The following is a 57,671-nucleotide window of genomic DNA, read 5'->3' as shown; positions in this document are numbered from 1 at the left end:
TCTGACGATCAGAAACAAAGGGCGCAGCAGAAATTGCAGCAACTGACCCAGTTATTTGAACAACAATTGTCAGCCTGAAGATGTTAAAGCAGCCTTTGGTGGTCGAACAGAAAGTAGTGATAGCCGGTCGTGAGTACTGGCTACGCTGCCTTGTAAAGGAACAAGCCGAACTGCAGGAAGCGGCGCGGCTGCTGAACACTAAAATCGCTCAGGTAAGGCAAGGTGCCGGTCATCTGTCGATGGAACAAAGTATAGTACTGGCGGCTTTAAGCCTGGGCCAGCAACTGGTTACTCAGCAAAATCCTGCCGTTGATGAAACAAAACAGCGGTTGGCGAAGTTGACGGCATTAATAGAAGCTAACAGCTAACTATTTAACTTTTATTTAACCGTTAAGTTTTGGTTCAGCCGACTTTGGCAAACTGAATAATAGTATGCATACCAGCTCGTGGTCGGTGGCAATAAAATTTGATTAACTCTAAAGGAACGAAGTTATGATGCAATTTAAAGCTTTGCTGACTGCCGCCGTTGCAGTTGTAGCCTTGAGCGCCTGCAGTTCAAATGCTGACGACCAGCAAAAATATGTGCAGCTTTATAAAGAAGCACCGCAAAAAGTGATGATTGTGGTGCATGGTGGTGAGGCTGTGCCTGTTGAGCTGGTTCAGGCTTTTGCTAAAGAAGTGCCGAATGTAGTGGCAGACCATGGTTTTGTGGTGGTTGATGCAGCACAGCGGCAACTGACCGAAGTACCGGCATTAACTGATGTGGATGCTGTGCTTTATGTGGATATTCAGCGTTGGAGCAAAGACGCCTCGGCTATTATTGCCGCAGAGTCTGTAGTGGAGTTGGAATTTAAATTAGTTTCTGCCAAATCCGATCAGAACTTATGGCGTCATCAGGACACACACACTAAAACCCATTTGTATCTGGGCGGTGAAGCTGTGTCGGAATTGATCCATCGTGCATTTTTTGAGGCTTCAACGACCTATGAAAATCGCGCCAGTGCAGTGACGAAAAAAGCGTTTTCAGATTTCCCGGAAGTGTTGGCTGCGCGTCGTTAGTCTAAAAGTAAGGTCAGAGTCCTGGACTCTGCCCCGACTTACTTACAAGGCTGGTTTTTGCTGTTGATATCACAAATATGGATTTGGTTGGTGTAATCCAGCCATAAATCCCATTCGGTTTGCAAAGGTAAGCTGCGCCATACCTTGTTAAATACATAGAGCGACTCTTTGCCCGCTATGGATTTATGCAGAATTTTGGAATAAGCGCCGCTTTTGCTTTTACATTCTGACACCCAGACCAAAGCAGGGTAACCATTGACCGGCTCTTCGCTTAAAATCTGACTGTCAAATAACTCGTCGCAATTACGCTGGCCTTGTTGATCATCAATGGTTTTGGTTTTCATCAGGTCGCTGTTGGGTTGTTGTTCAAACACAAAACTTTGCACATAGTTTTCTGAATCAACAGACTGCCAGCGCATCTCTGTGACATTCTCCATCTCTTTTGGATTGCTTTGGCTGACTGTCCATTCGCCTTCAGGCAAAGGCATAGGTTGCTGCAACCGCTCGGTGTAACGCGGTATGGCACAGGCGGTCAATAACATGCTACTGATCAAAACAAAGCTGAAGTTGGTTTTCATAGGACTCAAATTATTTATCATCAATGGGAGCAGCGCTTTTATCTGCTCCCTGTTGTTTCGAATGCTACAGGTATTTTTGCAAAAAGGCTAAATAAGCCTCTTGCGCCTTAATACGGTTTTCCTTTTTCATAAAACCATGGCCTTCATCCGGGAATAACACATATTCGACCGGTACATTCTGAGCACGGATAGCTGCAACCATTTCATCACTTTCTACCTGCAGTACCCGCGGATCATTGGCTCCTTGCACCACCAGGACTGGCTTTTTCACTTTGTCGCCATGGAATACAGGAGAGATACGGCGCAAACGTTCACCATCGACCGCCGGGTTGCCCAGTTCTGCGTACAAGGACTCACGGAAAGACTCCCACCAGGGTGGAATACTTTCTAAAGTGCGAACCCAGTTGGTCACGCCAAAGATATTAATGCCGACTTTAAACTCGTCAGTAAACGCCATAGCTGCCATTGTCAGATAACCACCGTAACTGCCACCCATGACGCCAATGCGGTCTGCCGCTACCCAGTCCAGCGATTGCAGGTATTTTTTAGCGTACACTATGTCCTGCAAATCATCCTCGCCGTGTTTTAAATCATCCAGGTGGAAAAAGGTTTTGCCATAACCGCTGGAACCTCTGTTATTGACCGATAACACGGCATAACCCTGATTAACCAGATGCTGAATAACGGGGCTGTAGCCTGTGCGCGACTGACCACCAGGACCACCATGGATCCAAATCAGAGCAGGAACTTTAGTACTGTTGCTGGCTTGTTTAGGCTTATACAGCAGCGCAGGTATGGCCAGGTCGTCAAAGCTTGGGTAACGCACTACTTCACTTTTCACCAGTACGCTTTCGTCTATGGCTTTATCCAGTGCCTGAGTTAAACGTTCTGCTTTGGGTTCTGACAGTTTCCAGACAAATAAATTAGAAGGGCTGTTGTCGGCGTTGACGTAAAAGCTCAGGTACTGGCTGTCATCCGAGAAAGTGACATCCCGTAAATCACCTGCAGGTAATTCAGGCAGTTGCAGGGCTTTGCCTGTGCTTTGGTCTGTGATGCTGATTTTAGTCGATGCATCAGCGTTGACCGCTTCTACTTTGTATTTATTATCTTTGCTAAAACCAATGTACATAATGTCCCAGTCGGCTTTGCTGTAAGGTTTTAGTGCTTTTTCATCGATGTTGTAGGCAAAGGCTTCGCTGAACTCAGATTTTTCATCACTGCCAAAAATCAGCTGATTATTATCACGGCTAAAACCATAGATGCCATGCGATACATTGCCCTGATGCGGCGTGATATGTAGTGGTGTTTTGTCAGCGCTTTGCAAATCAACCAAATACAGGTTGTTGTCGGCATTGGTGCGCTCTTTCGATAAGGCGATATAGCGGCCATTATCACTTAAAGCGCCAATGTCATAACCTTCATTGTTCTGATAGACCAAAATACGCTGATAGTCTGTGCTGTTGTAGCTGTACAGGTCAAAAAACTTCGGATCCCGTTCGTTACTCATCACCCAGAATTGGTTGTCGTCTGTCCAGCCAACAAACTCAGCTTTGTGTTTATCGCCCGGGGTTAAGTCTTTGACTGAGCCATCCAGCTCACGCACGTACAAATGATGCAGCTCGTTACCGCCCTGATCGGCACGGTAAAGCACGCGGTCATCCTGTGGAAACCAGCCCACAGGTAAAATGGATTCAGTCGTTGAATGGGTCAGTGGCGTCCAGGTTTTACCGTCCAGACTGACTTTGTACAGGTTAAATACACCAGTCTCATCAGACGACACTAACAGCGCATCGGCTTTGTGGTTAATATCATTACCCAGATAAGACTTAGTGGCATAAAACTGAGTTGGGCTATAGCCAGGAATGGCTTTGGCCTCAACCGCAGTTTCTGCCGCTACAATGTCGGTTTTAGGTGTTTTATCGCAGGCACTGAGCAGCAATACACTGACCAATGCCGCTATACAAAGTGGAGTGTGCTTCATACCAAATCCTTGTGAATTGTCGAATCGGAGCCTGACTCTGCCTTTACTGCCTGTAGGTCAGAAGTTCGGTGGGCCCTATTCAATCTACGGCATCAGAGCCTCAGACTCAAGTTTTGCTATTCAGCCCAGCGCTGTCTGATTACAAGGATTTGTTGCAGATTTTCATCTAATAAATCAACCAGTTTGGGTTCAAAATGCCGGCCTTTTTGCTGGCGGATATGTTGCAGTGTATCTTCAATGCTCCAGGCCTGTTTGTAAGGCCTGGCGCTGGTTAAAGCATCAAATACATCGGACAAGGCGACAATGCGGGCTTCAACCGGTATTTGTTCGCCACTCAGGCCAAAAGGGTAACCAGTACCGTCCCATTTTTCGTGGTGGTACAAAGCCACAGCTTTGGCCATTTTTAATAAATCAGATTCACAATCGCCGATAATCTCGGCACCTATCAGCGGGTGTTTTTGCATCTCGGTGTATTCGTCGCTCGTCAGTTTTCCGGGTTTAAGTAAGATACTGTCGGCAATGCCAATTTTACCTATGTCGTGCATGGGGGCTGCATGCAGCAAGTCTTCGGCCTTTTGTTCGCTAAAGCCATAAGCTAAAGCCAGCACCTGAGAGTAATGGCTCATACGCATCACATGTAAGCCGGTTTCATTGTCTTTGTATTCAGCGGCCCGGCCTAAACGCTGGATCACCTGCAGCCGGGTTTGTTTCAGCTCTTGCGCCTGCACTAAGGACAAATGGGTTTTCACTCTGGCCCGCACCACAGCAGGACTGATAGGCTTAGTGATGTAATCCACGGCTCCAACTTCAAAACCTTTGGTTTCATCCATTTCATCTTTTAGGGCGGTAACAAAAATCACCGGGATGGCGCTTGTTGCCGGGTTGGCTTTTAAACGGGCGCAGACATCAAAGCCGGTTAGGCCTGGCATCATCACATCCAGCAGTATTAAATCGGGTTGCTCTTTTTGTACCAGCTGCAAGGCTTCTTCACCACTTTTGGCAAAAAACAGGCGGTACTGCTCCTGCAATACAGTGCGCAATACTCTTAAATTGGTGGGTTCATCATCCACCAGTAACAGGCTTTGTTTGTCTGTCATCAGAGCTCTCCTTCCGCCAGCTTCTGCTTTAACTGTTCCAGCAGTTGCAGCGCCAGGTTAAAGTCAAAATCGTTGACGGCATCCAGCAACATCAATAATACAGGCTGATGTTCACCGCTGTACTGAGACAATTGTTCTATGCCTTGGTCGTCCAGCTCATGCCGTAATAAAGACTGTTTTAAACTATCGAGCATGGTTTTAAGTTGCTGATTATCCAGCTGTGTTGACTCTGCCTTCTGTGCCAGAGGCTGCTCTGCCAGCAGTTTTTGATATTCAGCTTCAAATTTAGGCCAGCAGCCCAGAATTTTCTGCACTAATTCCATGGCTCTTTGTTGTTGCTGCTGCCGGCTAGCCTGTTCCAGCTCGGCGCAGGCTTTGCTCAAAGGATCCAGGCCAAGATTGGCGCTGACACCTTTAATGGCATGGGCCTGTTGCTGCACCAACTGATAGTTTTCGGCTTGTAGTTCTGCGGTGGCACGCTGTAACTGCGGCAGTTGTTGCTGTAAAAATTGCTGCAATTGCGGCAGGTAAGTCGGCAGATTACCCCAGAGCAGCAGTGCTTTTGGCAGGTTCAGTAATTGATCTGAGGCAGGAGTTGGCGCCTGCCGGGATAAAGGCTCCCGCACTTCAATCTGCAACACCTGAGCTATTTCAAAACATAAAGCGGCAAAATCTATAGGTTTACTGGCAAACCCCTGCATGCCAGCTTCTTTGGCTGCGGATTTATCTTCGTCCAGCACACTGGCGGTTAATGCGATGATGGGCAGAGTGGTGTGGTGATGGTTTTGCTCCCATAAGCGGATTTGCTGGCAGGCTTTCAGGCCATCCAGGTTGGGCATTTGAATATCCATCAACACCAAATCAAAGGGCTGTTGCTGCACAGCTTTTACTGCTTCGATGCCATCTGTCACCGCCGTTACCTGATGTCCGGCACGTTGCAGTAAGAGTTTCAGCAGTTCAAGGTTTTGTGGGATATCGTCTGCTATCAGTACTTTTAAAGCTGGCAGCGCAGGCACATAACCTTGCTGAGCCGCAACTATGGCTTTACCTGCTTTGAGCGGTAAACTGAATTCAAAACAACTGCCCACACCTTCAGTACTTTGGACGCTGATTTCGCCGCCCATCAGCTCGACTAACTGTTTGCTGATGGTGGTACCCAGGCCTGTGCCACCAAAACGGCGGCTCATTGAGGCATCTGCCTGAGTAAAAGCATCAAAAATTAAGGCTAAACGGTCGGCGGCTATACCAATGCCGGTGTCCTGAATACTGAACTTCAGTTGTTGGTCTGCTGTTGGAGTCACCCGAACCAGCACAGAACCCTTGTCAGTAAATTTAATCGCATTGCCGATCAGGTTGGTCAGTACCTGACGTAATCTGTCCGGCGCGCCGTAATAAAACTCGCCGAGCTGTGGATCCAGTTCCAGCTTCAGTTCCAGTTGTTTTTTACGCGCCTGGATCCATAAAGTAGACACCACCGCATCCAGTACAGCAGGTAAAGAAAAGTCACTGAACTCCAGTTCCAGTTTGCCTTTTTCCAGCTTGGCGCTGTCGAGAATATCGTTCAGTAAATGCAATAACGAATGAGCCGAACCATGAATAGTCGCCAGATGTTTTTTTTGCTCTGCGGACAAGTCCGAACTTAACAACAAATCACTGAAGCCGATAATGGCGTTCATGGGGGTACGAATTTCATGACTCATATTGGCAAGGAAAGCACTACGGCTTTCGGCGGCCTGCTCAGCTTTATTTTTTGCTTCCAGCAGGTCGACTTCCATCTGTTTACGTTGGCTGATATCCATAATAAAACCATCCACCCAGATGATTTCACCTTGCTTGTCCCGCACGGCCTGTCCCATTTCCAGTACCCAGTGTACAGAGCCGCTTTTGTGGATAATGCGGTATTCCAGTTGAAAGCTTTGCTGGAAAAAATCCAGTTGTTGCAACAAGTGTTCATCCTGAGGATGAATACCAGACATCCAGCTGCGTTTAGCATCCGGCAACATAAAATCGGCTGCCGGATAGCCGGTAATACTTTCTATGGAATCACTGATAAACACCATATCCCAATTTTTGTTATACAGGCAGCGATACGCCGCCCCAGGAATATTGCCAATTAAAGAGCGGAACTTTTCTTCGTTTTCTTTCAGCGCTTGCTCCATCTGCAGACGCAAGCTGATGTCCGTGATAAAAGCGACAAAAATATCTTCGTCCGGTAATTTGGCATGGCCTATAGCTAATCGTACCGGTATTGGATGACCATCTTTATGCACAGCTTCGACATCACGGCCTATACCAATAATTTTTGCTGTGCCAGTTGTCAGGTAGTTAGTCAGATAAGAATCATGTTCAGGGCGAATAGCGGCTGGGGTGAGGATATTGACGTTTTTATGCAGTAATTCGGCTTGAGTCCAGCCGAAAATCTGTTCCGCAGCTTTATTCATGCCCTGGATCAGGCCTTTGGCATTAATAGTCACTATGCCATCTACCGCTGTGTCCATCATCGCCAGTAAACGGCTTTCACTGGTTTTGGCGACAGCACTGACTTCGCGGTATTTCAGCAGCAAGTTGATAGCCACAACAAAACTGCTGATCACTAAGGTAGTAAAAGTAATACCCATAGCGAGCACCAGTGGCATTTCGCCCGCCTGATTATCAGGGACAAAACCGGGCGGAGGAACAAAACGGGCGGCCGCCATACCTGTGTAATGCATACCACTGATAGCAGCACCCATCACCAGGCTGCTCAATAGCGTTAACCATTGCGGAGCCAGATTAAAACGTTTTAAGCCAAAACGGATCCAGAGTGCCACTATGGCAAGCACCACAGCAACCAGAATAGAGAGTAAAAACATCGGCAAGTCGTAACGCAACGCGACCGACATTTGCATAGCGGCCATGCCACTGTAGTGCATGGTGCCAATACCAGCACCCATCAGTACTCCACCTGACAACAGCTGGGGCAGACTGATGCGCTTTTTACTGATCAGATCCAAAGCAACCCAGGACGCCGCTACGCTGGGCAGCATAGATAAGAGGGTTAAGCCAGAGTGGTAACTAACCTCTGTGCATAAGGTGAAGGCCAGCATACCAATAAAATGCATAGACCAGACGCCACCGCCCAGTGCCACACTGCCGCTGCCGAGCATTAACAAACGTAAGGAGTTTTTTCTGACACTAATAGCCTGAGCCGTGATTTGCATCGCCATGGCAGAAGCAAATACGGCTATTAAAAACGACAACAGCACTAAACTGAGATCGTAACTGCCGGATAACAGCAATGGATCGGCTGGATGTTCAAACAACTGACGTAACCAATCCATTACTTTTACCTCTTACTGCCTGCTGTTAGTGTTTAGCTGCATAGTCCTCTACTGCACGCCAGACCCGCAAAGTGTTACCGGATAAGATTTTCTCAATCTCTTGTTCAGTGTAGCCACGTTCTAATAAACCGCGGATCAGATTCGGGTAGGTCGACACATCTTTCAGTTGTTCTGGCAGAGAATCGCCTACGCCATCATAATCAGAGCCTATGCCTACGTAGTCTATACCCACCAGTTTTTTCACATAGTCGATATGATCCAGCACCTTTTCTAAAGAGGCAAATGGATAAGGGTTTGTTTTGCGATAGTTTTGGCTGAATGCGTCTTTATCGGTCTGACCTGAAGCTTTAAAAGCCGCGTCACGTTGCAGGCCCCATTGATTGGCGGCATTAACGATAAACGCAGAACCGAAGTTGATCTGCAGCACACCGCCATTTTTGGCCAGCGCTTTGAGCATCTTATCGTCCATATTACGTTCAAAACCCGGTACTAAAGCCCGTAACGAGGAGTGGGAAGCAATGACAGGTACCTTGCTGATAGCTGCAGCCTGATAAAAGGCATCATCTGACACATGAGACACATCCACCATCACACCTGTTTCGTTCATCGCCTTGATCAGCTCTTTACCAAAAGGGCTTAAACCTTTCCACTGCCGGCGTAAGTCGTAGCTGGAGTCGGCTATATGGTTACTTTCGGAGTGAGCCAAAGTGATGTACCTGATACCACGGTCATAAAAGTGCTGCAGGTTTTCCAGTTTGCCTTCGATAGGAGTGCCATTTTCCATACCCAAAGCCAGAGAGATTTTGCCTTCTTTAAAGTGTTTCGCCAAATCGGCGCTGTTGTAAGCCATAGCAAATTTATCTGGCGCACGACCCACTAAAGCTTCCATGTTGTCAATAAGCTGGTTGGCCAGCAAATAACCGCCACCTTTTTTCTCATAAGAAGACGGAATGTAAATCGACATAAAAGGCGCATTTAAACCACCAGCTTTGGCGCGTGGGTAATCAAATTCACCTCTTTTAGTGGCTTTAGTCACATCTTCCCAGTCGTCATGCAAACGGTAAGGTACGTCGATATGAGTGTCGATAATAAGCGTGCTTTGGGCGATTTTATTCGCCTGTTGGCTAAAGTCTGCAGTTTGAGCCTGCAGACCAAAAGCGGCGACTAAACTGATGGATAACAAAGAAAAGCGCATACAAGCCTCGATAGTTCTGGATAAAAGACACCGTTATCTGTTGCAACGGTTTTTCCTAATCTATCGCGCTTTGCACTTTGGGTATAGAGCAAGCTCTGTTTCTGGTCGCAGTTTTTGCCCTTATGGCAGCAACCAGCCGGATAACCACAAGCTGTAAAAGGCAGAAGTATTCAGTAACACTGTCAGCCAAAACAACAATTGAAAGCTGACTTTACGGTTTTTATGGCGAAACCAATGCTGTGCCACAAAAGCCGCAGGCCAGCCGCCCACTAAACCCAGCAGTAGCAAGCTGCTTTCCTGAGTACGCCAGGCTTGTTGTTCAGCTGCTTTTTTATCCCGCCAATAGCCAAATAAAGTCACAGCATTGATAAGCACAAAAATATACTTCAGCCAACCTGGTACTAACAGCTGCCAATCCAGATACAACAGCCATAAAGTCAGCAGCACAAAAAGGCCGATACTGAATTTTAAACTGAAGCGAAAAGTGCTGGTGTCAGGTTGCATGAGCTGATCCTTAGGAGGCGTTGGATTGAAATTCAGAACAAAGACGTTATGAAGCTTGCTTAGTCTAAAGAATACTAGCTGAAATACCGCTGAACCAGAATTGCTTTGTTACTGTTTTTTCTGGAGATCTGCTTTGCTCCAACTAGACTTTATTTCAGCTGCCCCAGAGGAATAATCCATGAACAAAATCATTGGCTGGATCTGTGCTGTATTGCTGCCTTTTAGCTTCGCTTTATCCGCTATCGAAACCAATACTGCTGTAAAGGTGACCCCTGTTTTAAAGACCAGCCAAAGCTGGGACGGTGTTTCATTAAGCTATCCGCAAGGTCAGGCCGAAATTACCGGTGTCAGAATTGAAATAGCGCCAGGCGGTGAAACTGGCTGGCATTTACACCCGGTTCCTTCTTTTGGTGTTGTGCTGCAAGGTCAGTTGGAAATAAAGTTAAAAAATGGTAAAACAAATGTGGTTAAAGCGGGTGATGCTTTAGCTGAAGTAGTCAACACTGCTCACAGCGGCAAAAATATCGGCACTGAACCTGTGCTGTTGCTGATTTTTTATGCAGGAGCTGTAGGGCAGCCGAACTCAACCCCATTCACCGAAGGATGATAATCAATGCGGGTACCTATCAAAACAGTGAGCCTTTTGACGCTGCTGGCTGTTCTAACTGGCTGCGGCACCATGCAAACGCTGGAACCGGAAAAAGGCAAAGTGGCGATCAGTTTCAACAATAAAAAAAGTTACTGTCAGTCTATTCCACGTATTTACAGTGGGACTGCCCATAACTTTTGCCAGCTTTACGGCGAACCAAACAAGAATGGCTATAGCACACCGATGTACTTTTCATTTTGGGCTGCTGACACTGTGCTTTGTGCTGTCACTGATACTCTGGCTTTACCTTACACTGTCACACGCCAGATCCAGGAGGGCTCACTGAAGGTGGCGAACTAAGGCGTTGTTTGTGCTGTTGCAAATAAAGCAGCGGCCCAAGCACTGCAATCAGCAGCAGGGCGTACAACATATGTTCTGCTATAGCCACAGCCAGTATCAGGCACAAAGCTAAACTCAGCAGACACAAGCCTTTATAAGGGGCGGGCAGCAGTTTATAAGCTGCTGCCATGCTGACCAGATAAATCACTACAAAAACGCCGTTGACCCAGCTGATTAAATCTTCCAGTTGTTGGCCGCTGAACCAGGTTAATACCAGAACTCCTGCCATGGCAGCGATAACGGCAGTTAAAGCACGTTGTGGCATCTGGTAAGGGTTTTTCTGCTGAAAAAAAGCGGGAGTAATGCCTTGTTCGCTAAAGCTGGCCAAAGAACGCGCCACACTGGCGGTATAAACATTCACTGTGGCTATGCCGCTGCAAAAACCTAAGACGCCAAGCACCAGTTCGCCATAGCCTCCCAGCAACTGATTAAAAACGCCAATCATAGCCAGCGGATGGCCAGAATCCATCACCAACACCAGGTAGCTACAGGCCAGATAAATAGCACCCACCACCAGGCAGCCGCGGATCAGCGCAGGTAGTAAATCTTTGCTGGCATCTCTGAAATCATGGGCCAGATGCGTCATGGCTTCGATGCCTAAAAAGCTCCAAAAGGCGATGGCACAGGCCGCTGCTAATGCACTGCCATTAAAGTCAGGCAAAGCGGGTTGTTGCAGGTTTTGCGGTTGCAGCAGGCCAAAGGCCAGTAATAACAGCAAGACCACCGCAATAATCAACAGAGTTAAGCCAAACTGCAATCGGGCTGAGAGCTGTAAACCCCGGTAGTTCAGCAACCACAATAACCCAAGCAAACCCAGTTCAACCGGCAAGCGCCATTGCTGGGCCTGGGGTAACAAAGGCGCAATAAATTCAAAAGTAATCATTAATGCAGCGGAGGCGCCAAGTGGCACCACCAGCAAAAACATCAGGCCAAGAATACGGCCTGTCAGTTCACCAAAAGCTAAGGCGGCAAAATGGGCAGGCCCTGTGGCATGAGGAAAACGGCTGGCCAGCAAACCAAAAGTAAAAGCCAGCGGCAATACGGCGACAGTGAGTATCAGCCAGGCCAGTAAAGCCCATGAACCTGCTACTGCGACTGTCATTTGCGGCAGAATAAATACTCCGGTGCCAAGTAAGGTGGTGGCCATTAATGCCGCGCCTTGCCAGCGTCCAATTCCATACTGTGACATAGTTTTTCTCTTCGGTTAGGGCTGGTGATATTCTAATAAAAGCCCTGGCTGCAAACTGCGGTTTTCTGCCGTGAAAATGCAGCTGTATTGATAAAAAAAGCGGCAAAATGCCGGAGCTCAACACAAAATGGATAAATTTGATCTGAGTATATTGGCTGAACTGAAAAAAGATGCGCGGCAAAGTGTGTCTACTCTGGCGGAGAAAGTCAGCTTGTCGCGCACTGCTGTGTCCGACCGCATTAAGCGGCTGGAGCAGAGCGGGGTGATCCGCGGTTATCAGGTGCTGTTGTCTGAGTCGCAAAAAAGTGCGGTGTCAGCTTACTTTGAGATTCAGCATCGGTGTGGTCGTTGTGCTGATGTCATGCATGTGTTTCGGGCTATTCCTGAGGTGGTGACTTGCCATGGCATCAGCGGTGAAATGGATTTACTGGTCTATGTCAAAACAGAGTCGATGCAACGCTTGCATGAAATACGAGAGTTGCTGGATGCCGAACTGGATGTGATTAAAATTCGCACCCATGTGGTGATGAGTGAGTGGATTAACAATCTGGGCTAGAGGAGACCACAGCTTTGGATCGAACCAGGCAGTTACGCCCTGCATCTTTAGCAAGATACAAAGCCTGATCCGCCAGTTCGACCAGGGTTTCGCTATCCATGTCAGAAGGTGGAATATCGCAGTACCAGCCGATACTGACAGTGCAGTGGCCTTGTTGCTTATTCAGTTGCACTTGATGGGCTTCCAGGCGCTGCAAAAAATCCTGCAATAACTCCTGCATAGTCTCTGCGTCACAACCCACGCTAACCAGCACAAATTCTTCGCCACCATAACGCACCAATAAGTCGTCTTTACGCTGAAACTGGCTTTGGCATAAAGTGGCAAAGTCTTTTAAGCATTGATCACCAAAGTTGTGACCAAGGTTGTCGTTAATCTGTTTAAAGTGGTCTAAATCCATCATGGCTAAGGTGAGTGGTAACTGTTGTCGCTGACACAAAGCCAGCGCCTGTTGTACCCTGGGTTCAAAATATTGTCTGTTGTACAAGCCCGTTAAAGGGTCATGCTGACTTAACTGTTCCAGCCGGATATTGGCTTCTGTCAGCGCCTGATTCAGTTTTTTTAGTTTCAGGTAACTGATGCTGACGATTGAAATCAGCAATACAAAAGCCAGCAGCATTTGCCAGAATAATTCGTAGTCAAAACCCTGATCGTAGCGAATGGCCAGCCAGTGATTATTGATCTGTTGTTTTTGTTCCGGACTGATCTGTGCCAGCAAGGTATCAAAAATTTCCAGCAGCACAGGGTCATCATTGCGGCATGCCAGACTCAGCAGCGTATCTTCAGCTAAACGGCCTGCTATTTTCAGGTTGGTGATGGAGTTTTGTTGCAGGCTAAAGCTGATACTGCCCATATTGCCAAGCATACCGTACAAATTTCCGGCCTGAACCTGTACTAGCCCTTGTTCATAGCTATGAAAAGGCACCAGTTGTAATTGCGGGTAACGTTGCTGGTATAACTCAAGCGTGCCAAAGCCAGCTCTGATCCCTATAGGAGCTGAGTCTGGAATATCAGCTACAGAACGGATAAAAGCTTTGTCTTTGGTCGTAACCACTACATTAGGAACGTCCAGATAGGTTTTGCTGAAGTTTAAGTACTCAAGACGGGATGGAGTGGGCATAGCCAGAGTGAGCAGATCACAGTGTCTGTCTTTAGCTGCTTGTAATGAAGCTGGCCAGTCAGAGGTTGGATAGAGCTCCAGTGGCACTGGTAGCATCTTTTGTAACAGACGAATGTATTCGGCCGAAATACCTGTATGTTTAGCTTGTTTAGATAAGGCTTCAAAAGGCAGCCAGTCCGGATCTATACAATAAGTGATTTTGCCTTTTTGTTTCAGATGCTGCATTTGGGAGGCTGACAACAAAGGTTCGGCCCACGCAGCTGCCTTTGCCAGCCAAAGGCAAAGCAAAAGAATAGCACCAGCACCCTTAAAACCTACTGCTGACATGAGATGAACAGCCCTGTGTTATCGCATATGCTCCTTTAGCACCATAGGTCTGCTTTAGGTAAGCCGCAAGGAAAACTGCAAAATATAACAAGGGGTTTTGAAATGGTTAGCTGCAGAAACAAAAATGCCCCAAAACGGGGCATTTTCTTAGTTGGCGCTTGCTGTTAGCAACTTGCCATCTTTGACTGGCAGTCGTTCTGCCGGTTCATGATCTAAACGGGTTTTGTGCACTTTGCCTTCCAGCAAATAGGTCACATCGTACCCTACAATTCTTTGTTCTTTTTTCTGCACTGTTTTACAAACCCGACGGGTTGTACTTTCCACATCTTTGTTTTGCATGTCGTTCTGCACTTGTTTACCGGCATAACCACCAGCTGCAGCACCTGCAACAGTTGCAATTTTTTTACCTGAACCACCGCCAACCTGGTTACCCAGTACCCCACCCACCACAGCACCTAACACTGTTCCTGCGATTTGATGTTGATCCTGTACAGCTGCTTTTTGCTGCACTATCTGATCGGTACATTGTTCAACCGGTACGTTGTAACTTTCATACACAGCTTTGCTGGCAACCACTTCGGCGTAATCCGGTTTTTTATCTAAATAGCTGTAGCCTGCCATAGAGCCTAAAGCAGTAACGGCTATACCACCTACTACTAAACCTGCAATAAGAGACTTGTTCATCATACACCCCAATTCTTTGTTATAAAGTTCGATTGCCTGCGGCAATGAAGTTGAAAAGAGTGTAGGCCTGTCAAGCTGTACTCAAACTGAATCGTTATTTCAAGCTGCAGCCTGGTTGTCTGTGCGCTGTCGCCCCAAATATTTTCGGAACATGTGTTAATTCTTTAAAAATGGCACAACATAAGAGCAACTGGCTTCTATCTGATAGCCCTGTTTTTTAGCCCAGCTCAGGCCAGCGTTCACCAATTGTTTAGCCAAACCTTGTCCTCTGGCATTTTCTGGAACATAAGTGCGGTAAAAGTTGATTTTCCCGCTGTTTGGGTCAAGGCTATATAGAAGCTCTGCCTGTTCTTTTGCCCACTGAATAACAAAGCGATGCTCTTGAGGATGGTGTTGGATCTCAACTGATGCTGACATACAGAATGGCCTTTGCAGATGAAGGATAATCTGATCCAGACTAAACTTTTTCTAACGGCTGGTATAGAGGTAAACGCATGAGATGGTTGTTGTTTTTATGTATCGTCTTTAGTTTAACAGTGCAGGCTAAAACAGAGCTGACCATTCTGGTTGGCCTGGATAAACCCCCTTATATCGACTTAAACGACAGTTCAGGGTATGAGCTGGATTTATTACGTTTGTTGAGCAAAAAAATGGGCTACGACGCCGTTTTTTTGCATGTGCCCAATGCCAGGATTAAAGATTTAATGCTGGCAGGACGGGGGGACATAGCAACTCTGCAAAGGCCTGATCCTGAGCAGAAACAGCTATTTTATTCGCAGCCTTATATTCGTTATCAGAATGTCGCCGCCAGCCTGTCGTCCAAAAGTTTGCAGTTGCGTACCTTAGAGCAACTACAACCCTATTCTGTGGTGGCTTTTCACAATGCCCGCATTTTGTTAGGCCCTGACTATCAGCAACTGGTGCCTCTGGTGTTGAATTATCAGGAAGTGGCAAATCAGAGCCAACAACTGCAAATGTTATTGCTGGAACGTTGTGACGTAGTGGTGATGGACAGAAACATATTTTATTACTATGCCAAATTGGCAGGCCACAGTATGCAGCCTTTTGATTTAGCACCAGTGTTTCAGCCCAGTTTATACAGTGCGGCTTTTAAAAATGCACAATTGAGTAAAAAATTTGATAAGGCTCTGGCTGAGGTGCAGCAAGAACCTATTTTTACTCAGTTGCAGCTGAAGTATTTTTCAGAGGTGAATCAGGAGCTTCAGTTGCCTCAACCTGAGTAACATCGGCCTCAGTGTTTTCAGTCTGAGCTTCTTCCGCTTTTTGTTTTAGCCGGATAGAGTTTTTCACCAGAATGTTTTTCTTTTGTTTGGCTCTTTTACTGATTTTCTTTTTTAACGCTTTGCTTGAACTCATGATGTCACTTCTTACTCCGTATATGGCTGCCAGTTTACCTGACTCTGTTTATATACCCAAGAAATTGCTGCAGCTTCGGTAGGGGCAGGGCTTGTCCCCGCCCGTCTATCATTCCAATCCGATCTGTACTTTCGATCTGTACTAAGAGGATTAGAACCAACGATCTTTGACCACGCCATAGTGAAAGTAGCCCCACTGGCCCAAACGTCGCAGCGCTGGCAAAGGGAACTGGGGCAAAGCTTTCTGATAGATCGGAATGGCGGGTAAAGGCACTCCCATCAAAAGTTCTGCCAGTCGTTTACCTGCCTGAACTGAGAATGTCAGACCGCTGCCGCAATAGCCCATGCTGTACAGCACCTTGCCTTTGTCATCGGCCTGAGCCAGATGTGGAATATCGTCCAGCGTCATACAAATCCAGCCAGACCAGCTGTAGTCATAGTTTAATGACTGTAAGGCCGGGAAACTGAGTTTTAATACGTGCAACAAGCGGTTGGCAAAATAAGGATCCTCTGCGCCCTGACCTGTTATAGCGCCGCGGCCGCCAAACAATATGCGGTTATCCGGTAATTTACGGTAGTAATACTTCAGCGCTCTGGTATCCATAATCACTTGTGAGGTTAAAAAGTTGCAGGCGGCCAGTTGGGCTTCAGACAAAGGTTCGGTCACAATAATTTGCGACAACACAGGCAAGGTGCGGGACTGCACACCGCTGTGCAGCAGTTTGGGCGTGTAGCCGTTGCTGGCAATCACCACTTTTTTGGCCCGCACATTGCCTTGCGGAGTAATCAGCAGTTGCTGTTCACCGTCTTGTTGCCAGTCCGTTACAGGGCTTGCGCTATAAATTTTAGCTCCGGCTTTTTGCGCCAGTTGCTGATAACCCCAGGCCAGTTTCAACGGGTTGACGCCAAAACCATCATAAAAACGCAAGGCTGCATAGGCATGCTGATCGGCGACAAAACGCTGATGCAGCTCATCACGGCTGAATAACTCGACCTGATAACCAAATTCTTTTTGTAGTAACTGTGCTTGTTGCTGCAGGCTTTTGATCATCGATGGCTTATGCGCCATACGCAAATAACCCGCTTCCTGCTGATCGCAATCTATGCCTGTGGCAATCAGCGATTTGACGGTTTCAAGACCAGCACAAAATTCATGGTAAATACCACGCATCACCTCTTCGCCATACTGGCTTCGCATCACCGAATAGGGTTTACGGCCAGAAGACTTCAGTACAAAACCGGCATTACGGCCGCTGCACCCCCAGGCAGTTTTGTTGGCCTCCAGCACTACAGCTTTTACACCATGGTCAGTCGCCAGATGATAAGCACAGGATAAACCTGTGTAACCAGCACCAATAATAGCGACATCCACTGATAAATCCTGTTGCAACTGACCATCATCTGCTGGTGCTATGCCTGAATGCTCGGCCCAATAGCTGTGTGGGTAAGCCTGGCCCTGGCCGGGATGAGGGTCGATCAGCGGGTCGTACATTGGTTTTTTCCTCTTGTGATACGGCTCTATTGTATTGGATGAAGCTTTTGGTGATCATGGCAAGAACCACAGACAAAACCAAGAGTGTTTTATGTTTTCCACAGCTATTCAGTACCGACCACTGCAATTGCAGGATTATGCTGCTTTGCTGCAATTAGCCAATCAGGTGCATGGTGATGGTTATCTGGATCAGCAGTCTCTGGCGTATTACCACCAGTTAAGTATTAAACAGGGCATAGATGCCAGCTTTGTGGCTTATGCGGATCAACAACTGGTGGGGTTCAGATTATGCTGGGCGGCAGGGCAGTGGCAACCTGATCAGTGGTGCAGCACTGAGTTATGGCAAACCAGCATAGCCGATACCTGTTATTTTAAATGCAACACCATAGCCCCGCATTGGCAGGGCCATGGCATAGGGGGAGAGCTGATGAACCGCTCTATAGCCGCATTAAAACAACAAGGCGCAAAAGCCGGGGTAGCGCATTTATGGCGGCAAAGCCCGGGTAATGCAGCAGTGAAATACTTCACAAAACAAGGTGGGCAACTGGTAAAAATTCATCCGGATAAATGGCGGCAAGACAGCCATAACGGCTATGAATGTGTGCGTTGTGGTTTTGATTGTCGCTGTGAGGCAGCCGAGATGATCATCTATTTCTGAAAATCCTGCGTCCTTGGCGCCGCGGCTTATAGGCGGGCGACCATAAAGGTCGCCCCTACGGATTCACTCGTTTGTCGCCTTGCTGCAACACCAATGCCTTTGGATTTAGGCGCCGCCTCTACGGATTTATTTTGTGCATTGCGTTGTAGGGGCGCGGGTTTATCCCCGCCCGTCCATAGTTCAATCCGGTGTCGATTGGGTTGATCCCCGCCGGCCCGGCAGCCAAACCGGTGTAGGCTTTAACGCCGACTATAGATCCAGCCTACAGGTCTTTCACCCAAGGCATTTCCGGCAATAACGCCAGATGTTCGATATAACGCTGCAGATTAAAAGCTTCCTGTCGTTCAACCACTGCTTCCATTTCTGGTGCTAAAGCACAAGCCATCAGCTCCATGGCATCCTCTCTGCTGTGGCCTGTCATGCATAACCGCATAAGAGTTTCTTTTACTTGTTTTGGATGGTTGTCTTCCATCTGATTTTCCAGTATTTCAAACAATATATCTTCTATAGCCCTTTGGTCGTCGTTCATCCGGATATCCCCCTGATTGCGGTTGGTCTGTTTGTGCGCAGCATGCCAGAGCATAAGCAAAGCGGCAAGCCGAAGGACCGACCTCTGAAGTTTTTCCATTTGTCTGATGGTGTTCAGCTTAGGCTTTGGCTAAGCTGGGCCACGGCTTTTTAAACATAAAAACAAAAACTTATGCAACAGGGATATTCATCAAACTGGCACAGCAGGCTAAAAGCTTTAGGGCCTGGTGTTTTATTGGCAACGGCCGCTATTGGAGGCTCACATATAGTGGCTTCCACTCAGGCTGGTGCTTTATTTGGCTGGCAACTGGCGGTACTGATTTTGCTGGTGAATGTATTGAAGTACCCCTTTTTCCGCTTTGGTGTCGAGTACAGCCTGCAAAGTGGCGAAACTTTGCTGGAAGGTTATAAAAAGCAAGGCCGGGGTTATTTATTAAGTTTTGTCTGGCTGAATTTAATAGCGGCAGTGGTCAATACAGCAGGGGTATTGCTACTGACCGCCAGTTTACTGCAGTTTTTTGTACCAGCAGGAGTGTCGCTGACTGTGCTGTGCCTGATAGTGCTGGCGGTTTGTTTACTGATTTTATTGGCAGGCCGATACAAGTTGCTCGACACTGTCTCCAAGTGGGTGATGGTGTTGTTAACCATCACCACAGTAGCTGCCGCTATTATTGCCTTTAACAAAGGCCCAACTGCAGCAGCGGATTTTGTTGGGCCTTCGCCATGGCAACTAATGTATTTAGGTTTTTTAGTGGCCTTGATGGGCTGGATGCCCGCTCCTATTGAAATCTCCGCTATTAATTCTTTGTGGCTCAAAGCTAAACAGCAACATACGGCTGTCAGTAAAAAGGATGGTTTGTTTGACTTTAACTTAGGCTACTGGAGTACCACTGCGTTGGCTCTGGTATTTTTGTCACTGGGCGCTTTAGTGCAATATGGCTCGGATCAGAAAGTAGAATTGGCTGGTGCTGCTTATGCCAGCCAATTTGTCGCTATGTACGCCAGTACTATAGGCGACTGGTCGAGGTTATTGGTGGCTTTTGTGGCTTTCCTTTGTATGTTTGGTACTACTCTGACTGTGCTGGATGGCTATGCCCGAACTATCAATGAATCCTTCCAACTCTTGGGCTGGCAAAAAACTGAGCGAAAAAATAGTTATAACTACTGGCTGCTGGCGCAGGCTGCTTCAGGTCTGGCGGTGATCTTGTTTTTTAAATCTGCGCTTGGACCTATGCTGACTTTTGCTATGAGTCTGGCTTTTGTCACCACTCCGGTTTTTGCCTGGTTGAATTACCGGCTGATGCGGGGTCAGCAGAAGCATCTGATGCAGCCCTGGATCCGCTTCTTGTCCTGGTTGGGACTTAGCTATTTATCTGGCTTTTCGCTGCTGTTTATCTGGTGGTTTCTGAGTAAATAAAACATCCATACAATCATTCGCTTAAGCTGAAGTTGCAGAAATTCGCTTGCACCGGTTTAAACCGCTCTGTAGTCTCGATTTCAGAGATCGGTTTAAACCGGCACTAAGGCAACAGAACACCACCTTTCCCACTACAAGCGCCTGTAAATCAACAGCAACGATAGAAGTATAAATGATGAGTTCATTAGAGTTTATAGTCACCTTTTTGCTGCAACTGACGGTTATTTTAATTGCGGCACAAATTTTCGGTTATCTGGCACGTTTTATTGGTCAACCTAAAGTAGTGGGTGAAATGATCGCCGGTGTAGTGCTAGGCCCTTCGTTATTTGGCTTGTTCTGGCCAGAATGGCAACAACAAATCTTTCCTGCTGACACTATGCCTGTGCTGTATTTTGGCGCTCAGTTAGGCGTTGGTTTATATATGTTTTTAGTCGGACTGGAATTTAACACCAGTTTGTTTAAACAACAGGCGCGTAGTGCTATAGCTGTCTCTTTGGCTGGCATGTTAGTGCCATTTACTGTTGCCGCTTTATTGTGTTTATGGCTGCTGGATAGACCGGGTTTATTTGCTGCCGATATTTCCTATGGCAACGCCGCATTATTTTTAGGCGCAGCCATAGCTATTACCGCTTTTCCTATGCTGGCCCGTATTATTTATGAACGGGGTTTATCCGGCACCTCTTTAGGCGCTTTGGCTTTAGCGGCTGGCGCTATAGACGATGCTGCGGCCTGGACTGTGATGGCTGTGGTGTTAGGCAGTTTTGGTGGCGGCACTTTGCTGGCAGTCAAAGCTATACTGGGCGGCGCCTTATACGCCAGCCTGATGTTTACTAAAGTCACAGGCTGGTTGCAGCCTTTGGCCGATGGTATTGAAGCCAAAGGTGAGATGAGCTGGGGCCAGTTTGCTTTTCTGCTGGTGCTCTTTGCCGTCTCTGCTTATTCGATGGAATGGGTAGGTTTACATGCTGTGTTCGGTGGCTTTATTTTAGGTATCGCCATGCCGCGTGGTGCCATAGTAGAGCACTTACGTAAACGCTTAGAAAAAATCACTATCTTTGTATTATTGCCGATGTTTTTTACTTACTCAGGCTTAAAAACTCAGCTGACTATACTGGCCGATTGGGACGTGATGTCTGTGGCTTTAGTGATACTGGCCGCTTCGGTCTTTGCCAAAGGCATCGCCTGCTGGGCTGCCGCACGCCTCACCGGCAGTGACAACAGAACTGCTATGGCTGTCGGCGCTTTAATGAACGCCCGTGGTCTGATGGAGCTGATTATTATCAATATAGCGCTGAAGTTTGGCGTAATAGAACCAGCGTTGTTTTCCATTATGGTGCTGATGGCCATAGTCACTACGCTAATGGCTACACCCTTGTTTGAGCTGGTGTATGGCCGACATATGAAAACCAAAAAACCACAGGTAACTCCAGTGGAGGCCTGTTCCGGTACTTGATCCTGCTTACTTGCCAGGAGCCCCAAAGGTGGGCTCCTGGCAGCTTTTGCTAAAGGGCCTAGGTCTAAAGTCCTAGTGGTTTAGGTCCTTAGGCGAATGTGCCCACTTCTTCGAACCCCTTATACTGCCTTGTCGATAAAGAGTTAGTTCCTTTTGTAACGGAACTGGCTGGAACCAAAGGTTGTAGTGCTCTGGGTAAAATGATAGCGGTAACAGACCAGGTGTTGTTGCTGGAATGTCTGACGCCAGTATTAAAACAACAAGGTGTAGAACTGGTTGCTAAAGGGCAAACCAGTGCTGATGCTATAGCTTTAGTCAAGTTACACAATCCCGATGTGCTGCTCTGTTCTTCCCGTCTGAACGGGGGCAGTGGCGTACTGCTGTTAGAACAAATCAAAACTCAATTGCCCAAGCTCAAGATGATGTTGCTGGCTGATCCTGATGAGTTGCCACAAATGGTACAGGCAGTAAAACTTGGTGTGCATGGCATTGTCACTACGGATTCCGATCTGACTCAACTGACAGCTGCTCTGGACCGGGTGCTGGCCGGGTCTGTTTATATTTCCGAACATATTTCTCCGCTGTTAGTGCAGGCCATGGCGCACAATCCATTAGCTAAGGATTTGATCAAATTAGATTTGCTCAATATGAAACAGAAGCTAATCTTACAACTGACTGCTGAAGGGTACACGGCAAAAGAAATTGCCAACAAGCTGTATCTGAGCAGTAAAACAGTCGAATTTCATCGCAGCACCATCACCAGAAAACTGTCATTCGGAACTCATTCGGATTGGGTTCGGTTTGCGATCCGTAATGGACTGATGGAAGCCTGAGAAACTAGTAGGCTTACTGGTTTTGGTTTAGGGCGGTTGCTGAATTTGATATTCGCGATGCCAGAATGCAGGCAAGCCGTGCTAGCTTGATGGTCGCGGCAACAAATCTTAACAGTGAACATATAGCTAACCGGAGTTCGTCTTGAATCAAGCTTCACATTATCAAACCGCATTGTATTTAGTGTATGGCAGCTCAGCTTTAACTGTGCTCGCCTTAGTATCAGGACTGTTGTTACCAGAGCGTGCAGCTTTAAACACAGCTGTTCTGGTTTTGTTGCTGGTGGCGCAAGTGCTGCTTTGGCTAAAAATTCAGGCTGCTTCAGCGCAGCAGCAACAACAGCAGCAACAACAAACTGCGTTGCAGCAGCAAAAAGAACAACAGCAAATCAAAGTGCAGCAGCATTATCAGCATTTACTGACACAGTTGCTGCCACTGTGGATGAATCAACAGGAGCTGGTGCGCTCGCAAACCGAAACCGGAGTCAACGACCTCGTCACTCAGTTTTCTGACATTAATCAACAGCTACAGCTGGCCATCAGTGCTTCGCAGCAAACTGCCGGCAATATGAGTGGTAAAGCTGGCTTAGGTCAGGTCGTACAAAGGGCTCATGTAGAACTGAATGCGGTGGTGGATCAAATCAAAACCGCAATGCAAAGCCGTGATCAATTATTAGTCGAAATTAAATCTCTGGCCGCTATTACGGATGAGCTGAAGCTGATGGGGGCGGAAGTTGCCGGCATAGCCTCACAAACCAATTTACTGGCGTTAAATGCCGCTATTGAAGCGGCCCGGGCAGGCGAGCAGGGCCGTGGTTTTGCCGTAGTTGCCGATGAAGTACGAACTTTATCGACCCGCTCAGGTGCAACCGGTAGCCGTATTACTCAACGTATTGAAGAAGTAAATAACACCTTACAAAACACCTTAAGTTCCACAGAGCGTTTTACCCAGCAGGATGAACAACGTCTGGTTCAGGTCAGTTCAGGCATTGCTTCTGTGTTAGATGATTTTGAACAGGTCAGTGGCGACATTCTGCAATCTGCAGCTCATCTGGAGCAGGAAAGCAGTGCAGTTCAACAGAATATTCATCAGGTGCTGATAGGCTTGCAGTTCCAGGACAGAGTCAGTCAGATTTTGGGCCATGTGATGGCCGATATGGCTAAGTTACAGGACTATGTCGGCGGTCATATGCATGATCCGCAGCAGCTGCAACAATTGGTTGAAGTGTCGCAGTGGCTGGAACAGTTAAAGAAAACCTATACCACGCTAGAGCAGGTTTCTGTGCATCAGGGCAGTAAAACCAAAAGTACAGGCACCAGCTCTGAAGTCACATTTTTTTAGGGAAGCGGTATGACAAAAACGATTTTAGTGGTTGATGACTCCATCAGTATTCGCCAGGTAGTGGGTATGACGTTAAAGGGCGCTGGTTTTCATGTGCTGGAAGCAGTGGATGGCAAAGATGCGTTAAGCAAATGCACTGGCGACAAAATCCATCTGGTGATTTCTGATGTCAATATGCCCAACATGGACGGTATTACTTTTGTCACCGAATTAAAGAAGCTGGCAGCTTACCGTTTTACACCTGTCATTATGCTGACCACAGAAGGCGCCGAGGAGAAAAAGCAAGCGGGCAAAGCGGCTGGCGCTAAAGCCTGGGTGGTAAAACCTTTTAAACCTGATCAGATGCTGGATGCCGTTAATAAACTGATTTTACCTTGAGGTATCAATGACAGTTTCTATTTCCCAAACCGCAGATTTTCAGGTCTTTGGTTTTAGCAAAGATCTGACCATTTTTAATGTGCATGACTGTCTGGAACAACTTCAGCCCGTGTTGGAAAAAAGGCCGGAGAAAGTGCTGCTGGATTTGTCAGAAATAGAAGATATAGATACAGCAGGTTTGCAGTTAGTTTGGTGGTTAGTACTGCAGTTGCAGCAACAAGGCATGGCAAAAGTGACTGGCGCTGACAATGGCGTAGTGCAGCGTTTGTTGGATATTTATCAGTTTGAATTTCCGGATAATCTGGAATAAGGAGTTGTACTGATGGATATGGAACAAGCAAAACAGCTATTTATTGATGAAGCCAGGGAACTGCTGGAAAGCATGGAGCAGTGTCTGCTCGAAGTGGAGTCCGGTGAGGTCAGCATTGGCGATCATATAGATGCCGTCTTCCGTGCCGCTCATACCATTAAAGGCTCTGCTGGTCTTTTTGGTTTTGACGACATAGTCGCTTTTACCCACAACGTTGAAACTGTACTGGATAAAGTGCGGGATCATAAGCTGGAACTTACTCCGGATTTGTTGTCTTTGCTTCTGGATTGTCAGTCGCATATGGGCCAATTGGTTCAGGCTGTGGTGGACACACAAGCCGAGGTGGACAAAGAAGCCGGCTCGGCTTTATTGCAGCACTTGTTGGCCTTTTTGCAAGGAGGTACAGCAGTTGTTGTTCCTTCCCCTGAATCCACAGCCAGCTCCTTACCTGGCCTTTGGCAGCTGAAAGTCAATTACGGCGCCGATGTGTTTAAAGACGGTATGGATCCGTCATCTCAACTGATGTATTTGCAAAAGCTCGGGCAAGTGGCCGCTATTCAATTGCGTGCTGATTTTCCGTCTGAAGGATTTGACCCGGAAAACTGCTATCTCGGGATGGATTTGCAGTTGCAATCTGCGGCCAGCAAACAAGAGTTGGAAGATGTATTCGAGTTTATTCAGGACAGCAGTGAAGTAGTGATACAGCCACCTGCCGAAATGAAAGACAAATTGCAGCAGTTACCTGTAGTGGACCAGCCAATAGGCCAGGTGCTGCTGGACGCTGGTGCTGTCACCGAAAAAGAACTGGAAAAAGCGCTGCAGTCGCAAACTCAGGATATCCGGCAGGATAAAGCTGCTGTTGCTGTAGGCCAGATGCTGGTGCAGCAAGGTTCTTTAGATGCGGGTCTGCTGGATGCGGCGCTGAATAAGCAAAAAAATACCGATCATAAAAGACCTGCCGAACTGCAATTCCTCAAAGTAGAAGCCCGCAAGCTGGACCAGCTGATTAATTTAATTGGCGAACTGGTGACAGCAGGGGCAGCGAATCAATTACTGGTTCAGGCACGCGAAGATGAAAAAATGACTGAGTCTTTTGGCGTCATGACAGCACTGATTGAGCAAATTCGTGATGGCACTTTGGGTTTGCGTATGGTGCAAATCGGCGACTCATTCAGCAGGTTAAAACGCGTAGTACGGGATGTATCCAGGGAACTTGGCAAAGAGATCCATCTGGATATTCAGGGCGCAGAAACCGAGCTGGATAAAAGCATGGTGGAAAAGCTATCCGACCCCTTGATGCATATAGTGCGTAACGCTTTGGATCATGGCATCGAAAACAAAGAAATGCGGCTTTACAAAGGCAAACCAGCTCAGGGCCTGTTACGGCTGAATGCCTACCATGAAGCTGGTGCCGTAGTGCTGGAAATTCAGGACGATGGTCAAGGCCTTGATGCGGCCAAACTGCGACAAAAAGCTATTGAAAAAGGGCTGATTTCCGCAGAGCAGCAACTGTCCGAAGAAGACTGTTTTAAGTTGATCTTCGCAGCTGGCTTTTCAACCGCTTCTGCTGTCACCAACTTGTCCGGCCGGGGGGTTGGCATGGACGTGGTGAAACGGAATCTGGAAGAGCTGCGAGGTCAGATTTTTATTGAGTCAGAACTTGGTAAAGGCACTTTATTCCGTATTCGTTTGCCATTAACTCTGGCCATCATTGATGGTTTTGAGGTCAGCGTGACAGATACTCATTTCGTGGTGCCATTAAATATGGTGCAGGAATGCATTGAGTTTTCAGCAGAAGATCAGGCCGGGCAGGCCGAAAAACGTGACTATTTTAATTTACGTGGCGAAGTCTTGCCTTTTGTCCGGCTTAGCGAGTTATTCCGGCTGCAGAGTAGTGAAACGGCGCGGCGTGAAAATATAGTGGTAGTCCAGTATGGCACCCAACGTGCCGGCCTGATTGTGGATGCATTGCATGGTGAATTACAGGCGGTGATTAAACCCCTGCATGCCGTAGTGAAATCAGCCAAAGGGCTGAGTGGATCAACCATATTGGGCAGCGGTGATGTGGGCTTTATTTTGGATGTACCACAACTCATAGACTTTGCAATACAGAACGAAAGCTGTATTGCCTCGTGATAACAGTGGGAGCAAAGACTGTATGGAAAAGCTGAAAACCGGATCCGATAAAGAACGACAGTACCTGACCTTTGGCATCCGGGATGAATATTTCGGCATCAGCATTGATACCGTCAAAGAAATTCTGGAGTACAGCAACGTTACTGCTATTCCGCTGATGCCTGACTTTGTCAAAGGAGTATTAAACCTGCGTGGCGAAGTAGTGCCTGTGATTGACTTGTCTTTACGCCTTGGCAAAGGGGTGACTGAAGTCAAAGAGCGCACTTGCATAGTGGTATTGGAAATTCCCTTCGAACAGGATCTGGTAACTTTAGGTGCTTTGGTCGATAGCGTAACCGAAGTCATTGATATTGATATCTCTACTATAGAACCAGCCCCTACTTTTGGTGCCCGTATCAAAGCGCAATTTATCCAGGGTGTGGTTAATGTCGATGGTCAGTTTGTCATCTTATTACGTGGTGAAAAAGCGCTGTCGGTCGAAGAACTGGCGTCCTTAGTGGAGAAAGTCAGTGAGGTATAACGGCTCTGTTTTTGCAGCGGTCGTTCCGGATCTTGTAAACGGAATGGGCAATTTGACAGTGATGGGAAGCAACAATGAGTAGCTCGTTAACGGTAAAAAAACTTTTTAGTGGCTTATTTATAGTACTGACGGTATTGATGGCTGGGCTTGCTTTGGCCCAAATGCGTTTATCGGCTTTGAATCAGCAACTAAGTGATACTCATATCAAACGTTACCAGTCTTATATTTTGGCGGATGAGTTACGTCAAAGCTCAGACGATCTGACACGGCTGGCCCGCACTTATGTGCTGACGGCTGAGCAAAAATACGAAGACTTCTATAATCAGATTCTGGCGATCCGCAGTGGGGACGCAGCAAGGCCAGAACATTATCAGCGTATTTATTGGGATTTTTACGCCGCTGAAGGGCGGCCGCCACATCCTGACAGCGAGCAGCAAATAGCCTTGCTGGATTTAATGAAACAAGCCGGATTTACCGCTCAGGAACTGGAAAAACTGGCGGAAGCGAACAGAAATTCCAATGATTTAGTCAATACCGAAGTTATGGCAATGAATGCGGTGAAAGGTTTGGTACCAGATGGTTCGGGTCAGTTTGTGCCGGGAAAAGCCGATCTGGAACTGGCCAGAAGTTTGATGCATGACGAAGCCTACCATGCCAATAAAGCCCGTATTATGCGCCCAATTGATGACTTTTTTGTGTTGTTGGACCAACGCACCTCAGCTGCTGTTGCTGTAGCAGAAGCTGATGCTGACAATATGAAAGCTGTGATTTACCTGATGTTGTTGGCGGTCTTAGTGGTGCTTTGCACTGCGCTTTGGTTTAGCTACCGAATCCTGCTGCAGAAACTGGGGGGCGAGCCAGCCTATGCTGAGCAGGTGATTGCCAAAGTGGCTGCTGGTGATCTGAGAGTGAATGTTCAGCTCAAAGCTGGTGATCAAAGCAGCATGTTGTATGGCATAGCCCAAATGGTGACAAAACTGGCGGCTATTATTTCTGAAGTCAGAGCTTCGACTCACAGCTTATTGGCTGCTTCAGAACAAATGAATGCAACAGCCCTGACATTAAGTGAGTCGTCTTCACAACAAGCCGCCAGTGTGGAAGAAACATCGGCAGCTATGGAACAAATGAGTGCATCTATAGCGCAAAACAGTGATAGCGCTAAGGTCACAGAAGGGATAGCAGCAAAATCAGCATTGCAGGCTCAAAATGGCGGCGTAGCTGTAGGCGAAACTGTTGAGGCTATGCGTCAGATTGCACAGAAAATTCGCATCGTAGACGACATCGCGTATCAAACAAATTTATTGGCGTTAAATGCCGCTATAGAAGCCGGTCGTGCCGGTGAGCATGGTCGTGGTTTTGCTGTAGTAGCTGCAGAAGTTCGCAAGTTAGCGGCCCGCAGTCAGGTTGCAGCCAAAGAAATAGGCGAAGTTGCCAATAGTTCAGTGACTTTGGCTGAGCATGCCGGCGCTTTATTGCGTGACATAGTGCCGGCTATTCAGCGCACTTCAGAGCTGGTGCAGGAAATTGCAGCGGCCAGCAATGAACAGTCCTCCGGTGCCCATGGTATCAACGACGCCATTAGCCAAATCTCGCAGGCCACCCAACAAAATGCGGCGGCCTCAGAAGAGCTGTCTTCCACCTCTGAAGAACTGACGGTGCAAGCAGAGCATTTACAGCAAATGATGGATTATTTCAGAACAAGTTAAAGCGCTGTATTGGCCTGCAAGCCTTTTATTTTCCAGGCTTGTGAGAAAGCAGCTGAATGATGTCAGTGTTGGGATCTGAGCCTTATTAACCTAAGGCTTCACTCAGGAGAAAGGTGCCTTATGTTTAGAACGATGAAAGTAGCAACCCGTTTGGCCACGCTGGCAGGTGTGATGATTGCGTTAATTCTGGTGGTTGGGGTGCTGGGGATTTTTGCCATGCAGGATTCTAACCGTGCCATGGCCTCTGTGTATAAAGACAGAGTGATACCGCTGAAAGACTTAAAGCTGATAGCCGATATGTATGCGGTCAATATTGTGGATACGGCACATAAAGTACGTAATAAAGGCATGTCGATGGCTGACGGCCTGAGTAATGTTGAAAAAGCGGATCAGGTGATTCGTGATCGCTGGGCCGCTTATCTTGCGACTGAGTTGGTGACTCAGGAAAAAGAGTTAGTGGTTGTGATCAAGCAGCAATTGGTTGATGCAGATAAAGCGGTGACTGATTTAAAAGAGATGTTCAGAACAGGCAACGAAGAATCGCTGAACACTTTTGTATTAGAACGCCTCTATCCCACTATTGAACCCGTCTCAGACAGTTTCGCTAAACTGGTGGATGTGCAGCTGGCTGTGGCTGAGCAGTCTTTTAATGCTTCTGAAACCAGCTACATTCAGGCATTTTGGGTCAACTTAATTGGAATTTTGCTCAGTATTGTCGCCAGTCTGGTTTTAGGTGTATTCATTACCCGCAGCCTGACTTCGCAGTTAGGTGGTGAACCTGCTTATGCAGAGGAAGTGGTTTCTAAAGTTTCTAATGGTGATTTAACAGTGGAAGTGAAATTGCAGCATGGTGATCAAAGCAGCATGCTGTACGCCATCAGCCAGATGATACTGAAACTATCAGAAATTATTGGTGAAGTACGCTCTTCAACAGATACCTTATCTTCTGCGGCTGAGCAAATGAATGCAACGGCACAATCTTTAAGCCAGTCTTCTTCTGAGCAGGCGGCCAGTATCGAAGAAACCTCAGCTGCCATGGAAGAAATGACCTCTTCCATAGCCCAAAACAATGACAACTCAAAAATCACCGAAGGCATAGCATCAAAAAGTGCAGTGCAAGCCATCAGTGGGGGTAAAGCAGTGAATGAAACTGTGTCAGCTATGCGTCAGATCGCGCAGAAAATTGGCATTATCGACGACATTGCTTACCAAACGAACTTGTTAGCATTAAATGCCGCTATTGAAGCAGGCAGGGCAGGTGAACATGGTCGTGGTTTTGCAGTGGTTGCTGCAGAAGTGCGTAAACTGGCGGCTCGTAGCCAGACTGCCGCCAAAGAAATAGGCGAAGTGGCCAGCAGTTCTGTCACTCTGGCAGAGCAGGCGGGTTCTTTATTGGTCGAGATAGTGCCTTCGATTCAGCGTACTGCTGAGCTGGTGCAGGAAATTTCAGCGGCCAGTAATGAGCAGTCAACAGGGGCGGCTGAAATCAACGATGCTATTTTACAAATCACTCAGGCAACCCAACAAAATGCGGCAGCCTCGGAAGAGTTGTCATCTACCTCAGAAGAGCTGACGCAACAAGCGGTGCAATTACAGCAACTGATGGAGTTCTTTACTACAGCCCAACTGACCGCTGTGAATCGCCATAAAAAAACTCAGCCAAAAGCAGCCACTACAGTAAAAGTGGCGGCTAAAACCAAAGCTCAAAAAGCCAGCCATGATGAAACAGACTTTGATTTTGAAAACTTTTAACTGATGTTCAATGCTTTGTAACTTAGGTTTAAGGAGCGACCGGTGCAGCTAACCAGCACGATTTCGGAGCAAAACTTCAGGAAGGTCAGAGACTGGCTGTATCAGCGCAGTGGTATCTTTTTAAATGATACCAAGCGCAGCCTGGTGTGCGGTCGCTTGCAAAAACGCATTAAAGACTTAGAGCTGACCAGCTTTGAAGACTATATAGCGTTGCTGCTGCATCCTAAAGCTCAGGACGAGCAGCAAGTTGCGGTTAATATTCTGACGACCAACGAAACCTATTTTTTTCGTGAAGATAAACATTTCAGTTTTTTAGAGCAACTGATCCAACAAAACCGCAGCAGTGCACAATCCGGCTTATTTTCAGTCTGGAGTGCGGCCTCCTCTACGGGTCAGGAAGCCTATTCAATAGCCATGACTCTGGCTGCTCAATACAGTGGTTATCAAAACTGGACTGTGGTGGGCACAGATATTAATACCAGCGTGATCAATACCGCCAAAAACGCCATTTATCCTATTGAAGCCTGCCGTAAAATTCCACAACAGTTGTTAAAGAACTACTGCCAGCGTGGCAAAGGCAAAGATGAAGGCTGGTTTAAAATCCGGCCTGAGCTGAGTCAGAGAGTGAGTTTTGAACAACTGAATCTGATGAACCCAACAGGTTTTAAGTACAAATTTGATGTGATTTTTCTGCGTAACGTGCTGATTTATTTTGAATTGCCGGACAAACAAAAAGTAGTCAATAACGTGCTGCAGTACCTTAAACCTGGTGGACATTTATTGGTCGGGCATTCCGAAAGTATTCATGGTTATGACGCACGTTTGCAGCAAATCAAACCCAGTTGTTACAGGTTTAATCTATGACAACACAGCGAAGCCAAAGCAGCTTTTGTAATTTAGCTCCTGGTGATTTTGTCTATGGCGTCAGGGGAAAACAGCGATATTTTACCGTACTTGGTTCTTGTATTTCTGTGGTGTTATGGCACCCGGCCAGTCGCTTTTATGCCATGTGCCATTACATTAATCCGCAGACACCGCCGGGTGAAAGCAGTTGCAGTCTGATCAAAGGCAGATATGCCGATCAGGTGTTACCTTACTTAGAAAAACAGGTGCTGAAACATCAGATAAACCCGGCAGAGCTTGAGTTAACGCTTTGTGGGGGGGCCAGCAGCTCAGCTGCTGATTCGTTGGCCAGGCACTACCAGATCGCCAGATTAAATATTGAAGTTGCGCATGAATTTATCCGGAAGAATCAGTGGCAGATAAAACTGGAAGATACCGGGGGGCAGCTGGCACGAAGGCTGAGGTTTGACAGCAAAACGGGCGAGCTGGAAGTTGTGACAGTGCATACAGGGACCAGCAGCTATGAGTAAAACGAAAAAAATCAAAGTATTAATTGTGGATGATTCAGCTGTGGTCAGACAGGTCTTGTCCGACATGATGGCGAATCAGCCCGATATTGAAGTGATAGCCACAGCGGCAGACCCTATTTTTGCAGTAGCAAAGATGAGAGATGAATGGCCGGATGTGATTACACTGGATGTAGAAATGCCGCGTATGGATGGCATTACCTTTCTGAAAAAAATTATGCAAGGCAAACCCACTCCTGTTGTTATTTGCTCCTCTCTGACTGAAAAAGGCGCTGAAACCACCATGGAAGCCATGAGCACCGGAGCTGTCGCTATCTTTACCAAACCTCAGATCGGCGTCAAAGGTTTTTTGGAACAAAGTAAAGCCGAATTGCTTGACGCCATACGTGAAGCTGCCCGCTCGAACGTTGCAGCTATGGGCCGCAGAGCTGCACCTCGTGCTGCAGTGAATAATGCCGAAGCAACGGCTTCTGTGTCAGCCGCTCAGACCGCTATGAGCAAAACCACAGAAAAAGTCGTAGCTATAGGCACCTCGACCGGCGGCACTATAGCGCTGGAACAAATTTTAACCAGCTTAACCCCGGGTTGCCCCGGCATAGTGATAGTGCAGCATATGCCGGAAAAATTTACTGCCGCTTTTGCCAGCAGGTTAAATCAGCTTTGCAGCATCGAAGTGAAAGAAGCGGAAGATGGCGACAAGGTGCGGCCGGGTTTAGCTTTGATAGCGCCGGGTGGCAAACATATGTCGCTGGTACGCAATGGTGCTTTTTATCAGGTGCAGGTGAAAGCTGGCCCTGCAGTGAACCGGCATTGCCCTTCTGTGGATGTGTTATTTCGTTCTGTGGCTAAATGCGCCGGAAAAAACTCTGTGGGAATTATTCTGACCGGCATGGGGGATGATGGCGCCAGAGGTTTATTGGAGATGCGGGAAACCGGTGCTGTGACTTATGCACAGGATGAAGCAAGTTCAGTGGTTTTTGGTATGCCAAAGGAAGCGATAAAACGGGATGCTGCTATGCAGATCATCAGTTTGGATCAGGTTGCCACTGTGGTCACCAGTTACAGTTTCAGATAGCAAGGAAAATGGGTTATGAAAGATATATCAGTGCTAGTGGTAGAAGACAGCAAAACCCAAAGAGAGTACATGCTGGGTTTATGTCGTGACTTTGGTATTACCGAGCTCATGGCGGCAGAAAACGGCCAGGTGGCTCTGGATATGATTGAACAGGAATCCAATCAGTTTGATATTTTGATTTGTGATTTGGAAATGCCGGGTATAGATGGCATTGAGCTTATCCACTTACTGGCTGCACGAAAACAGCGTTCCGCTATCTTAATTGTCAGTGGCCGTGAACCTGCACTGATCTCCGCAGTCGAGCTGATGGCGACCACCGAAGGTTTGCATGTACTGGGTGCTATGCAAAAACCAGTGCAGCGCAATGCGCTGATTGATATGTTGCAGCTGTATAAAGGCCGGGTCGAAAGTAAACAACAAAGCAGCCTGAGTACTCCGGTGCAATATAGCTTGTCTCAGGCTGATTTGGAGTTGGCTTTGCAACAGCGCCAGTTTGTTTTGCATTATCAGCCAAAAATAGATATGGCCACAGGCCAGATGATGGGCGCTGAAGCTCTGGTGCGGATGAAAGGGCCGGATAAAATTATCTTCCCGAATGACTTTATTCATTTATGTGAGCAATACCATTTAATTGACCAACTGAGCTACGAAGTGGTTCGTATGGCTGCAGAACAACAACAAAAGTGGCAAGCGCTGGGTTTTGATATCAAAGTGGCTGTGAATTTATCTGCGGTGTCTTTTGATAACGATGAGTTTTCAAAAAACATTATGGATCTGATGAAACAAGCTGATATTGCCGCCGATCGTCTGACCTTTGAAGTAACAGAAACCTCTGTTATTCAGGATATGGGCAAAGCTCTGGCCATTTTAACCCGCTTACGTTTAGCCGGTGCCGGTCTGTCGATTGACGACTATGGCACAGGTTATTCGTCCGTCAAACAGTTGTCGCAGATCCCTTTTACTGAACTGAAAATTGACCGTTCTTTAATTAATGGTATTTCAGGCAAGTCACATTTACAGGTTATTTTTGAAAGTACCTTACATATGTGCAGCAAGCTGGGTATTACTGTAGTGGCCGAAGGTATTGAAGCTGAAGCCGACTGGAATTATCTGGCTGGCGCAGGATGTAATATAGCTCAGGGCTATTATGTGTCGCCCCCTATGCCACAGGATAAGTTTTATGACTGGTGGAAAGGTGGTATGCATTACCTGAAATAACACCGACGCTGTGGTCTTGCTGCTGTTTGTATACAGAGCTGGCCACAGAAGCTGTTATGGTTTTTCAGGGCAAAACCAGAGCCAGCCCTAAGGATAAAACAGTGCTGTATATGCTGATTCAGCCGGAGTTGATATCTTTAACAAAAAACTGCACTGATTTTTGCAGTTCCAGTAAAGACTGCAAATTGACCACAAAAACTATGCTGCCTTCCAGTTCACGTTCTTCCAGATAAAACTTGATCTGCAGCAGAATCAATACATTGTCTTCATCATATTCACTTAACACTGAGCTGCTGTCACCAAACACCAGTTGCGGTATGTCCAGATCAAAACGCTGGTTAAACATAGTGGATAAGGAAGCCAGACAAGCATTCAGTACTATATTGCCAATTTCTGCCAAAGCGTCCTGTTCCAGTTGTGTCACTTGCGTCAGCGGCGTGTCTATCCCCACCATCAGCCTGACCAATTCCAGGCTGCGATGCTCAGGGAAAATCAAAATGGCTTTGCCGCTGAAGTTACTGCGAAACTGCTGAGAAATACCGCAAATATCATAGCCCTGATCAAGAAAATTAATGGCTTTACTGATATCGCAAATCTCTACCTTAGGCACAGTCATACTGATTTTCTGCTGCACAATTTCGCTCATAGCCGCTGCGGCCTGACTGACACTGATGTTAAATATTTCACATAGTGCGTCTTTTTCAAAGTCACTGAACTGCATCATAGTAGCCCCCGGTATCTTGAATGATCTGTACGATCAAATCCGGAGTGATGGGCTTGCGGTAGTAATACAACTGAGCTTGTTCAGCGTCATCCTGAATATAGCGTTGGATATTGGCCGTCAGCAGCGCTATAAAACAGCCTGGTTGTTTGACCTTTACTAATTCAGCTACCTGTAAACCATTGATATCCGGCATATTGTAATCCAGGATGATGGCGTGAAACTGATGTTGTTCAGCTAAACTCACTGCTTTTTCACCAGTTTCGGCTTCAATAAATTGCCAGTCCGGATGTGTTTCTCTCCAGTAATTCACCACAAACAAACGTGATACTTTACTGTCGTCCATGACCAGAACCTTTTTGACCATTGGTGGCTACCTCCATTAATAACTAACTTGCCAGTTCCAGGCTAACCTGATTAGGTCCATTATGCTTTGATCTATACAGCATAGTATCAGCCTGCGCTATGGTCTGCTCTGCTCTCTCTTCATTCCTCATTTGGGCTATGCCCACAGAAATAGTCACTTTGTGTACTGTCATTTCCATCGATAACAACTGGGTTGTAGCAGTTTAATGTCCGGGTGGTAGCCATTAATACTTTCGGTATGGCCGACGATCAGCAATCCGCCTGGTTTCAGTTGCTTCAGCACTGAATTTACTATGTGTTTTTTATCTTCTAACTTGAAATAAATAAGAATGTTGCGCAGAAATATCACGTCAAATTTTTCTGACATGGCCGGTAAATCCATCAGGTTCGCCTGACGAAAATCTACTTTGGCACGCAGCTCTGGCCGCAGCATAAATTTGCCCTGATCTTTTCCCACGCCTTTGAGGCAATAAGTCTGTAGCATGGATCGGGCTATACGTTCAGTTTGCCGCAGGTCGTACACACCTTTCCTGGCTTGTTCCAGTACTTCATTGTTAATGTCTGTGCCGATCAGACGCCAGTTATGCTGCAGCCCTAACTGCTCAGCCAGTAACATGGCCAGACTATAAGCCTCTTCGCCGGTAGAAGCCGCAGCACTCCAAATACGCAGAGACGATTGCTTTTTCAGTACAGTTAAATGCTGGCGTAAAAACTCGAAATGAGCTTGTTCACGGAAAAAATAAGTTTCGTTTGTGGTCAGGCTGTTTAACGCCAGTTGCCGCTCTTCAGTCTGGTCGTGCTGATCAAGTAAGTGCAGGTACTGCTCAAAACAGTTCAGCTGCAAATGACGTAGTCTTTTTTGCAACCTGGCGCTGACCATGGATTTTTTGTCGACAGACAAATGAATGCCACTTTGTTGATACAGCCATTGCCTGATGTGGTGAAAACATTGTTCAGGCATCTCTACCATAAATTGATTCACAGCCTCATCCTTTCTGAACGATTTATTTAAGTCAGTTGCCAACAGTACTGCTGTTATTGGTAGGAACTGACTTTAGGATAGTTAAAAGTGTAGGCGGGTGAAGGCAACAAAACTATGGTCCTCAAGTGCTACAGACTCTAGGTATTTGGTCTTATGACTTGTGTCTGGATTGCAACGGGCGGGGACAAGCTCCGATGTACCGCGGTATCATGAGACGGGCGGGTGCAAGACCCGCCCCTACGGTTTATTTAACCAGGATGCTGCGGCTTCGGTCATCAGGCAAGCGGCCTGAGTTCTGTTATCCACCTGTAGTTTTTCCAGAATAGCGGACACATGAACTTTCACTGTTTTTTCCGCGACTCCCAGTTTATTGGCTATATGTTTATTGCTGTAGCCTTCGGCCAGCAACTGAAACACCTTGTATTGGCCTGGTGTTAAACGGGCAATCAGTTTTTGTGCTGAATTGACTTCTGCTACCACAGAGGGGGCGGCCTGAAATTGATAGTCACCATGTAGCAGTTGGTTAATCAGTTTGATCACATCACGATAATCTGCTGACTTGGATAAAAATGCCGAAGCGCCTGCGGATAAACATTGTTGACGCATGGCCAAATCATCATGACCACTTAACACCACTATAGGTAATTCTTTAAATCTGCTGCGGATAAAATGTAAACCACTCAGACCTGAACTGCCTGGCATAGATAAATCCATCAGCAGCATATCTAACTGTTCACAGTGTTCCTCCAGTAACTCAAACAAGCGCAAGTAGTCGGCCGCTTTAAATACCTGCACAGCGGGTATGGCTTCGCTGATAGCACCGGCCAGTGCGTCCAGAAATATCGGATGATCTTCTGCAAGTACAATCTGAAAAGCCATCTACGATTCCTTTGCTAATAACCAGGCCAGACGAGAGCGTTTCACTGGCTTGAGCATAAAATAAAGTTGAGTTTCGTCTGGTAGTCGGTGCCGCACAGAAGCATCAGAGGACACAAAAATAAGTTTACCTGCAGGTTCCAGGCAGGATTTAAGCAAGGCCAAGTCGGCAATAGTGTCATCTGATGCATGAAAGTGTATATCAGAAATCAGCACTCTGAAGTCTCTTTGTCCTGAGCGGGCGAATTCTTTGGCATAGTTAAATACAGCCACCTGAAAACCCCGTCGTACTAACTCGTAATATAAAAATTGTCTGGCTTGTGGGTCGGATTCGATAATGGCGGCGTGACCCATACTTGTACTGGACTGCTGATCCTGCAATTCAGTTTGTTGTAACCTCAGTTCAAAACAAGTGCCGCGCTCAGAACTATACAAACTGACGGGTAAGACTAAGAGCTCAGCAATTTTTTTCACAATGCTCAAACCCAATCCTGTGCCCTGATAACCTGAAGCACCCCGTTGAAAGGCTAATCCCCAATGTTTACGCATATGTTCTGGCAGGCCTGGTCCTGAGTCCCGGACTAATAAATACACCTGACGACTGGTTCTGTACCTTTTTTTAAGTTCTAACTGGACCGAATGACCGGCAGAAAGATTTTTCAAAGCGTTATCCAGTAAATTCATCAATAAACGGGCTAACAGATAAGGGTCTGTTAATACCATCAGCTCTTCATTGATGTTGAGTTGTAAATTGATCTGGCGTTCTTCTGCCATTAATTTAAAGGGCTGATACACCTGCTGCAATAAATAAGGCAGATTGACAGCCTGCAACTCAGGTTTGACTGCACCAGCTTTGAGTTTTGACAGTTCAAGCACATCGTCAACCAGGGTATTCAGCAGCCTGCAACTGGAATGGACGTTCTGCCAGCTCTCTTGTCCTGTGGGCAATACATATTTGTGCACATCGGCCAGATTCAGCTGGATCAAAGCGGACAGGTTTTTCAGATCATGGCTGGTGGTGGTTAAAAATTCTATTTTCTCCTGCTGCATCAACAAAAACTCTTGCTGTTGCTGCTCCAGTTTCACGGTACGAAGCCGGACCGCCTCTTCCAGTTTATCTGTGTATTCCAGTTGAAACTGTTGCTGAGTTTCGGCCACCTGCAATTTGGCTTGTTGTATTTGCCAGCGTTGCCGGAAATAAAACCAGACTAAAAATATTAAACTGAGACCATACAGCACATAAGCCTGCGGGCTGCGCCAGAACACAGGTTGAATATGTAAGTTCAGTTGCACAGTTTCAGATAATGAGCCATCAAAACGTACCGCCCGCAAATACAGCTGATACTGACCAGTGGACAGCTGAGTGTATCTTAAGGTGCTGGCTGTAGTTTCAAACCACTCGTCGTTACCTGGTTCCAGTCTGTATTGAAACCTAACCGGAGCCATCACCGGGTAGGGGGCATAGCTGTAATTCAGCACTATGGTATTGGGCGCTGTTAAATCAACTGAGTGTTGCTCAAAAGCTATATTTTGCCCATCCACTATTATGTGGGTGAATTGCAGCTTCGAATTATGTTGGGTGGCAGCTTCTGTACTGCCGATCAGGTTCAGGCCGTATTCGCCGGAAAAATATGCTTTATCATTGATGCGGCCACATTGATATTGGTTAAATTCTTTTTGCACTAGTCCGTCGTACAGTGTCAGATGGCGGACCAACTGGTTGTTTTGGTTATAGAGGGTCAGGCCATCGTGAGTCGCTGCCAGCCAGGTCCCGTCAGATAAGCCGACGCTGCACACTGCAGTAGTATTTAGCAGCTGTTGTTCGCCGGAGAGCTCTTCTATCTCTACTGAGTCAGTATGGATATGCAGCAATTGCACGCCCTTTTCTGCTGTTAACAAACGCAGCCGACCATCTGACGCGGGGTTTATATCAAGAACCGGATTTCCGGCAGCAGTAATTTGCCAGTTTGCAGGTGGTTTATTCCAGTCTGCCCACTGACTGTTTAACAGCCCCTGCTGATAAGCTGCAATCACCAGTTGTCCGTTCCGGTAGATCATTTTTGCAGTTCGTATCGCCGGGATCCGGCTCGACCACAGTTGTGTATAGCCCTGTTGCTTTTGTTGCAATAAAACCAGTTGTTGGTGATAGAGCAGTAACTGGTGACTGTTATCCAGTTTCAATACATCAATCAGCGTGCCAGCGTCAGATAGCTTTGGCAATTCCGGTAACCATGGAGTCAACAGCGCTTTATTTAAATCAATACTGAAGACTCCTGCGTCCACTGTGCTAAGCAGTAGTTCATTCTCAAACCTGAGAAATAGCGCTGGTGTCATCTTTTTGGGGTAGTTGATCTGCGTTATTAATTGGTGAGTTTGAGTGTCAAACTGATAAAGCTGCAGGCCTTTGTCCGTTGCCATCAGCAACTTTTCCTGACTGGTGTTGAGGTCTGAAACTGCGGTTATAGCGTAAATCCCGTTACCTGTTAAAGGACTGAATTCTGGGTAGCTGCTCAGGTTGCGATAGCTATCAGGTACAAACAACAATCCCTGCCGTCTGCTGGTCACTATGTCACCTGTACGCAGTACCTTAATGCTTGAATTCGCGCCTGTGGTGTAACTTTTTACCGGCAGTTGAGGTCTGATCACTCGGAAGGATTGATTAACCGGAGCATAGATGATGATGTCGTCATTACGTAAGAAATACAAAAAGTCCTGATGCAAGGTCATGTTTATATTATGCACAGATGTGTCAGTAGCTTCAGGTAGCTTTAATGACTGGCAACGTCCTTCCTGGCAACTGACCACCAGCCCTGCTGCGGAGACCAGCCATAAAGTTTCTCCATAAAGCAGATACTGCAATGAGTCTGCCAGTTGTTCATCTGGCACTCTAAGTTCAACGGGTTTTTGACCCAATCTGTAGTGTACAAGTCCTGCCTGAGTTTTTAGCACTATACCGTCAGAGGCTGGGCCCATTCCATCAACCTCCCTGGCAAACAAGGCGTCATCTCTGAATTCCCCCGAATTCAGGTTGAGTATCAATAAATGCCGGTTCACGATCAAAGCAAGATGGTTCTGATCCAGTAACAGCATCCGTTGAATACCCAGCAGAGGTTTATGCTGATGGTGCAAAGTTTTGACACTGAAATCCCGGCTATCTACTCTGTTCAGACCCTGAGTGGTCGCCACCCACACCGCTTCTCTGTTGTCGGCGACCAGGCTAATCACTACTTTCCCTGACAATGGCTCTTTGCTGCTTAACGAGCTGAGCAATTTAATACTGTTGCCATCCACCACATTGACACCATCCTGAGTGCCGATCCAGAGACGGCCAAATTGATCCTCTGTCATGCTGGTGACTATGTTTTGCGTTAAACCGTTTTGTGGAACCAGTTCTCTGGTCAATGGGCTGCTGACTGGATAAGTGATAGCTTCGGCACTGCTAATGCCGGAAAACACCAGTAATAGCAGAGAGATTAACCTGATAAATGTCAAAAGTTCCTCCCTCAGTTTGGTTTCGTTTAAGGTTTTTTTGCTCACTATCCAGATATGTGTAAACCTAATCAAGTAGTAGCTTTACTAACAAATTTAGAAGCGAGCAGGTGCAACAAAATGGCAACAGTACCCGCGTAGAGGTGATATCGGGACATCTGAGCTTGTTCCTGTCATTCAGTTGCTATGAAGCATAGCGGGAGCTTATCTATGTTGCCAAAATTGTGCTGAGGATTGAGGAGAATAAAGGGCCAGAGTGCTGGCCCTTGAGAACTTACAGACTTAAAGTACGTTCACCGCGTGAAATACCAGACACACCACTTCGTACTGTTTCCAGTATTTGTGTGCCCTGTAATGCCTGAATAAAAGCTTCCAGTTTGTCAGAGGTGCCGACCACCTGAATGGTGTAGGTGCTGGCTGTAATATCAATAATCTGGCCACGGAAGATATCAGCGCAACGTTTTACTTCTTCACGTTGCTCTGCCGTGGTTTTGACTTTGACCATCATCAGTTCACGTTCAATATGAGCTGATTCACTTAAATCAGCCAGTTTCACTACTTCAATCAGTTTATGCAGCTGCTTGGTGATTTGTTCTATCACCTGATCATCACCACGGGTCACCAGCGTCAGACGCGAAATAGTCGGGTCTTCAGTCGCAGCTACAGTCAGTGAATCAATGTTGTAACCCCGCTGGGCAAATAAACCCACCACACGGGCTAAAGCGCCGGACTCGTTTTCCAGCAATACAGATAAAATATGCCGCATCTTAAGTCCGCTCCGTTTTGCTTAAAAACATGTCATTCATAGCGCCACCTGGTATTTGCATTGGATAGACATGCTCTGTTGGATCGACATGAATATCTAAAAACACCAGTTTGTCTTTGAGGGCAAAAGCGCGCTCTAAAGCCGGTTCTAATTCTTCGGCTTTAGTGACACGAATACCCACATGGCCATAAGCTTCGGCTAACTTCACAAAGTCAGGCAAGGAGTCCATATAAGAGCTGGAGTAGCGGCTGTCGTAGTTCATATCCTGCCACTGCTTCACCATGCCCAGGTAACCGTTATTCAGGTTGATGATTTTGACAGCAAGGCCATATTGTTTGCAGGTGGACAGCTCCTGAATATTCATCTGAATCGAGCCTTCACCTGTGACGCACACCACTTCAGCATCAGGGTAATGCAGCTTGACGCCCATAGCGGCCGGTAAACCAAAACCCATGGTGCCAAGGCCACCTGAGTTGATCCAGCGGTTAGGTTTATCAAACTTGTAGTACTGAGCGGCAAACATCTGGTGCTGACCTACGTCGGATGTGACATAAGCATCGCCTTTGGTATGACGATGCACGGCTTCAATCACAGCCTGAGGTTTTAAATGCGATGGGCTTGTGTCGTAACGACCGCCATGCACTTCACGCCATTGCCCAATTTGTTGCCACCACTGACCTAAAGCTTCCTGATCCAGTTCGCCTTTGTTTTTCTCCAGTTGATGCAGCATTTCCTGCAACACAGGTTTCACCAGGCCTACAATAGGAATATGGGCATTAATGGTTTTGGAGATACTGGCCGGGTCAATATCTATATGAATAATGGTCGCATTGGGGCAGAATTTTTTGGTGGCGTTGGTCACGCGATCATCAAAACGGGCACCTACGGCAAAAATCACATCGGCGTTATGCATGACCTGATTGGCTTCATAAGTACCATGCATACCCAACATGCCAATAAATTGTGGATCAGAGGCTGGATAAGCACCTAAACCCATCAATGTGTTGGTGACAGGTAAATTCAGCTTACGGGCTAACACTGTCAGCTCGTCTGAAGCCCGGCCCAAAATCACGCCACCGCCTGCATAAAGCACAGGTTTTTTTGCGGCTAATAAAGTGGACAGGGCTTTTTTAATCTGGCCTGGATGGCCTTTAGCATTGGGGTTATAAGAGCGCAGCTTAATATCTTTTGGATATTCGTATGGGAATTTTTGACTTGGTATCGTCATATCCTTTGGAATATCCAGCACCACAGGACCAGGGCGGCCACTTTGCGCTATATAAAAGGCTTTTTTGACTAAATACGGAATATCTTCAGGGCGACGCACCGACATATTGTGTTTGACGATAGGGCGGGAAATACCCAGCATGTCGGTTTCCTGAAAGGCATCGTCGCCAATCAGATGGCTCATCACCTGACCACAGATCACCACCATAGGAATTGAATCCATATAGGCAGTAGCTATGCCGGTCACAGCGTTGGTCGCACCAGGGCCAGAGGTGACGAGCACTACACCAGCTTTGCCGCTTGCTCTTGCGTAGGCGTCCGCCATATGGGTCGCGGCTTGCTCATGGCGGACCAGCACGTGTTTCACCTGATGCTGTTGAAACATGGCATCATAAATGTGTAACACGGCACCGCCGGGGTAACCATACACATACTCTACGCCTTCGTCAGCTAAGGCGCGGATCAGCATGGCTCCACCAGACAGCAGTTCTGGTTGGGTGTTTTGGCTTGTCATTGTTCAGGTCTCATAGTTTGCACGTGCGAACTTTAAGTCCAATTACAGCTGCAATTGGGCTCAAAGCAAAAACTACCGCTCTGCCAAAGCAGAACAGCACTAATTTTTCTTTTACGTGGACGGACAGAGTAAGGGGTCTGTCAAACAAACTATGCCTGTTTAGAAGTGACTCGTTGGTCGTTTTTTTATTTAGCAGGCTTGATGGCTAATTTAAGGGAATAATCGGCGAAAGTCGATAAAAACATAAGGAATGTTTTTAAACATCGGAGCGCAGCGACGATGGCCCGATAGGGTGAGCGCCATGGATGGCTGCGAATACAAAATCTTCGGGAAAGATTTGCACTCACATCGTCCCTGATGTTCGCCTTCGGCAGCTAAGGCTGTGCAAAACGGCTGTCCTGCCGTTTTGTGAACATTGGAGCGCAGCGACGATGGCCCGCAGGGTGAGCGCCAGGGATTGCGGCGAATACAAAATCTTCGGAAAGATTTACCCTCGAAATTTTTTACACTGCGTGTTCTTTTTTATAGCCCTATTCGAGGTTTCGAGCCTTTGTATCGTGCCACTAAGCTTTCGAAAGCAACAGCTCCGCCATCGCCCTTTATGAGAAATTAGGCTTTACTATTGAGTCAAAAAACACCATAAATAGCCGCAACTGGCCGACTGAAGGTAATTACCGCATGATCCGCCTAAATACATCGGCAATACATGGGTAATCCAAGCAGAATGAATGCGGCGTCACAAAGCAACTCACCCACCCAAGAATACCAATCCAGGCGGGATGCATACCAAACTGAACAAAAGGTATTAGAAAAGCGTGCCAACAACATCGGCAACTACCGAGGCCTTAGTGCGCTGTTGTTCTTTGCCATCCTGGTGGCGGAGCAAAACACTGACAACCCCGTCCTTCCCGTTATTTTGGTCGGGTTTTTAGCCCTGGTGTTGTGGCACAGAAAAGTCAAAAAAAACCTCGTGTTGTGTAAAAAACGCATTCAATATTACCAAGGTGGCCTCGAACGTTTGCAGGGGGAGTGGCAACAACAACCGAGTGGCTCAAACAACAAAGACAAAAGCCACCCCTACACTGATGCTTTGGATATTTTCGGGCCACATTCTTTGTTTCAGCTCCTTTGTACAGCTACCACGGAATCCGGCAAGCATACGCTGGCAAGCTGGTTAAAAAAGGCTGCCGCGACAGAGGAAATACTGGCTCGTCAAGGGGCTGTTGCCGAATTAAAACCTCAGGTTTCGTTTCGTGAATCTTTGTATTTAATAGGAAAAGACATTAAAGATGAACTGCATCCCAAATCGCTTGAAGCCTGGGGCAAAGCCAGGCCTGGCTTGGACGCAGGCGCAAGCAAAACGGTTGCCGTCTTTGTTGTTTTGTTAACGATCGCCTTTCTGGCAAGCTTGCCTTTGGCCTTGATGGACATCACTGTCACGCCGTTGCTCATTTGTTTTGTTTTACAGGTGCTGGTGCGTTTAGGCATGAACAACTACATCACCCAAACCATGGAACCGCTGTTCGAGAAAAACCAGGCGCTGACTATTGTTTCTGCGTTAATTGAGCATGTCGAAAACAATGAATTTCATGACAAAAAGCTGCAAGCTTTAAAAACAGCTTTAGCCGTGGACAACACGCCCGCTGCCAAAAAAATCAAACAACTTGCCAATCTGTCAGAATGGTTTTACGCCGAGAAAAACCAGTTATTTTTGCCCATTGCCATTGTACTGGGGTGGGGCCCATTATTCGCACTTCGCATTAACCATTGGCGCACTCAATGCGGCAGTAAAATCACGTTGTGGCTCGATAGCGTGGGCGAGGTTGAAGCCTTATTGGCGCTTGCCAACTTTGCGTATGAAAACCCTCAAGGGCACTTTCCGCAGTTTGTGGATGATCCCAAAGGCCTGTCCGGGCGACAATTAAGCCATCCCCTGTTGGCGGCTCACAAACCTGTGTGTAATGATATTCGTTTGGATGAACAGCGCCAAATACTGGTTGTCAGTGGCTCGAACATGTCCGGGAAAAGCACTTATTTGCGCACTGTAGGCGTGAATGTAGTATTAGCACAAACGGGCTCTGTTGTGCTCGCCGACGCCCTCAGGTTATCGCCGGTTTGGCTTGGTGCAACAATGGATGTTCAGGACTCCATTCAAGAGGGGAAATCCAGGTTTTATGCAGAAATCAGCAAGATTAAATCCATTATTGATTTAACCGATCAAGCACAACAAGCAGGGGCTCGCGTGCTGTTTTTATTGGATGAGTTGCTCCATGGCACTAACTCTATTGATCGTAAAAAAGGGGCTGAGTTAATCATTGATGCCTTTTTGGATAAAGCTGCGTTTGGCATGATCACAACACACGATTTAGTGCTCACGCAATCTCACCAAACTGTGATCCACAATGTGCACTTCACCGACGAATTCGACGGCGAGCAGTTACAGTTTGACTACTGCTTACGGGAAGGTGTAGTGACGCATTCAAATGCTATGCAAATAATTAAAAACCTGGGCATAGGTCCACAATAATGCAACGCCAACGGCTCAACTTCAGACGCTGAGAATGCGCCAAAAGTAACGCAGATTTACAATGGGCGTAACGCGTCAAAAAAATTCGGCTCCAGTCAAATAAAACAAAGTTGTAGCGCCCTTACACGGAATTGGCTTGATAACAAAGATGGTATTTGCCACCGTAAATTCGAAAGGCGCATGTTTCCCGACCCTTTTGGCTGGTTTTAATGAGGCTTCACGCTTTCAATTCATATATGACCAGCCACAAAGTACAGGTGGTTGCTGCAAGCCCCTGACTTGCAAATCCGTTGAGCTGGCCACATAGTGGTTCAAAGCATTCCATAAAACCGGAGCTGTCCGGTTTGAATAAAAAAGGTGAGTTGTGTCAGCCAATATCAAAGCCGTTACTATTGAAAATGTTCGTGAATTGCTGGAATTATCCTTTAGCCAGCCTGTACTGTTTTATTTTTATTCAGAGCGCAGCCCGGCCTGTTTAAATTTAGGCCCTGTATTGCAGCGTGTTGCCCAGACGTATCCGGATGCGCTGACGCTGGCCGTGGTGGATTGTGATCAGGAGCAACAACTTGCAGCACATTTTGGCGTGCGTTCATTACCTACAGTGCTCTTTATTAAAGAAGGTCAGCCGGTGGATGGTTTTGCTGGTGAAGAACCAGAGCAGGCTATTTTGCAGCGCCTGAGTGCTTTTTTGCCTAAGCCTGAAGATCAGTTATTACAGCAGGCCTTGCCTTTGCTGGAACAACAAAACTGGACTGAAGCTTATCCTTTGTTAAAAGAGGCGAATGAGCTGGCGTTTGAACGGGTCGATATCCGTTTACAGCTTGCTTTGGTACAGGTTGAACTGGGTCAGTTGGATGCCGCTGAAAAAGCCCTGGCTACTGTATTAATGGCCGATCAGGATGCGTTGTATCAGAGTGTTAAAGCCCGTCTGGAATTAGCGCAACAGGCTGCCGACAGTCCTGAAGTCAAAGCGCTGGAACAGGCTTTAGTCACAGATCCTGACAATAAAGAGCTGCAACAACAACTGGCTGTGCAGTACCATCAGGTGCAACGTTCGGCAGAAGCTTTGGCCTTGCTCTATGAAATACTGAAGCAGGATCTGAACTTTGGTGAGGCGAAAAAGCTCTATCTGGATATTCTGGCTACCTTACCTAAAGGTGAGCCTTTAGCCTCCAGCTACAGACGTAAACTCTATAGCCTTTTGTATTAATTCATTGTTTGAAAGGACTCCCTATGCTGCAAAAAACATGGACCAGCCTGCTGTGGCTGGTTCTGTGCTGTTGGTCAGCTCAAAGCTACGGTGCTGCTGTGGCCGAAAAAGTATTTGCCGATTACGCTGATGCTTTGTTGCAAATTAAAGTGCTGGAACATGCTTCAGGCGCTAAGTCGGCGATAGGCAGTGGCTTTTTATTGCACGATTCAGATTTGGTGGTCACCAACTACCATGTGGTGTCGGAAGCTGTATTGTTTCCGCAAAAGTATCAGCTGGAGTTTCTGGCACAAAACCAGCAAAAAGGCATACTTGAAATAGTAGCTGTAGATGTGGTGAACGATTTGGCTTTGCTGAAAACAGATTACAAAGCGGCCAAAAGTTTTCAGTTACAACAGCAAACTCCAGTGCAGGGCGCGACAGTCTATTCGCTGGGAAATCCACATGATTTAGGTTTAATAGTGGTGCCTGGTACATACAATGGCCTGCAAAAACACAGCTTTTACCCTCGCATTCATTTTACCGGTGCTATTAACAGTGGCATGAGTGGTGGCCCGGCGGTGAATGAGGCCGGCGAAGTCATTGGAGTAAACGTTGCTTCTGCAGGCAACAATTTAGGCTTTTTAGTACCAGCTGCTGCCTTAGAAAATCTGCTGAAAAAGGAAGTAGTAGCTGATCTGAAACAGGAAATTCAACAGCAACTGATCGGTAATCAGCAGCACATGTTTCAGCAAATCTTACAAGCCGACTGGCAATTGAAAAACTTTGGCCCTGCCACAGTGCCAGACGAAATTGTGCCTTTTATCCGCTGCTGGGGTATGTCCAATGTGGAAAAAGACAAAGACGATATCAAAAGAGTGAATGCCTTTTGTAATCAGCCGGAAGAAATATTTTTGTCGTCAGAATTCAGTACAGGCCGCATTGAAATGCAGTTTGAATGGATCCAGGCCAAGGACTTACATCCATTGCAATTTTTCCGCCGTTATCAGTTCAGCATCAGCCAGATGAATGCTGATAACAGAGCAGCTCAGGATGATGTGACCGCTTTTTCCTGTCAGAACCAGCTGTTAAGTCCGCTGGAAGGGCTGCATGCTAAAGCCATATTTTGTATCAGGGCTTATCGTAACTATCCGCAATTATTTGATGTAGCTTATATTTCAGCTTCTATGGACCACCAGCAACAAGGCGTGATCAGCCACTTCACTTTGTCAGGCGTGGATCAGCAAATCGCCTTAGAGTTCAGCCGTAAGTTTATGGGAGCTGTGGTATGGCAGTAATAGTGGAAGTACTGAATAAGCAGCAAAAGGTCACAGAGCGGCACAAGTTTTTGCAACATCAGGTGCGTCTTGGCCGGGCTTTTGATAACGACGTGATTTTATTTAACAAACATGTTTGCCCTTATCATGCCATGCTGCAACAAGATGAAGAGGGTTACTGGTGGCTGGAGGATTTAAGTTCAGTCAACGGTAGTTTTGTGTCCGGACGCAAAGCTGTAGTGGCTAAAGAGCCGTTACGTTCAGGTGAAATCTGTTGGCTGGGGGAACAGGCATTACGTTTGTATGACGATGCTCACCCTGTGGCCGATACTTTGCCATTCAGCGCGATGGGGCAGAAATTACAGGCTATGGGGCATTGGGCTTTTATCCTGTTGTTTGCCTTGATACTGGCTGCTGATCAGGTGGTGGAAATTTGGCTGACATTGCCAAAACAACTGGAACAAATGTGGCCAGCGCGTTTGCTGGACATTCCAAGGAATTTGCTGTTGTTTTGTATCTGGCCTGCCATTCTGGCGTTGTGGAGCCGGTTTAACCAGCAGGAAAGTCATTTTTTACCTCAGTTAAGCCTGACTTATGCCGCTGTCGCTGCCAGTGCATTGTGGGGGGCTTTTTGTTATTGGCTGGGCTTTAATCTGGATGGTTCTGGTGTGGCCCAGACTGTTGAAGTGGTGGGATACACTTTGATCTTAGTTGCTTTGTTTAGTGGTAATTTTTGGCTGGCAACTCATTGGTCTTTACGTGCTCAGACAGCTGTAGCTGTGGCTGTGGCTTTATTAGCCACCTCAGGTCAATGGGCCAGCTTGCTGACACCTCCATCGCCTTTTGATCGCAGCTTGCGTTACGATCCTCGTATCTTACCTTTGCCTTTTTATCTGGGCCAGGGCAAAACTATGCAGCAGTATGAGCAGGATTTGCAGCAGTTGTTTGAGCAAGTAGAGCAACAGCGGCAGGACAAGGATAAAGAATAGAAAATGGTGTCAGATCACATTGTTAACTGTTAACAATATGATCTGACACCAATTTCAGCTTACTGAAGCTTTTGCCAGATCTCGCGGATTTGATCAGACAAGGTCATAGGGTCAAAAGGTTTGACTACCACGTCAGCAGCGCCCAAATCTTTGTAAGATTCAATTTCGTTGGCCTGTACTTTTGCTGTCATAAAAACCACAGGAATTTGGCTTAAATCAAAATCGGCCTGCATTTTTCTTAAAGTGCTGGGGCCATCCATACCGGGCATCATCACATCCAGCAGTATCAGCTGAGGCTGAAAAGCGTGAAATGTATTTAGTGCTTCTTCGCCACCACTACAGGTTTCAACGGTAAAACCACCTACCACTTCCAGCGCTACTTTGGCCACAGCCTGGATTGAAGGATCGTCTTCCACATGCATAATACGTTTGAGTTCTGTCACCTGAATATCTCTTTATCGGGTCATACTTATAAAGCTGAGTGTGCATGATTTTTAGCGCTGATGCCAGTTCAAGTCGGACTCTGTTTCAGAAAAAACTGCAGAAAATCGCAGCACAGCTTTTTGACTGTGCGGTGGTATAGTGTCGGTATTCGATAGTGCCACAGATATTTTATTTGCTTATGCCCCAGCTTTTGTCTGAACAGTTTTTGCAGTTGGATTTGTTATTAAGTCAGTATCAGCAGTTCTGGCGTTTTAGCCCTTTTCATTTAACCAGTTTGCCATGGGCTGATACAAAGCTAGGTCAGCATTTACAGCAGATTGAGCCTGCAGAAACAGAGCGTCTGGATCAGGATGAAGTGTATCGTCGTAGCTATTTCTCTGAGTTTTTCCCCGAATTAAATCAGTGCAGCCCTTTTGATTTAACACAGGAAAAAGCCACAGAGCATGCTGCAGTGCCTTTTTGGTTCAGTCGTGATATTAAAGGGCGAAAACTGGAGCAAATTCAAACCTTTGCTTTGCAGATGCAGCAAAGTGATTTGCCTGTGCTGGAATGGTGTGCAGGCAAAGGCCACTTAGGGCGTTGGCTTTCTTTTCGTATGCTGCGAAAAGTAACCAGTCTGGAATGGCAGCCCCAGCTTTGTAGTGAAGGTCAGCAACAGGCCGAAAAGTTAAAGCTGTCACAGGGTTTTATTCAGGCGGATGTGTTGTCGGAAGATGCTGCTAAACACCTCAACACAGAGCAGCAGATAGTGGCTTTACATGCCTGTGGTGACTTGCATATTCGCTTGCTGCAACTGGCAAGCCAGGCAGGGACAGAGCAACTGGATATAGTGCCTTGTTGTTATCATTTAATTGCCACAGAGCAGTATCAGGCTTTATCCACTTTGGCACAGCACAGCAAATTAGGTCAGTTAAACCGGGATGAATTAAAACTGGCAGTGCAGGCTCAGGTAACAGCAGGAGAGCGGGTCACACGTTTGCGTCAAACTGAAGTGCTGTGGCGGCTGGCTTATCAGGAGCTGTATCAGGCGTTGCAAAAAGTGACAGACTACCGGCCTTTGTCTTCAGTGCCTAAACACTGGTTTAGTGGTGAGTTCAGTGCCTTTGCACAATGGGCGGCCGGACAACATCAGTGGCATATTCCTACTGACACTCAGTGGGATTATTATCTGCAACTTGGGCAACAACGGCATCTGTTAGTGCAAAAAATGCAACTGGTACGTTCCTTGTTCCGGCCTTTGCTGGAGCAATGGCTGGTGCTGGACAGAGCCTTGTTTTTGCAACAACAAGGTTATCAGGTCCAGATTAAACAATTCTGCGATTACCAACTTACCCCCCGAAATTTACTGATTAGCGCCTGCAAACCTGACCAGCAGTAACAGAGTATTAGAATCAGCCTTGAATATCCTTCGCTTTTAATACTTTTATGTCCTTTATTGATTTTATCACTTTTACCAAATAGACTCGAAGAGTATCTGTTCTGCCAGATTTGTTTTTCCAAGACCTACTGTTGAGTGAGTCAGCGCTGTGACCTTATGGCGCAGCTGTGGTTGCGTTGTCCTGATGCGGACAAACAGTAGCAGGCCTGGAGCAGTAAAGCCGGGGTCTTTTCAGGAAAGGCCGATTGTAACAAATATAAGTAATTGTGATAATAATCAGATTGTTAGGGGGCTTGGATGAAGTGGTTGCAGAAGTTTTTTAATGTTTTAACTTTAGGCATATTGCTGAATTTGGTTGTAGGAGTTGCTCCATCATTTGCTAACGCTGTGACTTATCAGGAGTCTCATACTCATAATGTCAATGGTGTTTTAGGCATAAACGGTATCAGTGATGTAGCTGTTAGCCCTGATGGTAAATTTGTTTACACCGCTTCTTATCTGGCTTCTGCAGTCAGTGTGTTTGAGCGTGATCTGGATACAGGCCAATTAACTTACAGAAGCACCAGAACTGGTCTTATTGCTGCATTTAGTGTGGATGTCAGCTCCGACAATAAACATGTTTATGTCGCGTCTCCTTCAGGCAATGTTGTGGTGGCTTTGTCCAGAAACCTGACGACAGGTGAATTAACAGTGGTAAACAGCTTAGGCAGTAGCCCAACCGGAGGTTTTGTATCTGTAAGCGTAAGCCCGGATGCTAAAACAGTCTATGGGGTTGGTGGTAGCCCCAGCGGTCTTGTTGTGTTTAATCGTGACGCAGGTACTGGCGCTATCAGTCAATTGGCTGATTACGCTGATAACGTCAATGGCAATGCGTTAGGTCAATTATTTAGCCCAACAGGCAGTCCGATCAAAAATATTGCTTCCAGCGCAGATGGCAACTTTGTTTATGTCACTTCAACTACAGATCATGCCGTCTCTGTGTTTAGCCGGAATACAACGACCGGAGCACTGACTCTGGTTGCCGTCTATAAAGACAATACCGACTCTGTAGATGGTCTTCAGGCTGCCTCTTCAGCAAAAATTTCACCTGATGGTAAGCATCTTTATGTCACCGGGCAGGGTGAGTCTTCAGTCGCTATTTTTAGCATTAACAGCACTTCTGGTGAATTAACTTACCTTGCCAAGGTCACTCACGGAGCTGGTGGGGTGACCAATATGCAAGGAGCACGCAGTCTGGCTATTAGTCCGGATGGCAAATATGTGCTGGTCAGTGCAATAACTTCAAGCTCTGTGACTGCATTTTTACGAGACTCAACAACAGGATTACTGACGTTCGACAGCGAAGTCGTGAACAATGTAAATGGAGTCACAAACTTTAGCGCTCCCTCTGGTATGTCTACAGACCCTTTAAATCGTCATTTGTATGTGGCTGCACAAGGCAGTAACAGCCTGGTTGTGTTTGCACTACCAACACCAGCGGTCAGATTGTCTGTCACCAGTCAGTCGGCTGCGGTTTCCGGGTCTGCTGTTGTTTTGGATAGCCAGCTTGCTGTTCTGGATTCTGACAGCCCAAACCTTGTCTCAGCTCAAGTTTCTATTTCTTCCGGTTTGATTGCTACTGACACTCTTGCAGTGCAAACAGTAGCGGGCATTGCTGCTTCCTATGATTCTTCTACCGGTGTTTTGTCTCTTAGCGGTGTTGCTTCCCTTGCGGATTATCAGTCGGTGCTCAGAAGCCTGACCTACCAGGCTGGTGCAGACCCAACGTTAAATACTGGTGACACATCTAAGCGTACCATTAGCTTTATGGTTTCTGATGGCGAAAATAGCAGCGCAGTTTCTTCTATCGTGGTCACTGTCGTGAAGGCCGATCTTTTTACCGTGAATTTTGTTGACTGGGATAATGCAGTGTTGAGTACTCAACAGGTGGGCGCAGGAGCTGCTGCAGTAGCTCCAACTTCTCCTGTCCGAACAGGCTACTCCTTTACGGGATGGAGTGTTCCATTTAACAACATTAGCTCAGCCTTGACCGTCCAGGCTCAATATAGCATTAACAGTTACACTCTTACTTTCGATAGCGCAGGTGGTTCTGCCGTAGCTCCGATCAGTGCCAACTTTGGTACAGCGGTGACAGCTCCTGCTAACCCGACTCGTGACGGTTATAGCTTTGCGGGATGGACACCGTCAGTGCCAACCACCATGCCTGCAACCAATACCACTTTTACAGCTCAGTGGACTGTCATTAGTAGCTTCACCATCACCTTTGACAGTGCTGGAGGCTCTGCAGTAGCGCCAATCAGCGGCAACTTTGGCGCGGCGATAACAGCTCCGGCAGCTCCGACACGCGAAGGTTATAGTTTTGCAGGTTGGAGTCCGGCAGTGCCGGCCACTATGCCGGCGGCTAATACGACTGTAACCGCACAGTGGACTGCAAATGTGTATACCATCACCTTTAATACGGCTGGCGGTTCTGCAGTAGCGCCTATCAACGGCAACTTTGGTGCAGCGGTAACAGCTCCGGCAGCTCCGACACGCGAAGGTTATAGCTTTGCAGGCTGGAATCCGACAGTGCCAACCACTATGCCTGCAGCCAATACAACTGTGACGGCTCAGTGGACAGTCAACAGTTACACCATCACTTTTAATAGTGCAGGTGGTTCAGCAGTAGCGCCCATCAGTGCTAATTTTGGTGCAGCAATAAAAGCTCCGGCTGACCCAACGCGGGAAGGTTATAGCTTTGCAGGCTGGAGTCCGTCATTGCCAGCCACTATGCCTGCAGCTAATACCACTGTCACCGCCCAGTGGACAGCCAATAGCTATACCATCACTTTTGATAGTGCAGGAGGTTCAGCTGTCGCACCCATCAGTGCTAATTTTGGTGCAGCAATAAAAACTCCGGTTGATCCAACGCGGGAAGGTTATAGCTTTGCAGGCTGGAGTCCGTCATTGCCAGCCACTATGCCAGCGGCTAATACCACAGTCACAGCTCAGTGGACTGTGAACAGTTACACCATCACTTTTGATAGCGCAGGTGGTTCAGCTGTTGCGCCAATCAGTGCCAACTTTGGTGCAGCAATAACAGCACCGGCTAACCCGACTCGTGAAGGCTATACCTTTACCCGCTGGGAACCGGCTATTCCTGTCACTATGCCAGCGCAGAACCTGAAACTGACAGCTTTGTATGAACAAATTCAACTGACGGTCACTGCTACTGTGACAGGTAACGCGACTATCAGCCCTGCCACTCAGCAGGTAAATTATGGCAGCACTGCCACTGTTGAACTTAGCCTGGTCAATGCCGACGATATAGTGGTGTTAGCGGGCACATGCGAGGCTGCGGTATCGGGCACGAAAATTCAGACCTCTGTTATCAAACGAGCCTGTACTATAGCCGTCACAGTCTATCCATTTACCCTGGTAGAAAAAGATAGCGACGCAGCCTTAGCCAGCAATGGCACCAGCCGCTTTCACTTCAGTGGCGGTGCTGGTGCAAAAACGCTGCTTGGCGCCTCTGTTGTGCGCTCTGGTGTGGAGTCTGAACTTAAACTGGCAGATGCCGAAGCGCTGTTGAAAGTGCAGGATGATGGCAGCTATATATTTAGTGCGCGGCGTACTGGCCGCTATACGCTGGAATTTGTTGATGCCGTCTCTGGCGAACTGGTGAAGGTGCTGTATAACGTCTTCCCATACCTTGCCTTCACGTCAAGCCAGCAGCCTGTACAGCAAGATGTAGCAACAACGGTTCGGGTTTGGTTGAGTGATGAACCTGTTGACTATCCGGTGAACGCAGCAGTACTTAAAGATGGTGTGACTTCAGAGTTGCAACAAGTCCAGTTTACGGCTGAACATAAGTTACTGCGTACTTATACTGTCACTGCAACGGCAAATCTAGCCCGTTTGGTATTACAGGAAACCGGTATTAGTAATGCCTTGTTGGGAACACCTGCTGTACATAATTTGGCGCTGCAGCAAGAGGTTCCTGCCTTAGCCCTGACCGTAAAGGCGATTCAAGACAATGCTGAAACTTATGTGGTCACTCAGACTTCCGGGTTGGTCAATCTGTCTGTGAGCGAACTGAACGCCACAGAAGCAAACTACAGTTGGAGTGCTTCAGGTCTGACCTTGCAGGTTTCAGGTGCAACGGCCAGTTTTGATCCTGCAAGTCTGGCGGAAGGCCGTTATACCATTACTGTCGCAGGTCAGTCAGCCAATGGTCGCACAGGCCAATATGATTTAGCCTTGCGTGTGATTGCAGGCTGTCCGGTGGAAAGTTGCGCAGGGGCTGGCACTTCAGGTATTCCTGCAGCGGAAAATAGCTTTGCCGATACGCCAAACCGTTTACCGCTTTGCCCGAATGTGACGGAAGAAAACCGGGTTGGCTCTTGTCAGGCTGCTGGTGCACAGGCTTTGTATGCTGAAGTGCCAAATCAGTATCAATTAACTTTGGGTGCCTTAACCGAAGAGCAATCCTGGAGCACAGGCCAGTTTGGTATGGCCTTGAGTGATGAGTCGTTAAAGGATTCAGGCTTTGTGCAGCAAGGTCTGGTAATTAACTTTGATGTGCTGGGTTTAGAAAATCCGGGTGAAGTTGTACCTGTAGCTATTCCGCTGCCAGCGGGCACCAGTATTCCAGCCAATGCAATCTGGCGTAAATTTATCAATGGCCAGTGGCAGAACTTTGAGGTCAATACGGCAAACCGTATTGATAGCGCTGCCCGCGATATATTGGGCCAATGTCCTGGCGTATCGTCCGACAACTGGTCCAGTGGTTTAACGGCAGGCCATGGCTGTGTGCGTTTAACCATTCAGGACGGTGGTCCGAATGATGATGATGGCGTGGCCAATAGTGTGATCCGTGACCCTGGTGTACTTGCCGTGGCTGAAGTGGTGGTTCTGCCTCCACCGCTGCCTGTACCACCAAAAGATGTCACTGCTAAATCCGGAGGTAGTATGGGTGGAATGATGAGTCTGCTGTTCGCTGCTGTTGCAGCTTTCAGAATACGAAAAAGTCTGGTGGCAGTAGCGGCCATACTGCCGCTGAGCTTGTCTGCTCAGCCGTTGTATCTGGGGGCAGATCTGATGTCGGTCAATAGTGACGCCGATTCAGCAGAGATCACCCAGGCCATGAATAGTGCTGGTATAGCAGGGACTGCTGTTGTGGATAACAAAAGCAGAGCAGGATACCGTTTTTATGGTGGTTACCAATTTGCAGAAACGCTTTCCATTGAATTGGGTTGGCTGGATGCTGGTGAAATCACCACGCTGTTTTCAGGCGTAGCACCGGGCACAGAAGCCAGCGATCTGGAAGCTGTGTGGCCCATTTCAGGCAATGGAATTGAGTTAAGTCTGTTATGGCAACCAGTGACAACTGCAGAATGGTTTAAGCCTGGGGTCAGGCTGGGTGTCTGGCAAATGGAGGTACAGGACAAATTTGTTGATTCAGCGCTGCTATCCAGACAGAACCAAAATGAAACTGTGGCTTTTGTTGAAGTACAAGGGCAAATAAAGCTGACAGACCATTGGTCACTGAAGTTAGGGGCCAGTTATTACGATGTTAGAACTGCAGATATGCGTACTGCGCAGTTAGGCTTGATCCGTCACTTTTAACAACAGCCTACGGAGATAAAAAAACCGCTGCGGCGGTTTTTTTTATCTGCAGTATTCACCAACTGGTTCAGAGCTGTCTGCCACCTATCCGCTGAAAGCAGCTTAACGTGAACAAGGGCAAAGTAGCCAACAGGTTTTCAAAAATTTCGGCCTGAATTTGCTCATAATTGGCCCAGATTTTATCTGAACTAAAGCAATAAATTTCCAGCGGTAAACCTACTTCGTTGGGTTCCAGCTGGCGTACCATCAGGGTCATGTTTTGGTTGATATCCGGGTTTTGTTCCAGCAACCACTTGGTGTAGTGCCGAAACAACTTCAGATTGGTCAGGTGAGACTGTTGCATCAATTCTTTGGCTTGTTTTGTGGCGAAAAATGGCTGCAATATTGGGTCGTCCAACAGCTGCTGTTTTTCCTGCTCGTCCAGAAAACCTATGCTGTGAATATCAATTTTGATGGCTCTTTTAATACGGCGGCCACCGGATTGTTGCATACCACGCCAGTTTTTAAAGGAGTCGGAAATCAGTGCATAAGTAGGGATAGTGGTAATTGTGTTGTCCCAGTTTTGCACTTTGACTGTAGTTAAAGCGACTTCAACTACAGCACCATCTGCGCCGTATTTTGGCATTTCAATCCAGTCACCTGCCGTTACCATATTATTGGTAGCTAATTGAATACTGGCGACTAAACCTAAAATCGTATCTTTAAAGACTAACAACAGCACCGCAGTTAAAGCGCCTAAACCGCTGAGCAAATACACAGGTGATTTATCCAGCAGGGTGCTGAGGATCAAAATGCTGACGACGATAAAATCGAGCAGCTTCAGCACCTGAGCCAGCCCCAGATAAGGCACGCTGCTCTGGCGGCCTACAGCTGTATAAATGGTGGTGGCAAAATTGATCAGGGCAGCAAAGGCTAAACCGGCAAAACAATAAAGGTAAATCCAAAGACCCAAATGCACAATGGACATAAACTCAGGCCAATGCTGGAAAAACTTCTCCGCTGAGCTAATCAGCACCACTGCAGGCATTAAATGCGCCACATGAGTGGCCAGTTGCAGTCGTTGTGGTTGGGTTTGTTGTTGCAGTTCGCTATCCACTTTATCCAGCAGATGGGCTATCGCAGGTAACAAATAACGTCTGGTTAAAGTAAAAAGCAGGCCTAAT

The 57,671-nt window shown here is 47.1% G+C and carries 51 protein-coding genes (2 of these 51 cut by a window edge); 28 read left to right on the top strand and 23 right to left on the bottom strand.

The features are described from left to right. The 3 genes from J2W69_RS13710 to J2W69_RS13700 form a co-directional block, all read left to right on the top strand. A protein-coding gene (locus J2W69_RS13710) for a hypothetical protein (RefSeq protein WP_310279457.1) crosses the window boundary here: on the top strand, nucleotides 1–78 show its end. 171 nt of this gene lie to the left of the window's left edge; the window shows 78 of its 249 coding nt (coding positions 172–249); its start codon lies off the left edge, out of view; its stop codon occupies nucleotides 76–78. A 2-nt stretch (nucleotides 79–80) separates the two neighbouring features. Further along, nucleotides 81–368, top strand: coding sequence for a cell division protein ZapA (locus J2W69_RS13705; RefSeq protein ID WP_310279455.1), 288 nt, complete (start codon nucleotides 81–83; stop codon nucleotides 366–368). Between the two features lie 124 nt (nucleotides 369–492). Continuing rightward, on the top strand, nucleotides 493–1,059 hold the full coding sequence (locus J2W69_RS13700) for a hypothetical protein (RefSeq protein ID WP_310279453.1): 567 nt from the start codon (nucleotides 493–495) through the stop codon (nucleotides 1,057–1,059). A 38-nt stretch (nucleotides 1,060–1,097) separates the two neighbouring features. Here the strand turns inward: J2W69_RS13700 and J2W69_RS13695 are convergent, their stop codons facing one another. The 6 genes from J2W69_RS13695 to J2W69_RS13670 form a co-directional block, all read right to left on the bottom strand. Then, nucleotides 1,098–1,637: a hypothetical protein gene (locus tag J2W69_RS13695; protein WP_310279451.1), complete on the bottom strand. Its 540-nt coding sequence runs from the start codon at nucleotides 1,635–1,637 to the stop codon at nucleotides 1,098–1,100. Nucleotides 1,638–1,701: 64 nt separating this feature from the next. After that, complete coding sequence (locus tag J2W69_RS13690) at nucleotides 1,702–3,618, bottom strand: S9 family peptidase (RefSeq protein ID WP_310279449.1); 1,917 nt, start codon at nucleotides 3,616–3,618, stop codon at nucleotides 1,702–1,704. A 116-nt stretch (nucleotides 3,619–3,734) separates the two neighbouring features. Next, entirely contained in the window at nucleotides 3,735–4,715 is a 981-nt protein-coding gene (locus J2W69_RS13685; RefSeq protein WP_310279447.1) for a response regulator, read from the bottom strand. Beyond that, complete coding sequence (locus tag J2W69_RS13680; RefSeq protein WP_310279445.1) at nucleotides 4,715–8,035, bottom strand: MHYT domain-containing protein; 3,321 nt, start codon at nucleotides 8,033–8,035, stop codon at nucleotides 4,715–4,717. The genes J2W69_RS13685 and J2W69_RS13680 overlap by 1 nt, the downstream gene beginning before the upstream one ends. 25 nt (nucleotides 8,036–8,060) lie before the next feature. Continuing rightward, complete coding sequence (locus J2W69_RS13675; RefSeq protein WP_310279443.1) at nucleotides 8,061–9,230, bottom strand: dipeptidase; 1,170 nt, start codon at nucleotides 9,228–9,230, stop codon at nucleotides 8,061–8,063. Between the two features lie 120 nt (nucleotides 9,231–9,350). Then, nucleotides 9,351–9,734, bottom strand: coding sequence for a DUF1294 domain-containing protein (locus tag J2W69_RS13670; protein ID WP_310279442.1), 384 nt, complete (start codon nucleotides 9,732–9,734; stop codon nucleotides 9,351–9,353). Nucleotides 9,735–9,912: 178 nt separating this feature from the next. On the opposite strand from J2W69_RS13670, the gene J2W69_RS13665 reads away from it, so the two are divergent. Both J2W69_RS13665 and J2W69_RS20650 read left to right on the top strand, forming a co-directional pair. After that, the gene (locus tag J2W69_RS13665) at nucleotides 9,913–10,341 is read left to right on the top strand and encodes a cupin domain-containing protein (RefSeq protein WP_310279441.1); all 429 of its coding nucleotides are present in this window, start codon (nucleotides 9,913–9,915) and stop codon (nucleotides 10,339–10,341) included. A 6-nt stretch (nucleotides 10,342–10,347) separates the two neighbouring features. Further along, nucleotides 10,348–10,683, top strand: coding sequence for a YceK/YidQ family lipoprotein (locus tag J2W69_RS20650; protein WP_405047888.1), 336 nt, complete (start codon nucleotides 10,348–10,350; stop codon nucleotides 10,681–10,683). Here the strand turns inward: J2W69_RS20650 and yjeH are convergent. Further along, entirely contained in the window at nucleotides 10,640–11,911 is a 1,272-nt protein-coding gene (gene yjeH / locus J2W69_RS13660) for an L-methionine/branched-chain amino acid transporter (protein WP_310279439.1), read from the bottom strand. The genes J2W69_RS20650 and yjeH overlap by 44 nt on opposite strands. A 127-nt stretch (nucleotides 11,912–12,038) precedes the next feature. Here yjeH and J2W69_RS13655 point away from each other — a divergent pair, with 127 nt between their 5' ends. Then, nucleotides 12,039–12,467: an Lrp/AsnC family transcriptional regulator gene (locus J2W69_RS13655; protein WP_310279437.1), complete on the top strand. Its 429-nt coding sequence runs from the start codon at nucleotides 12,039–12,041 to the stop codon at nucleotides 12,465–12,467. Here J2W69_RS13655 and J2W69_RS13650 read toward each other — a convergent pair. The 3 genes from J2W69_RS13650 to J2W69_RS13640 form a co-directional block, all read right to left on the bottom strand. Then, nucleotides 12,451–13,911 carry a diguanylate cyclase gene (locus tag J2W69_RS13650; RefSeq protein WP_310279435.1) on the bottom strand — a complete coding sequence of 487 codons (1,461 nt, stop codon included), beginning with the start codon at nucleotides 13,909–13,911 and terminating at the stop codon, nucleotides 12,451–12,453. The genes J2W69_RS13655 and J2W69_RS13650 overlap by 17 nt on opposite strands. Before the next feature lie 147 nt (nucleotides 13,912–14,058). After that, nucleotides 14,059–14,598, bottom strand: a complete 540-nt coding sequence (locus J2W69_RS13645) for a glycine zipper 2TM domain-containing protein (protein WP_310279433.1) — start codon at nucleotides 14,596–14,598, stop codon at nucleotides 14,059–14,061. Nucleotides 14,599–14,751: 153 nt separating this feature from the next. Further along, on the bottom strand, nucleotides 14,752–15,012 hold the full coding sequence (locus J2W69_RS13640) for a GNAT family N-acetyltransferase (protein ID WP_310279431.1): 261 nt from the start codon (nucleotides 15,010–15,012) through the stop codon (nucleotides 14,752–14,754). 77 nt (nucleotides 15,013–15,089) lie between these two features. Here J2W69_RS13640 and J2W69_RS13635 point away from each other — a divergent pair, with 77 nt between their 5' ends. Continuing rightward, nucleotides 15,090–15,839 (top strand): substrate-binding periplasmic protein, encoded by a 750-nt coding sequence (locus J2W69_RS13635; RefSeq protein ID WP_310279429.1) that lies wholly within the window; start codon nucleotides 15,090–15,092, stop codon nucleotides 15,837–15,839. On the opposite strand, the gene J2W69_RS13630 is transcribed toward J2W69_RS13635, so the two are convergent. Continuing rightward, nucleotides 15,772–15,972, bottom strand: a complete 201-nt coding sequence (locus J2W69_RS13630) for a hypothetical protein (protein WP_310279427.1) — start codon at nucleotides 15,970–15,972, stop codon at nucleotides 15,772–15,774. The two genes, J2W69_RS13635 and J2W69_RS13630, sit on opposite strands and share 68 nt — an antisense overlap. A gap of 150 nt (nucleotides 15,973–16,122) precedes the next feature. Continuing rightward, nucleotides 16,123–17,463, bottom strand: coding sequence for an NAD(P)/FAD-dependent oxidoreductase (locus tag J2W69_RS13625; RefSeq protein ID WP_310279425.1), 1,341 nt, complete (start codon nucleotides 17,461–17,463; stop codon nucleotides 16,123–16,125). Between the two features lie 91 nt (nucleotides 17,464–17,554). On the opposite strand from J2W69_RS13625, the gene J2W69_RS13620 reads away from it, so the two are divergent. Further along, nucleotides 17,555–18,121: a GNAT family N-acetyltransferase gene (locus J2W69_RS13620; RefSeq protein WP_310279423.1), complete on the top strand. Its 567-nt coding sequence runs from the start codon at nucleotides 17,555–17,557 to the stop codon at nucleotides 18,119–18,121. A gap of 262 nt (nucleotides 18,122–18,383) precedes the next feature. On the opposite strand, the gene J2W69_RS13615 is transcribed toward J2W69_RS13620, so the two are convergent. Beyond that, nucleotides 18,384–18,650 carry a hypothetical protein gene (locus tag J2W69_RS13615; RefSeq protein WP_310279421.1) on the bottom strand — a complete coding sequence of 89 codons (267 nt, stop codon included), beginning with the start codon at nucleotides 18,648–18,650 and terminating at the stop codon, nucleotides 18,384–18,386. A 171-nt stretch (nucleotides 18,651–18,821) separates the two neighbouring features. Between J2W69_RS13615 and J2W69_RS13610 the strand changes: the two genes are divergently transcribed. The 14 genes from J2W69_RS13610 to J2W69_RS13545 all read left to right on the top strand — a co-directional run bounded on the left by J2W69_RS13610 (nucleotide 18,822) and on the right by J2W69_RS13545 (nucleotide 34,156). Next, nucleotides 18,822–20,066, top strand: coding sequence for an NRAMP family divalent metal transporter (locus tag J2W69_RS13610; protein WP_310279419.1), 1,245 nt, complete (start codon nucleotides 18,822–18,824; stop codon nucleotides 20,064–20,066). Between the two features lie 172 nt (nucleotides 20,067–20,238). Next, a complete protein-coding gene (locus tag J2W69_RS13605) occupies nucleotides 20,239–21,519 on the top strand; it encodes a cation:proton antiporter (RefSeq protein ID WP_310279417.1) in 1,281 nt (426 codons plus the stop codon). Between the two features lie 200 nt (nucleotides 21,520–21,719). Further along, a complete protein-coding gene (locus J2W69_RS13600) occupies nucleotides 21,720–22,352 on the top strand; it encodes a response regulator (protein WP_310279416.1) in 633 nt (210 codons plus the stop codon). A 142-nt stretch (nucleotides 22,353–22,494) separates the two neighbouring features. Further along, entirely contained in the window at nucleotides 22,495–23,691 is a 1,197-nt protein-coding gene (locus J2W69_RS13595) for a methyl-accepting chemotaxis protein (RefSeq protein WP_310279414.1), read from the top strand. Between the two features lie 9 nt (nucleotides 23,692–23,700). Beyond that, nucleotides 23,701–24,069, top strand: a complete 369-nt coding sequence (locus J2W69_RS13590) for a response regulator (RefSeq protein WP_310279412.1) — start codon at nucleotides 23,701–23,703, stop codon at nucleotides 24,067–24,069. 7 nt (nucleotides 24,070–24,076) lie between these two features. Beyond that, nucleotides 24,077–24,379: an STAS domain-containing protein gene (locus tag J2W69_RS13585; protein WP_310279410.1), complete on the top strand. Its 303-nt coding sequence runs from the start codon at nucleotides 24,077–24,079 to the stop codon at nucleotides 24,377–24,379. A gap of 12 nt (nucleotides 24,380–24,391) precedes the next feature. Further along, a complete protein-coding gene (locus tag J2W69_RS13580; RefSeq protein WP_310279408.1) occupies nucleotides 24,392–26,515 on the top strand; it encodes a chemotaxis protein CheA in 2,124 nt (707 codons plus the stop codon). 22 nt (nucleotides 26,516–26,537) lie between these two features. Continuing rightward, the gene (locus J2W69_RS13575) at nucleotides 26,538–27,035 is read left to right on the top strand and encodes a chemotaxis protein CheW (RefSeq protein ID WP_310279407.1); all 498 of its coding nucleotides are present in this window, start codon (nucleotides 26,538–26,540) and stop codon (nucleotides 27,033–27,035) included. 74 nt (nucleotides 27,036–27,109) lie between these two features. Next, nucleotides 27,110–28,741, top strand: coding sequence for a methyl-accepting chemotaxis protein (locus J2W69_RS13570; RefSeq protein ID WP_310279405.1), 1,632 nt, complete (start codon nucleotides 27,110–27,112; stop codon nucleotides 28,739–28,741). Between the two features lie 120 nt (nucleotides 28,742–28,861). Beyond that, complete coding sequence (locus J2W69_RS13565) at nucleotides 28,862–30,493, top strand: methyl-accepting chemotaxis protein (protein ID WP_310279404.1); 1,632 nt, start codon at nucleotides 28,862–28,864, stop codon at nucleotides 30,491–30,493. 42 nt (nucleotides 30,494–30,535) lie between these two features. Beyond that, nucleotides 30,536–31,357 (top strand): CheR family methyltransferase, encoded by an 822-nt coding sequence (locus J2W69_RS13560; protein ID WP_310279402.1) that lies wholly within the window; start codon nucleotides 30,536–30,538, stop codon nucleotides 31,355–31,357. Next, a complete protein-coding gene (locus J2W69_RS13555) occupies nucleotides 31,354–31,866 on the top strand; it encodes a chemotaxis protein CheD (RefSeq protein WP_310279400.1) in 513 nt (170 codons plus the stop codon). The genes J2W69_RS13560 and J2W69_RS13555 overlap by 4 nt, the downstream gene beginning before the upstream one ends. Continuing rightward, nucleotides 31,859–32,938 carry a protein-glutamate methylesterase/protein-glutamine glutaminase gene (locus J2W69_RS13550; RefSeq protein ID WP_310279398.1) on the top strand — a complete coding sequence of 360 codons (1,080 nt, stop codon included), beginning with the start codon at nucleotides 31,859–31,861 and terminating at the stop codon, nucleotides 32,936–32,938. Before J2W69_RS13555 ends, J2W69_RS13550 begins: the two co-directional genes overlap by 8 nt. A gap of 15 nt (nucleotides 32,939–32,953) precedes the next feature. Beyond that, nucleotides 32,954–34,156 carry an EAL domain-containing response regulator gene (locus J2W69_RS13545; protein ID WP_310279396.1) on the top strand — a complete coding sequence of 401 codons (1,203 nt, stop codon included), beginning with the start codon at nucleotides 32,954–32,956 and terminating at the stop codon, nucleotides 34,154–34,156. Between the two features lie 118 nt (nucleotides 34,157–34,274). Here the strand turns inward: J2W69_RS13545 and J2W69_RS13540 are convergent, their stop codons facing one another. The 8 genes from J2W69_RS13540 to J2W69_RS13505 all read right to left on the bottom strand — a co-directional run bounded on the left by J2W69_RS13540 (nucleotide 34,275) and on the right by J2W69_RS13505 (nucleotide 43,097). Further along, entirely contained in the window at nucleotides 34,275–34,880 is a 606-nt protein-coding gene (locus J2W69_RS13540) for a chemotaxis protein CheC (protein ID WP_310279395.1), read from the bottom strand. Continuing rightward, entirely contained in the window at nucleotides 34,864–35,244 is a 381-nt protein-coding gene (locus J2W69_RS13535) for a response regulator (protein ID WP_310279393.1), read from the bottom strand. Before J2W69_RS13535 ends, J2W69_RS13540 begins: the two co-directional genes overlap by 17 nt. A 22-nt stretch (nucleotides 35,245–35,266) precedes the next feature. Next, the gene (locus J2W69_RS13530; RefSeq protein WP_310279391.1) at nucleotides 35,267–35,422 is read right to left on the bottom strand and encodes a diguanylate cyclase domain-containing protein; all 156 of its coding nucleotides are present in this window, start codon (nucleotides 35,420–35,422) and stop codon (nucleotides 35,267–35,269) included. Beyond that, nucleotides 35,413–36,225, bottom strand: coding sequence for a CheR family methyltransferase (locus J2W69_RS13525; RefSeq protein ID WP_310279389.1), 813 nt, complete (start codon nucleotides 36,223–36,225; stop codon nucleotides 35,413–35,415). The genes J2W69_RS13530 and J2W69_RS13525 overlap by 10 nt, the downstream gene beginning before the upstream one ends. Nucleotides 36,226–36,462: 237 nt before the next feature. Then, a complete protein-coding gene (locus tag J2W69_RS13520) occupies nucleotides 36,463–37,104 on the bottom strand; it encodes a response regulator transcription factor (protein ID WP_310279388.1) in 642 nt (213 codons plus the stop codon). After that, nucleotides 37,105–40,593: a sensor histidine kinase gene (locus J2W69_RS13515; RefSeq protein WP_310279386.1), complete on the bottom strand. Its 3,489-nt coding sequence runs from the start codon at nucleotides 40,591–40,593 to the stop codon at nucleotides 37,105–37,107. It lies immediately after the preceding gene. A 271-nt stretch (nucleotides 40,594–40,864) separates the two neighbouring features. Next, nucleotides 40,865–41,356 carry an acetolactate synthase small subunit gene (gene ilvN, locus J2W69_RS13510; protein ID WP_310279384.1) on the bottom strand — a complete coding sequence of 164 codons (492 nt, stop codon included), beginning with the start codon at nucleotides 41,354–41,356 and terminating at the stop codon, nucleotides 40,865–40,867. Between the two features lies 1 nt (nucleotide 41,357). Then, nucleotides 41,358–43,097 (bottom strand): acetolactate synthase 3 large subunit, encoded by a 1,740-nt coding sequence (locus J2W69_RS13505; protein WP_310279382.1) that lies wholly within the window; start codon nucleotides 43,095–43,097, stop codon nucleotides 41,358–41,360. A gap of 706 nt (nucleotides 43,098–43,803) precedes the next feature. Here J2W69_RS13505 and J2W69_RS13500 point away from each other — a divergent pair. The 4 genes from J2W69_RS13500 to J2W69_RS13485 all read left to right on the top strand — a co-directional run bounded on the left by J2W69_RS13500 (nucleotide 43,804) and on the right by J2W69_RS13485 (nucleotide 49,079). After that, on the top strand, nucleotides 43,804–45,624 hold the full coding sequence (locus tag J2W69_RS13500; protein ID WP_310279380.1) for a MutS-related protein: 1,821 nt from the start codon (nucleotides 43,804–43,806) through the stop codon (nucleotides 45,622–45,624). A 364-nt stretch (nucleotides 45,625–45,988) separates the two neighbouring features. After that, nucleotides 45,989–46,834, top strand: a complete 846-nt coding sequence (locus J2W69_RS13495; RefSeq protein ID WP_310279378.1) for a tetratricopeptide repeat protein — start codon at nucleotides 45,989–45,991, stop codon at nucleotides 46,832–46,834. A gap of 23 nt (nucleotides 46,835–46,857) precedes the next feature. Next, the gene (locus J2W69_RS13490; RefSeq protein WP_310279377.1) at nucleotides 46,858–48,111 is read left to right on the top strand and encodes a S1 family peptidase; all 1,254 of its coding nucleotides are present in this window, start codon (nucleotides 46,858–46,860) and stop codon (nucleotides 48,109–48,111) included. Next, nucleotides 48,102–49,079 carry an FHA domain-containing protein gene (locus tag J2W69_RS13485; RefSeq protein WP_310279374.1) on the top strand — a complete coding sequence of 326 codons (978 nt, stop codon included), beginning with the start codon at nucleotides 48,102–48,104 and terminating at the stop codon, nucleotides 49,077–49,079. Before J2W69_RS13490 ends, J2W69_RS13485 begins: the two co-directional genes overlap by 10 nt. 59 nt (nucleotides 49,080–49,138) lie before the next feature. On the opposite strand, the gene J2W69_RS13480 is transcribed toward J2W69_RS13485, so the two are convergent. Continuing rightward, nucleotides 49,139–49,522: a response regulator gene (locus J2W69_RS13480; protein WP_310279372.1), complete on the bottom strand. Its 384-nt coding sequence runs from the start codon at nucleotides 49,520–49,522 to the stop codon at nucleotides 49,139–49,141. A gap of 191 nt (nucleotides 49,523–49,713) precedes the next feature. On the opposite strand from J2W69_RS13480, the gene J2W69_RS13475 reads away from it, so the two are divergent. Continuing rightward, nucleotides 49,714–50,901: a methyltransferase gene (locus tag J2W69_RS13475; RefSeq protein WP_310279370.1), complete on the top strand. Its 1,188-nt coding sequence runs from the start codon at nucleotides 49,714–49,716 to the stop codon at nucleotides 50,899–50,901. Nucleotides 50,902–51,198: 297 nt separating this feature from the next. Next, the gene (locus J2W69_RS13470) at nucleotides 51,199–56,508 is read left to right on the top strand and encodes an InlB B-repeat-containing protein (protein ID WP_310279368.1); all 5,310 of its coding nucleotides are present in this window, start codon (nucleotides 51,199–51,201) and stop codon (nucleotides 56,506–56,508) included. A gap of 67 nt (nucleotides 56,509–56,575) precedes the next feature. Here J2W69_RS13470 and J2W69_RS13465 read toward each other — a convergent pair whose 3' ends face one another. Further along, nucleotides 56,576–57,671 carry the 3' portion of a mechanosensitive ion channel family protein gene (locus J2W69_RS13465; protein WP_310279366.1) on the bottom strand. The gene runs 104 nt beyond the window's last position, so the window shows 1,096 of its 1,200 coding nt (coding positions 105–1,200); its start codon lies beyond the right edge, outside the window; it ends in the stop codon at nucleotides 56,576–56,578.

It is taken from the genome of Rheinheimera soli (genome assembly GCF_031457405.1).
Taxonomy (GTDB): Bacteria; Pseudomonadota; Gammaproteobacteria; order Enterobacterales; family Alteromonadaceae; genus Pararheinheimera; species Pararheinheimera soli_A.
Note: the sequence above shows the minus strand (reverse complement) of the source record. Positions and strands in the feature narration are given on the sequence as shown.

Bases quoted from the DNA above. Each gene is read 5' to 3' on its own strand.
- J2W69_RS13705 (WP_310279455.1), top strand. From the start codon at position 81: ATGTTAAAGCAGCCTTTGGTGGTCGAACAGAAAGTAGTGATAGCCGGT.
- J2W69_RS13700 (WP_310279453.1), top strand. From the start codon at position 493: ATGATGCAATTTAAAGCTTTGCTGACTGCCGCCGTTGCAGTTGTAGCC.
- J2W69_RS13695 (WP_310279451.1), bottom strand. From the start codon at position 1,637: ATGAAAACCAACTTCAGCTTTGTTTTGATCAGTAGCATGTTATTGACC.
- J2W69_RS13690 (WP_310279449.1), bottom strand. From the start codon at position 3,618: ATGAAGCACACTCCACTTTGTATAGCGGCATTGGTCAGTGTATTGCTG.
- J2W69_RS13685 (WP_310279447.1), bottom strand. From the start codon at position 4,715: ATGACAGACAAACAAAGCCTGTTACTGGTGGATGATGAACCCACCAAT.
- J2W69_RS13680 (WP_310279445.1), bottom strand. From the start codon at position 8,035: ATGGATTGGTTACGTCAGTTGTTTGAACATCCAGCCGATCCATTGCTG.
- J2W69_RS13675 (WP_310279443.1), bottom strand. From the start codon at position 9,230: ATGCGCTTTTCTTTGTTATCCATCAGTTTAGTCGCCGCTTTTGGTCTG.
- J2W69_RS13670 (WP_310279442.1), bottom strand. From the start codon at position 9,734: ATGCAACCTGACACCAGCACTTTTCGCTTCAGTTTAAAATTCAGTATC.
- J2W69_RS13665 (WP_310279441.1), top strand. From the start codon at position 9,913: ATGAACAAAATCATTGGCTGGATCTGTGCTGTATTGCTGCCTTTTAGC.
- J2W69_RS20650 (WP_405047888.1), top strand. From the start codon at position 10,348: ATGCGGGTACCTATCAAAACAGTGAGCCTTTTGACGCTGCTGGCTGTT.
- yjeH (WP_310279439.1), bottom strand. From the start codon at position 11,911: ATGTCACAGTATGGAATTGGACGCTGGCAAGGCGCGGCATTAATGGCC.
- J2W69_RS13655 (WP_310279437.1), top strand. From the start codon at position 12,039: ATGGATAAATTTGATCTGAGTATATTGGCTGAACTGAAAAAAGATGCG.
- J2W69_RS13650 (WP_310279435.1), bottom strand. From the start codon at position 13,911: ATGTCAGCAGTAGGTTTTAAGGGTGCTGGTGCTATTCTTTTGCTTTGC.
- J2W69_RS13645 (WP_310279433.1), bottom strand. From the start codon at position 14,598: ATGATGAACAAGTCTCTTATTGCAGGTTTAGTAGTAGGTGGTATAGCC.
- J2W69_RS13640 (WP_310279431.1), bottom strand. From the start codon at position 15,012: ATGTCAGCATCAGTTGAGATCCAACACCATCCTCAAGAGCATCGCTTT.
- J2W69_RS13635 (WP_310279429.1), top strand. From the start codon at position 15,090: ATGAGATGGTTGTTGTTTTTATGTATCGTCTTTAGTTTAACAGTGCAG.
- J2W69_RS13630 (WP_310279427.1), bottom strand. From the start codon at position 15,972: ATGAGTTCAAGCAAAGCGTTAAAAAAGAAAATCAGTAAAAGAGCCAAA.
- J2W69_RS13625 (WP_310279425.1), bottom strand. From the start codon at position 17,463: ATGTACGACCCGCTGATCGACCCTCATCCCGGCCAGGGCCAGGCTTAC.
- J2W69_RS13620 (WP_310279423.1), top strand. From the start codon at position 17,555: ATGTTTTCCACAGCTATTCAGTACCGACCACTGCAATTGCAGGATTAT.
- J2W69_RS13615 (WP_310279421.1), bottom strand. From the start codon at position 18,650: ATGAACGACGACCAAAGGGCTATAGAAGATATATTGTTTGAAATACTG.
- J2W69_RS13610 (WP_310279419.1), top strand. From the start codon at position 18,822: ATGCAACAGGGATATTCATCAAACTGGCACAGCAGGCTAAAAGCTTTA.
- J2W69_RS13605 (WP_310279417.1), top strand. From the start codon at position 20,239: ATGATGAGTTCATTAGAGTTTATAGTCACCTTTTTGCTGCAACTGACG.
- J2W69_RS13600 (WP_310279416.1), top strand. From the start codon at position 21,720: ATGATAGCGGTAACAGACCAGGTGTTGTTGCTGGAATGTCTGACGCCA.
- J2W69_RS13590 (WP_310279412.1), top strand. From the start codon at position 23,701: ATGACAAAAACGATTTTAGTGGTTGATGACTCCATCAGTATTCGCCAG.
- J2W69_RS13585 (WP_310279410.1), top strand. From the start codon at position 24,077: ATGACAGTTTCTATTTCCCAAACCGCAGATTTTCAGGTCTTTGGTTTT.
- J2W69_RS13580 (WP_310279408.1), top strand. From the start codon at position 24,392: ATGGATATGGAACAAGCAAAACAGCTATTTATTGATGAAGCCAGGGAA.
- J2W69_RS13575 (WP_310279407.1), top strand. From the start codon at position 26,538: ATGGAAAAGCTGAAAACCGGATCCGATAAAGAACGACAGTACCTGACC.
- J2W69_RS13570 (WP_310279405.1), top strand. From the start codon at position 27,110: ATGAGTAGCTCGTTAACGGTAAAAAAACTTTTTAGTGGCTTATTTATA.
- J2W69_RS13565 (WP_310279404.1), top strand. From the start codon at position 28,862: ATGTTTAGAACGATGAAAGTAGCAACCCGTTTGGCCACGCTGGCAGGT.
- J2W69_RS13555 (WP_310279400.1), top strand. From the start codon at position 31,354: ATGACAACACAGCGAAGCCAAAGCAGCTTTTGTAATTTAGCTCCTGGT.
- J2W69_RS13550 (WP_310279398.1), top strand. From the start codon at position 31,859: ATGAGTAAAACGAAAAAAATCAAAGTATTAATTGTGGATGATTCAGCT.
- J2W69_RS13545 (WP_310279396.1), top strand. From the start codon at position 32,954: ATGAAAGATATATCAGTGCTAGTGGTAGAAGACAGCAAAACCCAAAGA.
- J2W69_RS13540 (WP_310279395.1), bottom strand. From the start codon at position 34,880: ATGATGCAGTTCAGTGACTTTGAAAAAGACGCACTATGTGAAATATTT.
- J2W69_RS13535 (WP_310279393.1), bottom strand. From the start codon at position 35,244: ATGGTCAAAAAGGTTCTGGTCATGGACGACAGTAAAGTATCACGTTTG.
- J2W69_RS13530 (WP_310279391.1), bottom strand. From the start codon at position 35,422: ATGGAAATGACAGTACACAAAGTGACTATTTCTGTGGGCATAGCCCAA.
- J2W69_RS13520 (WP_310279388.1), bottom strand. From the start codon at position 37,104: ATGGCTTTTCAGATTGTACTTGCAGAAGATCATCCGATATTTCTGGAC.
- ilvN (WP_310279384.1), bottom strand. From the start codon at position 41,356: ATGCGGCATATTTTATCTGTATTGCTGGAAAACGAGTCCGGCGCTTTA.
- J2W69_RS13505 (WP_310279382.1), bottom strand. From the start codon at position 43,097: ATGACAAGCCAAAACACCCAACCAGAACTGCTGTCTGGTGGAGCCATG.
- J2W69_RS13500 (WP_310279380.1), top strand. From the start codon at position 43,804: ATGGGTAATCCAAGCAGAATGAATGCGGCGTCACAAAGCAACTCACCC.
- J2W69_RS13490 (WP_310279377.1), top strand. From the start codon at position 46,858: ATGCTGCAAAAAACATGGACCAGCCTGCTGTGGCTGGTTCTGTGCTGT.
- J2W69_RS13485 (WP_310279374.1), top strand. From the start codon at position 48,102: ATGGCAGTAATAGTGGAAGTACTGAATAAGCAGCAAAAGGTCACAGAG.
- J2W69_RS13470 (WP_310279368.1), top strand. From the start codon at position 51,199: ATGAAGTGGTTGCAGAAGTTTTTTAATGTTTTAACTTTAGGCATATTG.